Origin of the sequence: Dyella jejuensis (assembly GCF_044904675.1) — a bacterium.
In the GTDB taxonomy this organism is placed as follows: Bacteria; Pseudomonadota; Gammaproteobacteria; order Xanthomonadales; family Rhodanobacteraceae; genus Dyella_B; species Dyella_B jejuensis.
This window is the reverse complement of the sequence record NZ_JADIKJ010000006.1, coordinates 115,344-173,014: the sequence shown is the minus strand read 5'-3', so window position 1 is coordinate 173,014 and position 57,671 is coordinate 115,344. Positions and strand designations below refer to the sequence as shown.

Genomic DNA, 57,671 nt, shown 5'->3' with positions numbered 1-57,671 from the left:
TACGATCGCGGTGATGGGGTTGGCGCTCGCGCTGCCGCTGGCGTTTTACATGCTGCTGTCCAACGTGCAATCGCTGGGCGATGCGCTAGGGCGCAACCAGGTGATCAACGTATTCCTCAAGCAGGATCAGGTCGCCGGCAACGCGCAGCTGCTGGGTAAGCAAATCGGGCAGCACCAGGGCGTGGCCAATGTCACCGTGAAATCGCCGCAGCAAGGCATGGATGAATTGAGCAAGATGCAAGGGTTCTCCGGTTCCTTGCATGCGCTGGACGACAATCCGCTGCCTTATGTATTGGAGGTGCAGCCGCAAGATGGCGCGTCCGCCGGGCAGGTAAGCCATCTGGTCGATGACCTGCGCGGCATGCAAGGCGTGGACATGGTGCAGGACAGTGGTGCGTGGCGGCAGCGACTCGATGCGCTGCTGGGTGTTGGCAATCGCGCGGTGCTGACGCTGGCCTCGTTGTTTGCGCTCGCGGTCTTGCTGGTAGTAGGCAATACCGTGCGCGTGGACATTACCAGCCGTGCCGAGGAAATCGGGGTATTGAAGCTCATCGGCGCGAGCCGCGCCTTCGTGCGCCGGCCCTATCTGTACGCCGGGATCTGGTATGGCCTGTTCGGCGGCCTCCTCGCCGTGGCGCTGGCGCTGGCGATCGAGTTCGCCCTGGCTGGGCCGGTGGCGCGGTTGAGTCAGGTTTACGAAGGGAAGTTGCACGTCGGCGGTTTGCCGCTGTGGCTGTTGCTGGCGGTACCGTTCGCCGCGGCGCTGCTGGGATGGCTCGGCGCGCGGGTGGTAAGCGCGTGGCAGTTGCGCCGAGCTGCATAAGCGGGCGGATCGCAGGCGGTGAAGTTGGTCGCATCCATTTCCATCTGCGGTGGTGCAAGATAGGTAACCAAACGGGTGCAAAGGGGGCGCCTGTCGACGTCTGAGCACGGAAGCCACGCATTGACCGGGATTTCTTGATGAGTGCAAGCATCAGCAGCCGCAACCTCAGCACCGCGCCACGTGTGTTGGTGGTGGATGGCTCCAAGGTTGTCCGCCAGCTGATCGCGCGCGTGCTGCAGAAGGAATTGCCGCAGGCCGAGGTGGTCGGCTGTGGCAGTGGTGCCGAGGCGCACCGGCTGCTCGATAGCGGCGTGTTCGATTTCATTACCGTGGCGCTGCGCCTGCCCGACATGGATGGTTTGGAGCTGGCGCGCTATGTACGTGAATCCGCGCCGCAGATCTATGTGCCGATCGTGGCGGTATCGGGCGACGTGGACGATCGCCTGCATCGTCGCGCGCTGGGTGAGCACGTCACTGATTACTTCGACAAATCGCTCGGTTTCCAGGCGCTGGCCGAATTCATTCGCGGCTATGTGCGGCCGGAGAGTGCCGCCGAGGGTTTGGTGCTGTACGTGGAAGACAGCCGTGTGGTGGCGCTTGCCACCCGCCGCATGCTGGAAAAAATCGGCCTGACCGTGCGCCATGTAGTGAGCGTGGAAGACGCGCTGGCACTGCTCGAAGCAGAACGCTCGCAAGGTTCGGTCGGCGCCGACGTCGTGCTTACCGATGTCAGTCTAAAAGGCGAACTGACAGGCGGCGATCTGCTCAAGATCATCCGCAGCGATTTTGGCTACGGCAAGGGCAAGCTACCAGTGCTGGTGATGACCGGCGACGAAAATCCCGACAACCAGGCTGCATTGATCCGCGCGGGCGCCAACGACCTCGTGGAAAAGCCGGTCGAGGAAAAACTGCTGATCACCAAGCTGCTGTTCCAGTTGCGCGTGGCGCAACATTTGCGAGCACGCGAAAGCAAACTATGACCGACGAAGAACGGATCAAGCTCGAATCCTCCTGGAAGCAACGCATCGGCGATTACCTGCAGCGTCTGGAAATGCGTGCGCTGGCCGAATTCCTGCGTGCCGAAAAACGCGCCGGCAAGGTGATCTATCCGCCGGGACCGGAAATCTTCAGCGCGTTCGCGCATACGCCATTCGAGGCAGTGCGTGTCGTTATCCTCGGCCAGGATCCCTATCACGGACCAGGCCAAGCGCATGGCCTGTGCTTCTCGGTGCGGCCGGGCGTGCCTTCGCCGCCTTCGCTGGTGAACATCTTCAAGGAAATCCAGCGCGACCTGGCCATCTCCGCGCCCGACCACGGCTGCCTCACTCCATGGGCGGATCGTGGCGTGCTATTGCTCAATGCGGTGTTGACGGTTGAACGTGGGCTGGCAGCCTCGCACCAAGGCAAGGGTTGGGAAGGTTTCACGGATGCGGCGATCGATGCGCTCAACCGCGAGCGCGAAGGGCTCGTCTTCATGCTGTGGGGCTCGTATGCCCAGCGCAAAGGGCAACTGATCGATACCCGGCGCCATGCGGTATTGAAGGCTGTGCATCCATCGCCGTTGTCGGCGCACCGCGGCTTCATCGGTTGTGGCCATTTTTCGGCGGCCAATCGCTATCTTGAAGCTCAGGGCAAGGCGCCGATTGACTGGTCATTGCCTCAACGTGCCGAATTCGAAAGCGTCTGAATTTCCCAGTCCGATCGCCGGATGGTGCGCGGCCGGCCGAAGTATCAGAGGCCTCCTGGGTGCCGCGCAGGCTCGGGGCTCCGGGCCTTCCTTCGCAAGGAAAGACCGTCTGGCGAGGGCGCAGCGAGACTTCGCGGCGGCGTCCAAGACAGCATAACCCTGCGTTCACTCCCCAGAAGTCATGCTTGAAACCGCTATCCCCGGCAACTATCGACATGGACAAGTCCCGGGTATTCGTGTACTATTGGGTACATAAAAGGCGCCGGAACTCGCCAGTGCCTTTAGCACTCCAACCACCAGAGTGCTACGCTGATTCCCATATTCAGGAGGTTCCAACATGTCCCAAGCCTTGGCGACGGCTAATTGGCCGGTTCCCAGCGTCGTTGGCAGTCTGGATGCCTATATCTCGGCGGTTCACCGCATCCCGGTGCTCAGCCAGGAAGAAGAGCAAAGTCTGTCGCGCCGCTATCAGGCGGAGGAAGACCTCGCCTCTGCCCGCAAGCTGGTGATGTCGCACCTGCGCTTTGTTGTGCACGTGGCGCGTGGCTATAGCGGCTATGGCCTGCAGCTTTCCGACCTTATCCAGGAAGGCAATATCGGCCTGATGAAGGCGGTCAAGCGTTTCGATCCCGACCAGGGCGTGCGCCTGGTCAGCTTTGCCGTGCACTGGATCCGTGCGGAAATGCACGAGTTCATCCTGCGCAACTGGCGCATCGTGAAAGTGGCCACCACCAAGGCGCAACGCAAGCTGTTCTTCAACCTGCGCAAAAGCAAGAAGCGCCTGGGCTGGATGAATGCCGAGGAAGTGCGTCTGGTCGCCAAGGACCTCGGTGTGCCGGAAGCCACCGTCCGCGAGATGGAATCACGCCTGTCCGGTCGCGACATTGGCTTCGAAGCGCCTGCCGATGCGGACGAGGATGCCAAGCCGGCGCCCGAGGCATTCCTGATCGACGAAGGTGCCGATCCTTACGAGAACGTGGCGGATGCCGACCAGTCCGACAACGAGCTGGAAACCCTGTCGGCTGCGCTGCAGAAGCTTGACCAGCGCTCGCGCGACATCATCCAGCGCCGCTGGCTCAACGAAGACAAGGCCACGCTGCAGGATCTGGCCGACGAGTATGGTGTTTCGGCCGAGCGTATCCGCCAGGTCGAAGCCAACGCCATGAAGAAGATGCGCGGCCTGTTCGCGGCGTGACATCCAGCCGACAAGTCGCCTGTGACGGCCTCCCTTGCGGAGGCCGTTTTGCGTTCAGGGCTCATGGCCCGGCATGGTCCGGGTTTGCTGGATGAAAATCGCCCACGAACATCGGCGACGCACGCCAGCCTATCCATGACTTACGCTATGGCATCGATGCAACGGTTTGTCCGCTACCCACATGCCTCACATTCTGGTCATCGAAGACGACGAAATCACCGCCCGGGAAATCGTGCTGGAACTGGCTGCGCACGGCATAAGCGCCGACCGCGCGCACGATGGGCTGCAAGGCCTCCTGCGTGCGCAAGAGCCACATTACGATGCGATCACTCTTGACCTGATGCTGCCCGGCATGGATGGCCTCACCCTGGTCAAGCAGTTGCGAGAACGCGGCATTGCCACACCGGTGCTGATGATCAGTGCGCTCGGCGACGTGGACGAACGTGTGCGTGGTCTGCGCGCGGGCGGCGACGACTATCTCACCAAACCCTTCGCCCCGGATGAGATGGCTGCGCGCATCGAAGTGCTGCTGCGCCGGCAGCGGCAAGAGCAGCCGGCGCAAACCAGGTTGCGCGTGGCCGATTTGGAGTTGGATATGATCAGTCGCACGGCGCGACGTGGCGCGCGCGAGTTGACTCTGTTGCCCACGGAATACCGGCTGCTCGAATTCATGATGCGCTATCCCGGCCAGGTAATGACGCGGGCGATGATTTTCGAAAGCGTGTGGGGCCTGCGCTTCGACCCGGGCACCAATCTCATTGATGTGCACATCGCGCGCCTGCGTCGCAAGGTCGACAATGAAGGCGAGCCTTCGTTGATCCGCACCATGCGCGGGTCGGGCTACCGCCTTGGCTAAGCCGGTAAAAGACTGGTTCGTCCACTGGCGGGCGACCACGTCGCGGCTGTTGCTCAGCTACGGCGTGTTCTTCGTAATCTGGGGCACCTTGCTGCTCGGCCTGATCTACTGGGAAACCGTGCAATACCTGCAGGTGCGAACCGACCGGGATCTGGTGCAGCAGATCGACTTCATGCGCCACGTCGAGCATGCGCGCCTGCAACCCATATTGGACGATTACGTCTTGCTCGAAGGCGCCAACTACAACAGCTGGGGCATGTTCGACGCGCATGGGGGCTGGCTCGCCGGCGACGTCGCGCGATTGCCGCCTGAGCTGAAGGTCGACGGCGGACCGTTGCGAGTGAATGCCGACGAGGTCATCGCGATGGATGCTTTACCGTTGGAACAGAATCTCACCGTCATTGCGGGTCGCCTCGACAACGGCAACATATTAGCGCTAGCGCACACCGCGGGATTGACCGCCCACATCAGCGGCATCATCAAGCACGCACTGTGGTGGGGTTTGTCGTTCACGCTGGTACCGGGACTCATCGGCGGCCTGATCCTCAACCGCGCGCCTCGGCGCCGCATCCGGCAAATTGAAACGGCGACGCAGCCCATCATGCATGGCGACCTTCGCCAGCGCCTGCCCGTAAGCCAGCGCGGCGACGAACTGGATCGCCTCGCTGCTATCGTCAATGGCATGCTCGATCAGATCGAGCAGTTGATGGGAGAAGTGAAAGGCGTGTGCGACAACATTGCCCATGACCTGCGCACTCCGCTTACCCGGCTCCGCTCGCAGCTCTATCGCGCGCAGCAGCAGATACCGGAAGAAGATCCCAACAAAGAACTGGTGGAGCATTGCGTCGGCGATATCGACGAAGTGCTGGGCCGGTTTCGTGCGTTGCTGCGCATTTCCGAACTCGAGGACCGGCGCCGCAGGGAAGGTTTCGTGGCGGTGAATCTGGGCGAAATCTTGCAGCACGTGTACGAGCTTTACGCACCGTTGGCGGAGGATCGGCAGCAGTCGTTCGTATTGCGGACCGAGCCGGGATTGATCGTGCAGGCCGACCCCGATCTGCTGTTCGAGGCGCTTGGCAATCTGGTCGCCAATGCCATCAAATTCACTCCCGCAGGCGGAAAAGTAGCACTCAGCGTGCGCCACGCCGGACCGGCCCAGGCGCGCATCGACGTGATGGACAGCGGTCCGGGTATTCCCGCCGAGCAGCGCCAGGCGGTATGGCAGCGTTTCTATCGGGGCGAGGGCAGCCGCGAGACGCCGGGACACGGACTGGGCTTGAGCATCGTCGCGGCCATCGCCAAGCTGCACGACTTCGAACTGCATATCCAGGGTGGACAGGACGGCACCATCGTTGGCATGGATTGTCGCCTGCAAACTTGACGGAAATTTATCCCGCCTTTCGGAACGGCCTGGCGGCTTCATGAAACATTCTTCATGCCGGCGAAAGGCGCCCGGCCAAGCCTGTCCCGATAATGGCCTTCCCTTGGCCGTGCCGTCGGAACCATCGCATGCTGGGTCTTGTTCGGATCGCGCTCGCGCGCCCCTATACCTTCATCGTCCTTGCGTTGTTCATCCTGATCGTGGGCCCGCTCGCCGCGCTGCGCACGCCCACCGATATTTTCCCGAACATCGGCATTCCCGTGATCAGCGTGGTATGGACGTACAACGGCTTGTCGCCGAGTGCGATGTCCGGCCGCGTGATCTATTACTACGAACGTTCGCTGACTTCGACGGTGAGCGATATCGAGCATATCGAATCGCAATCGTTGCCAGGTATCGGCGTAGTGAAGATTTTCTTCCAGCCCGGCGTGGACGTTCGCACCGCGACCGCGCAGGTCACCTCGATCTCGCAGACCGTGCTCAAGCAGATGCCGCCCGGCATCACGCCGCCGCAGATCATCAACTACAACGCTTCCACCGTGCCGGTGCTGCAGATGGCACTGTCGAGCACGCGGCTGAGCGAGCAGAAGATCCGCGATCTGGCGCAAAACTTCATGCGGCCGATGCTGATATCGGTGCCCGGGGTGGCGATCCCCACGCCTTATGGCGGCAAGCAGCGCCAGATCATGCTGGACCTCGATCCCCAGGCGCTGGCGGCCAAGGGCTTGTCCGCCCAGGATGTGGGCAACGCGCTGGCTGCGCAGAACCAGATCGTGCCGGTCGGCGATGTGAAAATCGGGCGCTACGAATACACGGTCAATCTCAACGACAGTCCCGCTGCGATCGACGAGCTCAACAATCTGCCGATCAAGACTGTCGATGGCGCCACCATCACCATCGGTCAAGTCGCGCACGTGCGCGATGGGTCGCCACCGCAAGAGAATGTGGTGCGCGTCGATGGCCATCGTGCCGTGCTGATGCCGGCCCTGAAAGGCGGCAATGTATCGACCCTGGCAGTCGTGGCGGGCATCAAGAAATTGCTGCCGCTGGCGGAAGAAACACTGCCGCCTTCATTGAAAGTGAAATTGCTGGGTGACCAGTCGATATTCGTGCGCAGCGCGATCGCATCGGTGGCGCGCGAAGGCATCATCGCCGCGCTGCTGACGTCGGTGATGATCCTCATCTTTCTTGGCAGCTGGCGCTCGACGGTCATCATTGCGGTATCGATTCCGCTTGCCGTGCTGTCGGCGATCGCGCTGCTGGCGGTGTTCGGGCAGACGCTCAACGTGATGACGCTGGGCGGCTTGGCCCTGGCGGTGGGCATCCTGGTGGACGATGCCACTGTCACCATCGAGAACATCAACTGGCATCTGGAGCAGGGCAAGGACGTGCATACCGCCATCATGGATGGTGCCAGGCAGATCGTGACGCCGGCCTTCGTGTCGTTGCTATGCATCTGCATCGTATTCGTGCCGATGTTCATGCTCAACGGCATTGCCGGCTTCCTGTTCCGGCCCATGGCGCTGGCGGTGATCTTCGCGATGGCGTCGTCATTCGTGCTGTCGCGCACGCTGGTGCCGACCATGGCGATGTACCTGCTCAAGCCACATGTTCTGGAACAAGGACCCGGCAGCCATCCGGAAGACCTCTACGTCGACCATCACGAAGGCGACCAGCATCCGTACAAGCAGGGCAGCAAGCTGCTTCGTGCGATGGTGGCTTTCCAGCAGAAGTTTGAACACCGTTTCTCGAAGATCCGCGATACCTACTACGGCACGCTGTCGCTCGCGCTGACGTCGCGCCGTCCGTTCGTGATCGGCTTCCTTGCGGTGGTGATCGCGTCGTTCGCCCTGGTGCCGTTCCTTGGGCGGGATTTCTTCCCGTCCACCGAATCGGGCGCCATCGCCATCCATGTGCGCGCTCCGGTGGGCACGCGCATCGAAGACAGCGCGGCGGAGTTCGATCACATCGAGACGGCCATCCGCCGGGTGATTCCGCCGGACCAATTGGACAGCATCATCGACAATATCGGCCTTCCGCTCAGCGGCACCAATATGGTCTACAACAACAGCGGTACGATCGGGCCGCAGGATGGCGACATCCAGGTACTGCTGAAAGAAGGTCATGACTCGAGCGATGCGTTCGTGAAGAAACTGCGCGAAGCGTTGCCGCGTGAATTTCCAGGCACCAGCTTCGCGTTCCTGCCCGCCGACATGGCCAGCCAGATCCTCAACTTCGGTGCGCCGGCGCCCCTGGATGTGAAAGTATCCGGCCGCAACAGCGACGCCAACGAGGCTTACGCGATTCATCTGTTGCGCCGGATGCGCGCGATTCCCGGTATCGCCGATGTACGCCTGCAACAGTCGACCGGTGCCCCACAGTTGAACGTAGACGTCAATCGTATGCGAGCCGACGAACTGGGCATTACCGAGCACGACGTCACCGATAGCATGGTGGCGTCACTGGCCGGCAGCCTGCAGGTGGCGCCGGTGTTCTGGCTCAATCCCGCCAATGGCGTGTCCTATGCGGTGGTCGCGCAGACACCGCAATACCGGATGGATACGCTGGCCGACTTGCAAAGCCTGCCGGTCACTTCGTCCACCACCGGCGCCCGGCAGGTGCTTGGCGCGCTGGCGACGATCAAGCGTACCTCCAGTCCGGCGGTGGTCAGCCACTACAACATTGCGCCATCGTTCGACATCTATGCATCGGTGCAGGGGCGCGACCTGGGCGCGGTGTCCGGCGACATCCAGAAGGTACTCGATGCCGCCGCGAAAGATCGCCCGAAGGGTTCCATCGTGAGCCTGCTCGGCCAGGTCACCGCCATGAACGAGGCCTTCGCCGGCCTGTTGTTCGGCCTGCTCGGCGCAATCGTGCTGATCTACATGCTGATCGTGGTCAACTTCCAATCCTGGCTCGATCCGTTCGTGATCATTACCGCTCTGCCTGCGGCGTTGGCTGGCATCGTGTGGATGCTTTTCGTCACGCATACAACCTTGTCGGTGCCGGCATTGACCGGCGCGATCATGTGCATGGGCGTGGCGACTGCCAACTCGATCCTGGTGGTGAGTTTCGCGCGCGAGCGCCTGGCCGAGCACGGCGACGCCATGAAGGCCGCGCTGGAAGCCGGCTTTACCCGCTTCCGTCCGGTATGCATGACGGCATTGGCGATGATCATCGGCATGTTGCCAATGGCATTGGCGCATGAGCAGAACTCGCCGCTTGGCCGTGCCGTGATCGGCGGCCTCGTATTTGCTACCTGCGCCACGCTGCTGTTTGTGCCGGTGGTGTTCACCATCGTGCACGGCCGCGAGCAGCGGGCACCCTCCCCAGACCCCGTTTCCGGAATTCCCCATGTCGCATAATCCCGCCACTGTAGAGGTCGTCCAGAAACCGCCGCGTTTGAAGGCCTTTGGCACGGGTGCTGCGATAGTGGCCGTGCTGGTCATCATCGTGGGCCTGGCGGTCCGTTACCACGAGCAGCACGAGCTGGTGCAATGGACCGACGCGCAGCTGATTCCCACCGTGCGCCTGGCGCCGCCATCGGATCCGGCAAAGGAGCACATCATGACGCTGCCAGGTCATCTCGACGCATGGTATAGCGCGCCTATCCATGCGCGTGTCGGTGGCTATCTCAAAAATTGGTACAAGGACATCGGCGACAAGGTGAAAGCGGGCGATGTGCTCGCCACCATCGACACGCCCGAGCTGGATCAGCAATTGGAGCAGGCAAAGGCCGTACTGGCGAAGGCCCGGGCCGATGCCAGGCTGGCGGCCATCACCTCGCAACGCTGGCAGCATCTGCTCGCTTCCGATTCGGTGTCCAAGCAGGAGGCCGATGAAAAAAGCGGCGAAGCGACCGCCGCGCAGGCGACCGTGCTGGCGGCCAGGGCCGACGTGGATCGGCTGGACGCGCTGGAGACGTTCAAGCACATCGTGGCGCCCTTTGCCGGTACCGTCGTGGCGCGGCGTACCGACGTGGGCGACTTGATCACCGCTAACAACGAAAGCGGCCCGGAGTTGTTCACCGTGGCCGATACCACCCGCATGCGTCTGTATGTCCCGGTGCCAGAGGTCAATACGGGCGCCATCAAACCGGGGATGAAGGCCACCTTGAGCGTTCCCGAATTGCCGGGCCGCCTATTCCAGGCCACATTGCTCGGCACGTCCGATGCCATCAACCAGAATTCCGGCAGCCTGCTCGCGCAATTCGTGGCCAACAATCAGGACGGGGCGCTCAAGCCGGGCGACTACGCCGACGTGCAGCTGGCGATTCCGGTAAATGCGAATATGGTCAGCGTACCTGCCAGTGCGCTGATCTTCCGTTCCAAGGGGGCGCAGGTGGCGGTGCTTGGAGCCAATGGACGCGCGCGCCTGCACAACGTGCACATCGCGGTGGACATGGGCACGACGCTACAGATCGACCAAGGTCTGGTTCCTTCCGACAAAGTGATCGAAAACCCGCCGGATTCACTGATGGACGGCGACAAGGTGCGCGTGGAAAGCGCAGACGCAGAAAATAACGTGGCGTTGGAGAGCGGCCGCAATGCGGCGCGTTGATCATTTGCTGGCCGGTGTATTCGCGACCGCGTTGCTCGGCGGCTGTTCGCTGGCACCGGCCTATCGCACACCGGCGTTGCCGCCGATGCCGACTTCGTACAAGGAAGCCGGCACGGCCTGGAAGGTGGCGATGCCTTCGGATCGGCAGCCGCGCGGAAAATGGTGGTCCGTGTATGGCGACAGCCAGCTCGACCAATTGGAAACCAGGCTCGACCAGGACAATCCCGGCCTTGCGGCGGCGCTGGCTCGCTATGACACGGCGCGTGCCTTTGAGAGCCAGTTGAACTCAGGACTGTTTCCGCACCTCGGCGCGATGGTCAGCCCCATGCGCGCGCGGCAGTCCAACAACCGCCCGCTGCGCGGCAGCGATCAGCCCAATGAATACGATAGCGATACGGTGGGGCTCGAGGCCGATTACGACCTCGACCTGTGGGGGCGCGTCCGCAACGAAGTCAGCGAGGGCCACGCCTTGTCGCAAGCGGCCCAGGCCGACCTTGCGTCGGCCAAGCTGAGCCTTGAAACACAGCTGGCGGAAGATTACGTGCGGTTGCGTGGCTACGACATCCAGACCGCTATCCTGCAAGGCACGCTCAAAGCCTATGGACGCGCGCTGCAACTGACCGAGAACCGCCATGCAGGCGGTATCGCTTCCGGCATGGACGTATCGCGTGCGCAGGCACAGCTGCACGATGCCCAGGCGCAGGTGACCGAGGTGCTGGCGCAGCGCGCGCTGGTCGAGCATGCCATCGCCAGCCTGGTCGGTGTTCCCGCGTCCAGTTTCTCGATGGCAGCGCAGCAGCAACAGCCGCAGGTGCCCGTCACGCCGCCCGGCTTGCCTTCCACGTTGCTGGAGCGCCGACCCGACATTGCCGCGGCAGAACGCCGGGTATTCGCGGCCAATGCCGGTATCGGCGTGGCGCGCGCGGCATTCTTTCCGGACCTGAGCCTGTCGGGCAGCTATGGGTTCCAGGACACGGGCATGGGCAACCTGCTTTCCCTCGGCAACCGGTTCTGGTCGCTCGGGCCGCAGGCGACGCTGGATGTGTTCGACGCCGGATTGCGTCGCGCACAATTGCGCCAGGCGCACGCGGAGTTCGCGGCGGCTTCCGCCAATTACCGTCAGACTGTGCTGGATGCGTTCCGCCAGGTGGAAGATGACCTCGTGTTGTTGCGCGATCTCGGCGTGGAGGCGGCGCAGGAGGACCAAGCCGTGGTCGCGGCGCAGAAAACGCTGGCCATTGCCACGAATCGTTATCGCGAAGGCATCGTCAACTATCTCGACGTGGTCACCGCGCAGACCGCGGCGCTGTCGGCGCAGCGTGATGCCGAAACGCTCCGCACGCGGCGCTTGCAGGCAAGCGTGGATCTGATCCATGCGCTGGGCGGCGGATGGACGCGCGCGTCGGCGGGCATCGATGCGTCGACGGTGGCGCAAGCTAACGAGCGCGCACTGCATAAGTAGTTCTGGCGGATCAATACAGATCGATCGGATCGACATCGAGCGTCCAGCGCACCTTGCGCGCACTGGGCAGCTGCGTGAGGTGCAGCGCCCACGGGCGCACCACGGCGTGCAGGTCGCGGCGGCTGGCCGACTCGATCAACAGCTGCCCGCGCTGGCGTCCCGCGCGCAACGGCATGGGGGCGGGCATGGGACCGGCAATCTGCACGGCATCGCTGTCGGGCAGTGCGGCGCACGCCTCGGACAGAAATGCATCCACCGCGGCGCGCTGATGCGCATCGCAACGCAACAGCACCTGGTGGCCGCAAGGCGGCAATCCTGCCTGGCGGCGTTCGGCCAGCAATGCCTTGGCGGCAGCGGCATAGCCTTGTGCGAGCAGATGACGCAACAACAAGTGGTCGGGATGATGCGTCTGCAACACCACCCGCCCAGGCTTGCGCGCGCGTCCGGCGCGTCCGGCTACCTGCACGACGAGCTGCGCCAGTCGTTCGCTGGCGCGAAAGTCGACGCTTAGCAAGCCTTCGTCCACGCCCACGATGGCGACCAGGGTAAGGTTCGGCAGATCATGGCCCTTGGCCAGCATCTGTGTACCGACCAGGATGGCGGGCGCGTCTTCCTGCAAATTATCGAGCAACTGTTCAAAAGCGTCGCGGCGGCGCGTGGTTTCGCGATCGATGCGCAGCACGGGGACTTGCGGAAACAGCGCGGCCAGCGCTTCTTCCAGCCGCTCGGTGCCCTGGCCTTGCGGCTTCAGGTCCTGGCCGCCGCAAGCAGGGCAGGCGGCGGGCACGGGCGATTGGTTGTCGCAGTGATGGCATACCAGCTTTCGCCATGCCGCATGCAGGGTAAGCGGACGTTCGCAGCGCGGGCATTCCGCATGCCAACCGCAGGCATGGCATAGCAATACCGGCGCATAACCGCGGCGATTGCGGAACACCAGCACCTGTTCGCCACGCGCGACCGTTTCGCCAATCGCCTGCAACAGCGCGGGCGACAGGCCGTGCTCCAATCGCTGTGCACGCATGTCCACGATCTGCACCTGCGGCGGGTGCGCCGCACTGGGCCGCGAGCGCAGATGCAGGGCGTGATAGCGGCCTGCCTCGACGTTGGCCAGGCTTTCCAGCGATGGCGTGGCCGAGCCCAACAATACGGGCACCTGCAACGCGCGGCCGCGCACCAGCGCGAGATCGCGCGCGTGATAACGGAAACCTTCTTGTTGCTTGTAGGCGCTGTCGTGTTCTTCGTCCACGATGATCAGCCCAGCCTGCGGCATCGGCGTAAAGACAGCCGAGCGCGTACCCAGCACCACTTTGGCTTCGCCCGAGCGCATGCGCAGCCACGCGCGGGCGCGCTCGCCTTCGGCCAGGTTGGAATGCAACACTTCGATCGGCACGCCCAGGCGCTCGCGCAGGCGGCGCACGGTTTGCGGCGCAAGCCCGATCTCGGGCACCAGCAGTAACGTTTGCTTGCCTTGCGCGAGCGCCTGCTGGATCAGCGCAAGGTAGACCTCGGTCTTGCCGCTGCCGGTAATGCCGTCGAGCAGGAACGGCTGGAAGCGGCCGAAAGCGCTGGCCACGGCATCGACCGCGGCGGCCTGCTCGGGATGCAAGAGCGGGGCTGCCACGACGGAAGTGGACAAGGATGCCGCCGCCGCTGCGCCTTTCTCGATCAGGCCGGCCTCGCCCAGGCGCCGCGCCGCGGCGCGCCAGTCGGCAAGGCGGATATCCAGGTCGGCCGCTGATAAAGGTCCCTCGACCAGCGCCTGCAGCAATGCACGGCTGCTGCCGCGCCGACTGGCTGCGTCCAGTGCGCTTCGTCCGGCCACGGTCAACTGCCAGACCGGTTCGCGGGTCTCGGGCAACGGCTTGTCTTCGCGCAGCAGCAAGGGTAATGCGTTGGCGTAGGCCTCGCCCGGTGCGCCAAGCCAATAGTCGGCGGCCCAGGCCAGACTCTGCATGAGTTCGGCATCCAGCAACGGCGACGGATCAAGCAGGCGCGAGACGCGCTTGAGCCGCGTGCTGCCGACATGCGCCGGGACATCGGCTTCGACCACCACGCCCACCGCCTTGCCGCGGCCGAACGGGACCAGTACGCGGCTTCCCGCCGCTGCATCGCCGGCCACCGGCGGTAGATAGTCGAACAAAGTGGGAAGGGGCACCGGCAGGGCGACGCGGAGAACGGATGGCATGGCGATAGGTTGTCCGGCAGCGGTCGAGTGTATCGCCCCTCATCGAGCCAGGGTATGGCGCTGAAGAATGTGGGGATGGAAGCTTGCCGACGATTGCTGCCCTGTCATCGAGGAAAAAGGGCTAAGTAGCTCATCAGCCCGTGGTTTTTCCCTTATCCACAAGACCTGTGGATAAGTCTGTGGATGCGCCGTTGAGAGCAAGCCTTTTCGCGCATCAGAACGGCGCTTATGACAGGCTGTTCAACTTTTGACCACATTAAAATCGTCTTATATTTCAATGAATTGCAACATCGCTTCGTTCGAGTCCTAGCAGGCCTCACGCACTTGACACGTGTGTATGTCAATCCCTTGACGCTGTGTAAAACCAAGCTTTTGCCATGCCGCAGATGACAATCAGTGGGCGAACCCGAGGACCGTGGCAATGGCCAAGGCGAAGACCAGCAACCAGAAATAAAACCAGCCGATGAACCAGAATTTCACGGCAGTCATGGCCCAGCCCTGGCGGTAAATCCGCTTCTGCATGAGCAGCAGATAGACCGGTATCCAGATCAACAAGGGAGCCTGCAACAGGCCGACCAGGCCGCCGACCCACGCCGCGTGCGGCTTGAGCCAGGTAGAAAGCAGGCCAGTGATGACCACCAGCAACAGGCTCAGGAACAGGAAGGCGTGGCTGTGCAGGGAAACGATCAGGTGCTCCATGTACAGCCGGCGCTTGAAGACATAGAACAGCTTCAACAGCAGCGCGAAGACCGGGACCAGCACCAGCATCGTGCCGGGCAGCGCGCCATACATGCCAGCGGCGATGCGTTCCTGTGCTTCCTGGCGCTGTGCATCGTTGCCGTACTGGAGCGCGTGCCAATTCTGCAGGAGGTGCCGCACCAACCCGCTGAGGCGCTCGTTGGCGAAGCCGGGTAGCCAACCAATGCTTACCGGCGGCACCAGATCGCTGGCATCGCTATCGCGTGATGTAGCCGGCTCGCTTTCCACGCTGGCTGTATGGGCGGGTGCTCCGAGTTCGGCCAAGCGTTGGCTGGCCCGGCCCCGCAGGCGCCGTTCGGCTTCGTCGACCTGGGTGGCGAGCGCCGCGTTGCCCGCCGCGCGCGCAGCTTCCAGAGGGGCCAGCTGACGTTGCAGCTGGGCCTGTACATCCTGTGCCGTCTGCGCCTGGGCGAAATCGGTACCGCTGTCGAGCAGGCTTACATGTTGGTGGCGCTGTTCGATACGGTTGGCGATGACGTCGGTCGCCAGGTGCAGCACGAAAAAGGACAGCAGGCACAGCACGAACATCAGCCGGAACGGCGCGATGTAGCGCACGCGCCGGCCGCTGAAATATTCCAGGGTGAGAAAGCCGGGCTTGAGCAGCAGCGGCGGCAGCGTATGCAGGATGCGTCCGTCGATGTGCAGGAAAGTCTCGAAGAATTCCTCGAACAGCCCATGCACCGGACGCAATACGCTATGAACCGACTGTCCGCAGTGATGGCAGTACTCGCCCTCCAGCGACGTGTGGCAGTTGGCGCAGTGCACGCCTTCGAACGAAATCATTTGCTTCATGCCGTGCTCCCCGTGGTGCAGCGATGGATCTTGGCATTGCAGCGGGAAGAGGGGAATGGGGCGTGAGCCACGGTGGCGGGAGCTTCGCCATGTTCCTCCCCGCAGTACAATGGCCGGCCGCGGAGCACCCTCATTCATGAAACCCTTTCCTCTCGACCGTGCCCGAGCGTCGCGGGAGATCGGCGCCACCGTTCGCTTAGGCCTGCCGCTGATACTCGCCCAGCTTGCCGCCGTTGGCAGCAATGTGATCGACGCCATCCTCGCCGGACATGTCGGCGCCCACGTGCTGGGCGCCGTGGCGGTAGGTGCGAGCATCTGGACGCTGGCGATCGTCAGCGGCATCGGCATGATGATGGCGATGCCGCCATCGGTCTCGCAACTGGACGGCGCGGGCCGCCGGCACGAAGTGGGCGCGGTGTTCCACCAGGGCGTATGGCTGGCATTGGGCGTGGGTGTCGTGCTGTGGTTCGCGGTGCGGCACGCCGAGCCGCTGATCAAGCTGATCGGCGTATCGCCGGGTCTATATATCGATGTCGGCGAGTTCCTGCGCGCGATCAGCTGGGGTGCGCCTGCGCTGACTTGTTATTTCGCGTTGCGCGGTTTGTCCGAAGGCCTTTCGCTCACGCGCCCGTCCATGTATTTCAGTTTCGGTGGCCTGCTGCTGCTGATACCGCTGGGCTACGTCTTCATGTTCGGCAAACTGGGCTTGCCGCCGCAGGGCGCGCGCGGCTGCGGCATCGCGACGGCGACGGTGCTGTGGCTGGAGATGTTGTCGTTCGGCATCTACGTATTCTTTCATCCTGATTACCGGGGGCTGGGGTTGTTCGACCACTTCGAATGGCCCAACCTGCAGCAGATCGGCAAGCTGATGCATATCGGCGTGCCCATGGCCGTTACGTTGCTGGCGGAAGGCGGCCTGTTCGTGGCCGCGGCCCTGCTGATCGGCACCATGGGCGAGGACATCGTCGCCAGTCACCAGGTGGCGCTCAATGTGGCATCGCTGTTTTTCATGATTCCCCTGGGACTGGCGATGGCGATCACGGTGCGCGTCGGCAACGCGGTAGGTCGCGGCGATGCCTCCGGTGTGCGCTATGCCGGGTTTTGCGGCATCGGCCTGACGCTGGTCACGCAACTAGTATCGGCTGGACTGATGTTGAGCTTTCCGCACTTCATCGCCTCGCTTTACACCCACGACAAAACCGTGATCGAGCTGGCGGCACAATTGCTGGTACTGGCGGGCCTGTTCCAGTTTTCCGATGGTATCCAGGTCGCCTCCAATGGCGCGTTGCGCGGTTTGAAGGACACGCGCCTGCCGATGGCGATCACCTTGTTTGCGTACTGGATGGTTGGCATGCCGGTGGGCTGGTGGCTGGCATTCCACGCCGGGCTGGGCGCCCGTGGCATCTGGATGGGCCTGATCGCCGGCCTGAGCATGGCCGCCTTGCTGTTGTTCGCGCGCTTCTGGCGCAGTTCGCACCGGCACCGTTCCGGTACGTTTGACCCTGTCGCACCCGCACCCTCGGATGCGACGATGCCCTTATGACCGGCGTTGCCCGAGCGGCTGCGCTGGCAAACAACCTTTAGGAATCCTGATCCATGACCACGCCTCCGCCCCTGCGCCAGCCACGGCAACCGAACGGATTCTGGGCCTTCCTGCGCGGATGCGGGCGCGGCCTCAACGCGGTCAGGCTGGTCATCATCAATCTGGTGTTCTTTGGCTTGCTGGCGCTGTTGCTGCTGCTGGTACTGGGCGTGAGCGCGGCCCGGCGCCTCAACGCGATCCAGGACGGCAGTGTGCTGGTGCTGAAGCCGGAAGGGCAGCTGGTGGAGCAATACAGCGTCAATCCGGTGCAACGTGCATTGTCCAAGCTTTCCGGCAATGAGCCGAAAGAAACGCAACTGCGCGATCTGGTCGGCGCCATCGATGCGGCGGCGAACGATCCGCGCATCACGCGCATCGTGCTCGATCCGGACAAGCTGCAAAGCAGCGGCTTCGCGGCGCTGACCGAGGTAGGCGCGGCAATGGATCGTTTTCGCGCTAGCGGCAAGCCCATGTTGGTGTGGGCATCGAGCCTGGATCAATACCAGTATTACCTCGCCGCACATGCCACCCGCATCCTGCTCGACCCGCAAGGCAGTTTGCTGATCACCGGTTTGTCGAACTACCGCCTTTTCTACAAAGACCTGCTCGACAAACTGGGCGTCAACGTCTATCTGTTCCGTGTGGGCCAATTCAAGAGCGCGGCCGAACCCTTCATCCTTGACCACGCATCGCCCGAGTCCAAGGAAGCGGACAGTTACTGGATGGGTGGCCTGTGGGATGGCTACATCAATGACGTGGCGAAGCTGCGCAAGCTTGATCCGGCGGCGTTGCGCGCGGATATCGACGACTTGCCGGACCGCATCGCCGCTGCGCAGGGCGATCTGGCCAAACTTGCGCTGGACGAACATCTGATCGATGGCGTGGCCACGCGCGAGCAACTGGTCAAGATGCTGCGTGAGCAGGGCGTGCCGGCCGGCAAGGACGGCCACGGTATCCGTGGCGTCGAGCTGGAGCGCTACGTCGCCAGCGTGCCCAGCCGCGACAAGCCGGGCGATCCGGCCGTCACGGTGGTGGTGGCCGAAGGCGAGATTTCCTCCGGCGAACAGTCAGCCGGTTCGATCGGCGGCGAGTCGACTGCGGCGCTGATCCGCGCTGCGCGCGAAAACAAGCGCACCAAGGCGCTGGTGTTGCGTGTGAACTCGCCGGGCGGCGAAGTGTACGCTGCCGAGGAAATCCGCCGCGAAGTGGAGCAGACACGCCAAGCCGGCATCCCGGTGGTCGTATCGATGGGCGACGTGGCCGCCAGCGGCGGCTACTGGATCTCGATGAACGCCAACAAGATCTATGCCGAGCCCAATACCATCACCGGTTCGATCGGCATCTTCGGCATGTACTACACCGTGCCTGACGCGCTGGGCAAACTTGGCATCGCCAGCGACGGCGTAGGTACCAGTCCGCTGGCCGGCGCGTTCGACATCAGCCGGCCGCTCGATCCCAAAGTCGGCACGGTGATCCAGTCCATCATCAACAAGGGTTACCACGATTTTGTCGGTGGCGTCGCGCAGGCGCGCGGAAAAGATTACGCCGCGATCGACGCGATCGCGCAGGGACGAGTGTGGACGGGTGAGCAGGCGCGGCAGCGCGGGCTGGTCGATCAGTTGGGCGGGCTCGATACGGCGATCGGCGCGGCCGCCGAGCTGGCGCGGCTGGGCAAGGACTACGCCGTGCGCTATCAGCAACCGCCCATGGGCGCCTTCGATCGCTTTTTCGTCAGCCTCAACCAGGATGCGATGGTGTCGGCATTGCAAAGCTACGGCCTGAGGCTGCCGCCATGGGTAGCGCAATTGCCGATGCTTGCGCCGGAGTTGCAGATGTTGCGCACGGCGCAGGCTGGGCGGCCGAACGTATATTCGTATTGTTTTTGCTCGCCACGGTGACGGCTAGTCGCTGGCGCCGTTGCCGCATCGGCGCCGGTCAACCGACGACGGCGTGCGGATAATCGCCGCGCCATTCAACCCGCATGGCGATATCGAACGCGGCGGTGAGTGCCCCGTCGGTCAGTACGCTCGCCTTGCTGCCCTGCCGCAGTACCCGTCCATGCCGCAGCAGCACGACATGGTCGATTTCAGGCAGGATTTCTTCCACGTGGTGCGTGACCAGCAGCAAGGTCACGCCGCGCTGGGCCAATTGTCGCAGGCTCTCGAGAAAGCGCCGCCGGCTGGCCGGGTCCAGGCCGGCACAGGGTTCGTCCAATAACAATGCGCGCGGGCGATGCACCAGGGCGCGTGCGATCAATACGCGACGGGCCTCGCCCGTGGACAGGCTGGCCATCTCGCGGCCGATCAGCGTAGCGGCTTCCATGTGTTCCAGCGCCTCGAGCGCGCGCTCGCGCATCGGGCCGCTGATCGCATGATCCAGGCCCACGCCACGTGCGGCGAAAAAGCCGGATATCACGGTGTCGAAGACTTCCAGCGATGCATCGCCGGTGTAATCCGACTGCAAGGCCGGCGACACGATGCCGACCAGGCTGCGCAGTTCGGCCACGCTCCAGCGGTCGCGGCCGAATACCTGGATGACGGGCGCTCCGTCGCGGCGGGCCAACGGGTAGAGCTGGCGCGAGATAAGCCGGATCAGCGTGGATTTGCCCGAACCGTTGGCGCCGAGGATGGCAGTGTGCTGGCCGACCGCCAGGCGCAGGCTGAGGCGATCCAGGAGCAATCGCTCGCCGCGCAAGACACTGGCTTCGTGGATATCCAGCAATGGCGGGGATGCCATGCCGGCTTGCTGTGCGGTATCGGAAATCATGCTCGAACCTTGCCTGTATCAGGCGAAGGTAGCAAGTATTGGCCGTACAGACGTCCAAACGCCAGCGACCGCGAATAACGCTTACTGCGTTTGCTGCTCGATCTGCTTGTCCTGGTCGGCGGCTTGTTTCTCGGCCAGCCTGCGCACGTCTCGGGCGCGTTGTTCGTCCTGCTTCATGGCGTCCCATGGTGCGGCTGTCTGCGTGGCGGTGGTCTTTGGTTCGGATTGCGGCGCAGGTGGTTTATTGCTGCACGCGGCGAGTGCGAACAGGCAGAGCACTGCGGTAGCGACTTTCATGGCATGGGCCCCGATCGGCAGATGGCGTGCAGTCTCCTGCTGCTTCGCGCCCCAGGCAAGTCGTGTAAGCTGCGCGCATGAACAGCCGCATAGACGCCTGGCAATTGCAGGGCCATACCGCCCTGGTCACTGGTGCCAGCAAAGGCATTGGCTATGCCGCCGCGCGCGAACTGGCCAGCTTGGGCGCAAGCCTGTTGCTGGTGGCGCGCGATGGCGATTATCTCGAGCAGGTCCGGGTGGAATTGACAGACGACTATCCGGGCGTCGACGTGTTGGCTTTCGCCGCCGATGTGGGCGAAGCCGAGGATCGCCTGGCGGTGTTCGACTGGATCGCGGACCTGGAAATGCCGTTGTCGATCCTGGTCAACAACGCCGGCGGCAATACGCCGAAAGCCACGCTCGACTATGACGCCGCGGAGTACCGCGCAATCTTCGAACAGAATCTATTCTCCGCTTACGAGATGTGCCGTCTCGCGCATCCGCATCTGGTGCAGCATGCGAATGCGGCCATCGTCAACGTAGGGTCGGTTTCCGGCGTCACTCACGTCCGCACCGGCTCGCCCTACGGCATGACCAAGGCGGCGCTGCACCAGCTCACCCGCAATTTGGCCGCGGAATGGGCGATCGATGGCATCCGCGTCAACGCGGTTGCGCCCTGGTATATCCGCACCCAACGTTCCGAACCCGCGCTCACCGATGCCGACTACCTCGACGAGGTGCTGGATCGCACGCCGCTGCGGCGTATCGGCGAACCGGAGGAAGTCGCGGCGGCCATCGCTTTCCTGTGCCTTCCCGCCGCCAGCTATATCACCGGCCAGTTGCTGGCGGTGGACGGCGGATTTCTCAACTACGGATTCTGATCGAAGCGAGCTACCTCGCTCAGCAATGAGCGAGGGCCGCCATCAACTCACTCTCGCGCTGCAGCAGGGGCGGCTGGTCGCTCTTGAACGCCCGCGACAGTTTGCGTTCGTTTTCATCGTACTGGTCGCGCAATGCCGCGCAGGTGTCGGCGGGCGTCATTGGCGCGCAGGTATCTCGCACCAGCACATAGTGGCTGGCTACCGTTGCCGCGGTGGCCCTGCCGCGGCCGGGCGGCACGGAAGGCTGGCCCAACGACGTGGGAATCATGCCGGTAACGGCCAGCGGCGCGTAGTAAGGCTGCGGGTCGCCGTGGCTGCTCAGGTAAGTGTTGTGGTTCACCGCATCGAGGCAGCGATACATGGGAGGCGGTGGCTCGCGTAGCGGACGCGGTGCGGGTCGGGTGGCGCCCATCGCGGAAGCGGTGTCGTCGACAGGTTCCGATAAGGGCGACGTGGCGGGACCGTTGTCCTCAAGCTGCATGGTTCGCTGCTGCTGGCTGCGTGCGCAAGGCGTGCCTTGGTAGACGACTTGGCCTTTGGCCGAACTGCATTTGTAGACCGTGGTGGTGCCGGCTTGCGCAGCGTCCGGTTGGCCCGCGATAAACAGGATGGCGAGGAGCAACATGGAGATGTCGACGCGACTCATGTCTCGATTCCGGTTCGCCGGCCGGGATACGCCTTGCGCCTGCGGTCAGAACTCCACCGCATGCTCTTCGGCGGCAAAGCCGACCGTGACCGCCCCTTCGCCGACATTGACCATGCCGGTGATACTCATCGGCGCCTGCATCAGGGTGACGCCGCATTCTTCGCAAGCTTCCGCGAGCCTGGCATAGCCTGGCAATTTCGGCAGTTCGGAAAGATCGCCGCCATAAGCGGTGCACATCACCGGTACCAGCAGGCCGGCGCGGACGCGGTCGGCAGCGTACTGGAACAGTGTTTCGCAGCCGTGTTCCCAGCCGCGGACCTTGCCGACCGGCGTGGTATCGCCACGGTAGCCGCGCAGCAACGGCTTGATATCCAGCGTGGAGCCGAGCACGGCGCTGAACAATCCGACGCTGCGGTCGCCTTTTTTCTTGGCGCGGGCGCGCAAGTAGTAAAGATCACGCGGCAGCATGTAGCCGTAGGAATTTTCGGCGATATAGGCCAGCCGCTCGCGGATCGCCGCGGGTGCCTCATTCGCCTGCATCAGGCGCACGGCTTCGGCCACGCAGGGCGCGGAACCGGCGAACAGGCTGCGCGTATCCATCACGCGCATCAGGAAGGGCCCGGTGATGCCGGCCGGCTCGCGTACCTGGCGGTAGTTTTTCAGTACCGCGAAACTGGCCTTGACCACGTGCTCATAGATCGGGCTGCGTGTGGCGGTGATGGTGAGGCAGAACACGCAATCCTTTTCCAGCACCAGCTTTTCCAGGAATAGCTTTTGTACGTCTTCCACGGAACAAGGCTCGGTTTCCGCCGAATGGCTGCGGCTACCCAGCTTGAGGTTGAGGAAGCGTTGGATCTCGGCTGGATCGCGGTCGTCCTTGAACAGGGCGTTGTCGACCCGGACCGCGATGGGCATGACGGCGATGTCGTGTTGCTGCAGAAAATCCTGCGGCAGGTCGCAGGAAGCGTCGATTGCCAAGCCCATTCGCATATCGCCAAACCCTTACCTTCGATGGCGCGCTGAACATAGCACGCGCTAACGTCAGGTGATTGTCGCAGTGCGCCAAGTTCCCGCGGGATTTCAACGCAATTGCCGGTAAGTTTCCGCATCGAAGGCGTCCACTTGCACCACGGCATCGCGGGCCGCCTGCGCCGCGGCCAGGGCCTCGTATTCCGCTTGCGTGATGACGCCGGCGGCCAGGCCGAGTTCGTCGAGCCGGTCCTTCGGTGCACGCTCCAGCCGGCCGGCGCGCACGGCATCGCGCAGCTTGGTTTCCACCGGAATGGCGAGCACGGCTTTCGCCAGTGCGGCCTCCAGTTGGCCCAGGCCGGGATCGTTCGGGCCCGGCACGTGGATGTCTTGCGTGAGGTTGATGCGGGCATCGCGGTCTTCGAGGATCGCGCGCGCAGCGCGCTGACCGAGCAGGTCGGACGGAGGGCGAAAGTGTGCGCCCAATGGAAATGCCAGGCAGCGCGCAATCATCGCCAGTGGACCACGCAGGTTATCCAGCACGCTGCGCAGGGCCTCCTGTGTCTGGTAGAGCGCACTGGCTACGCCCCAGCGTGCAAGGTCGTAGTTGGAGGCGAATTTGGCTTCGTCGTGATAGCGCTTGAGCGTGGCGGCGGCGAGATATTGCCAGGCCAGCGCATCGGCCAGGCGTCCGGAGATCTTTTCATGTCGCTTGAGCGACCCGCCCAGCGTAGCCATGCATACGTCCGAGACGAACGCGAAGGCGCAGGAGAGCCGGGTGAGTTGCTGGTAATAGCGCTTCAATTCGGTATCGACGGGAATACGTGCGAGCCGGCTGCCGGTCAGGCCCAGCAGGAACGCGCGCACGCCGCGAGTGAAAAAGAAATTGATGTAGCCGAACGTGCCGCGATCCAGCGAGGGCAGATCTCTTGCGTCGATCGCCGCGATGAGCTTTGGCACCCATGGATGGCAGCGGATCGCGCCCTGGCCGTAGACGATCATGGAGCGGGTGAGGATATTGGCCCCCTCCACCGTGATACCGATCGGCACCGACATCCACATGCGCGACAGCGCATTGCGCGGCCCGCGCTGGATCGCCGCGCCGGCACGAATGTCCATGGCATCGCTGACCACCTCGCGCATCGCATCAGTGAGATAGGCCTTGACGATGGAGCCAAGCACGGCCGGCTTCTCGCCGACGTCCAGCGCAGCGCAGGTGAGTGTGCGGGCGGCGGTCATCAGATAGGTAAGGCCGGCAATCCGCGCCAAGGGTTCCTCGATGCCTTCGAAGCGCCCGATCGGGGTGTCGAATTGCTCGCGCACGGTGGCATAGGCGCCACAGATGCGCGTGGACATCTGCGCTGCGCCGACCGCTAGCGCGGGCAGGGAAATGGAGCGGCCGGCGGCCAGCGATTCCATCAGCATGCGCCAGCCAAGGCCAATCTGCTCCACGCCGCCGATGATGGCATCCAGCGGCACGAATACATCCTTGCCAAGGATGGGGCCGTTATGGAACGGCACCCCCATCGGATCATGGTGCCTGCCAATGTCGATACCGGGCAGATCGCGCGGGATGAGCGCGCAGGTAATGCCGCGGTCGACGGTATCGCCCAGCAGGCGATCCGGGTCCTTCAGCTGGAAGGCCAGGCCGATCAGGGTCGCCACCGGCGCCAGCGTGATATATCGCTTGTTCCAGTTCAGGCGCAGGCCAAGTACCGGTTCCCCGTTCCAGGTTCCGCGCTCGACAATCCCGCTGGATTGCGTGGCGGCAGCATCCGAGCCCGCTTCCGGTCCGGTAAGGGCGAAGCAGGGAATGTCGCGGCCATCCGCCAGGCGAGACAAGTAGCGTTGCTTCTGCTCCTCGGTGCCGTAATGCACCAGCAATTCGCCGGGGCCCAGCGAATTGGGCACCATTACGGTCACCGCTGCCGCAATCGAGCGGCTGGCGATGCGCGTGACCACGCGCGAGTGCCCGATTTCGGAAAAGCCCAGGCCACCGAATGCTTCCGGAATCACCATGCCAAAGAAGCGTTCGCGCTTGAGGAAATCCCATACCTCGGGGGGTAGATCGCGCTCTTGCTGGATCTGCCAATCGTCGATCATGTCGCAAAGCTGCGTCACCGGCCCATCCATGAAAGCCTGCTCCTTTTCACTGAGCGGCTTGCAGCGGAAGTCGGCAAGGTATTTCCAGTCGGGGGCACCTGAGAAGATCTGCGCATCCCACCACACCGTGCCGGCTTCCAGGGCAATGCGTTCGGTGTTGCCCAGCTTTGGCAATACCTTGCCGAGCAACGGCAACAGCGAGCGGGCGAACAAGGCGCGGCGCAGCGGCACGATGCCGGTGACGGCGGCCAGCAGCACGCAGGCAAGCAGGAGCGGGGTAAAGAGTTGCGGCGAATCGATGCCGCTCAGGTACCAGGTGAGAAAAAGCACGGCAAGGGCGCTTACCCAGGCCAGCCACCCACGGCCGGCATAGGCGAGCCCGAACAGTACGATCAGGGCAACGATCCAGCCGCAAGCCAGCATGCCGCTTCCTCCATGGGCGAGGATGGTGAAGTGTGCCACTTCAAGGGAATGCGAAAGCCGCTTTGAACAGCCGCCGCGCGGGGGCTACGCGCACGCCTTAAGATGAGACCACTCAAATCTGGCCTAACGCCGACGTGGCGTCGTCGGTAACGCATGGCGAAGGCTCGCCGTGCTGAAACAAGAGCTTGTATGAAGACTAAAAACGAGATCGTTACCAACTGGCTGCCGCGCTATACCGGCGTGCCGCTGGATCAGTTCGGCGCGCACATCCTGCTTACCAATTTCAGTCACTACGTCGACCTGTTCGCCGAATGGCATGGCGTGGAAGTGCGTGGGCGGGACCGGCCGATGCCCAGCGCCACCGCCGACGGCATCACCATGATCAACTTCGGCATGGGCAGCCCCAATGCGGCCACCATGATGGATCTGCTGGGCGCGATACAGCCGGGTGCGGTGCTGTTCCTGGGTAAATGCGGCGGCGTTAAGAGAAAGAATCAGCTCGGCGATCTGGTCCTGCCCATCGCCGCCATCCGCGGCGAAGGTACCAGCAACGATTACCTGCCGCCCGAGGTGCCGGCACTGCCCGCATTCCAGCTACAGCGTGCCGTCTCCACCATGATCCGCGACCTGGGCCACGACTACTGGACCGGCACCGTCTACACCACCAACCGCCGCGTGTGGGAACACGACGAGGCCTTCAAGGAATACCTGCGCCGTACCCGGTGCATGGCAGTGGATATGGAAACCGCGACCATCTTCGCCGCCGGCTTCGCCAACCACATCCCCTGCGGAGCTTTGCTGCTGGTCTCCGACCAGCCGATGATTCCGGAAGGGGTCAAGACTGAACTCAGCGATCGCAGCGTGACCACTAAGTATGTGGAAGCGCACATCCGCGTTGGCATTGAGGCCTTGAAGCTGGTGCGGCGGAATGGGCGAAGCGTCAAGCATCTGAGGTTTGAGGATGAGTCGGGTGGGTCATGAGGCTTGGTGTGATGCGGCAAAAGCTCCGGAGGCTCATCTGTCTCGCAATATATTGCGGGATGGTGCAAACTATTACCGTTGACTTTTTGTTATTTTCGCCTTTATGTTCACGGTGTCGCTAAACATCCGTTAAGGCTCGTTTTTACTGCCGGGCAGTTTGCAGGGATGGGTTTGTAGGGGATGGGGAGATCAAGAACAGCGTTCAAATTCGTTTTTTGTCCAAGCTCGACCGGCATACCGGAAGGTGCGGGCGATCTGTTGAGGCTTTTGATATTTCATGCCGCTGGGGGTTTTACTAGATGAATACTAAGAAGCTTGTGCCTGCATCGAAGGGGATGCCGGTGCGTCACACTGCCTTGGCCGTGGCTGTTGCCATCGGGTTTGGCTTCTCTGGATATGTGTTCGCACAGTCCACCACGGGCACCATTTCTGGTCAGGCGCCGGTTGCTAGTGGCGAAACCGTGCAGATTGTTGGTGGCTCGGGCTTCAACCGGACGGTGCCAGTCGACAATTCTGGCCATTACAACATCACGCTGCCGGTCGGCACTTACGATGTGAATCTGATGCAGAACGGCCAGATCGTGCAGACGAGGAAGGGCGTAACCGCGCTAGCTGCGGGCGCCGTGGCAGTCGACTTCACCAATGGAGCGGCCAGCAGCGCCAATGCGCAAAACCTGTCTTCGGTGATGGTGACGGCAAACGCGATTCCGCCGATCGACGTGAGCTCCACCCAGGAAAGCTCCGTCATCACCGCCCAGCAGCTGAAGAACCTGCCGCTGCAGCGTTCGGGCGCAGCTATTGCGCTGCTGGCCCCGGGAACGGTGGCCGGCGCTTCGGCGCTGGGTGGAGGCCCGACCGGCGAGCCGCTGCTTTCCTTCAACGGTTCGTCGACCGCTGAAAACGCCTACTACATCAACGGCTTCAATACTTCCGATCCGATCGGTAACGCTGGTGGCATTACGCTGCCTTATGGCGCGATCTCGCAGCAGGAAACATTGACCAACGGTTATGGTCCGGAATACGGCCGTTCGACCGGCGGCGTGGTCAGCCAGATTGGCCAGAGCGGCACCGATACCTGGCACTTCGGTGGTGCGGCATTCTTTACGCCGGCCGGCACCATGGGCACGCAGGGTAATCTTTACTATGAAAGCCCATACTATCCGGCAACCAAGGGCACTTTGCTGGACTATCGCAACGGCAATAGCCAGTGGGAACAGGTGTATGACGCCTACGTTGGCGGTCCGCTGATCAAAGACAAGCTGTTCTTCTTCTTGGCTGCAGAAGCCGACCGCACGTCATCGGACCTGATCCAGCCGAACACCCAGAACCAGGAATATCAGACCCACACCACCGATCCGAAGTACTACGCGAAGATCGATTGGAATATCACCGACTCGAACATCCTGTCGTTGACGTCGATGAAGAACAACTACCAGTACGGTGGTTCTGTCTACAACTATGACTATGCCGACAAGGCCGAAGGTACGCCGGTTGACTACCTGAACTCCGAGAAGCAGGAGTTCACCGTAAATGTGCTGAAGTTTACGTCTTACATCACCGACGATCTGACGCTGAACGCGATGATCGGCAAGATGGATGGCACGTACACCTACAGCAACCCGGCCAACTCGACGCTGCCGGCCATTCTCGATACGCAGTACCAAAACCCTGCATATTGCCCATCCACGTCATGCCTGACCAATCAGGCCAGCAACACCATCGACAGCCCCAACCAGAAGTCGGAAGACGTCAACCTTCGTTTTGACCTGACCTACAAGCTGGGTGACCACACGCTTCAGGCCGGTATCGATAACGAAACGACCAATCTGCGTAACGCCGGCACCACCACGACCGGCCCGGGCTATGCATGGATCTACGGTAATGCCACGCCAGGCCAGCCCATTCTCGGTACACCGGGCATAGCACCGTACGTGGGATTGCCGGATGCCAACGGCTACTACGCAAGCAAATATACCTACGTGACTGCGGCTTCCGTGGAAGTGCAGCAGCGCGCGCAATACATCAAGGATACCTGGCAGGCCACGCCGAACTTGTTGTTGAACCTGGGCCTGCGTAATGACACCTTCACCAACTACAACCCCGACGGCGAGCCATATGTGCGCCTGACCAAGCCGCAATGGGCGCCGCGCCTGGGCTTCAGCTGGGACATTCTGGGCGACTCCAGCATGAAGCTGTTCGGTAATGCCGGCCGCTACTATCTGGCGTTGCCGGCAGGTGTGGCGATTCGCGAGGCTTCGGCGTCCATCTACACCAATTCGTACTATACCTATACGGGTATTACACCTAACGGTCTTCCGACCGGGATAACGCCGATCGCTTCGTGCGGCCAGACCTGCGGCGCCGGCGTGCCCGTGTCGCCTAATAACGAGTACGGTGAGCTACTCGATCCGAAGACGGTAGCTGCCCAGAATCTGGGTGCGGAATACCAGGATTCGTTTGTGTTGGGCTTCCAGCAGCAGTTCGCACAGAACTGGGATTACGGCTTGACTGCCACATGGACCAAGCTGCATCGCATCATCGACGATACCGCTGAAGGTACCAGCGAGATCTGTCAGCAGCTGGTCAATCAGAATCCGTCGTTGGGCACTTGGAATGGTACGTGCCCGCTCAACGTCAATGGTTCGATCCTGGTCAACCCTGGCGATACCAACATAATCAACGTGGCCAATCCGGCTGGCGGCTACTATACCGCCGACGTGAATGCCATCGAGATGGGTTTCCCGCAACCGAAGCGTAACTACTACTCGCTGGAAGCCTTCGTCGAGCACGTGTGGGACGGCAAGTGGACGGCCAAGCTGGATTACGTCTACTCCAAGAGCTACGGCACTACCGAAGGTCCGGTGCAGTCCAACATCGGACAGGGTGCGGCTTCGGTTTCCGCCACTGAGCAGTGGGACTTCGGCCAGCTGATGCAGTACTCCAATGGCGTGCAAGCGAACTCGCGCAAGCATGTGCTGAAGGGCTACGGTACCTATCAGTTCCTGCCTGAGTGGTCGGTCAGCGCAATATTGACCCTGGCTTCCGGCACGCCCGAATCCTGCCTGGGCGCGTATGGCCCGTTGCAGACAGATCCGGTTGGGTACGGCACTGAGGCTTATCACTGGTGCGACGGCCAGCCGGCCGTACCGGGCACCACCGGTTATACGCCATGGTTGCATACCTTGGACCTGGCGCTGGAATACCGTCCGGAATGGGCTCAGAAGAAGCTGGCTTTCCAGGTGCAGATCCGCAACGTCACCAACGAGCAGAAGATCACGCAGGTTTATCCCGGCCTTGGCTCGACGGCTGGCGGCGCGTCGGATCCGCTGTATAAGTCAGCGGACATCGTTAACGGCGTTGCCGCAGTGGAAACGCCCCGTACCGTACAGTTCGGCGTGACCTACGACTGGTAAGTCGATTTCAAAGTAGGAAGGCGGCCATGCCGCCTTCCGGTCTCAAAGTAAAAGGCCGCCGGCAAAACCGGCGGCCTTTTTGCGTGGCGGATCGATGCGCAGGATCAGAGTGCCAGCGTGGTGCCTGCCAAGCCTGCGGCCAGTTGCTCTCGCAGGGGTGCAAGTTGCTCCAAGTAGTGCGCGCTGCGCGACGTGTCCTTACGCAATGATTGACGTACCTGTGCGGCGCTGGCGGTACTGCGCACGGTGCGCTGGGTCAGGTGGAAATCGAGGCAATGCGAATCGTATGGCAAGCCGCAGAACTGCAGCAGGCGTTGCAATTGTTCTTCCGGTCCTGCCAGCAGGGCTTCATAGGAAAGATCGAGCACGTGCAGAGGGTGCTGGCGTAACCAGAAATCGGTCAGTCGGGCGTATTCCACATAATAAGCCGCCATCTGGTTGAGATCGTAGCTGTAATAGGTCTGGTTGCTGAACAGTTGGCGGAAGCAGGCGAAGCAGGTTTCCACCGGATCGCGATGACTTCGGATGATGCGCGCGCCTGGAAGCATCGCCCTGATCATTCCCGCATGTTCCCAGTTGAACATGTTCTTATCCGTGGATCGAGGCTTATGCATGCGCCAGCGCGCCGTGCGGACAAGATAGTCCTGACCAAGACGATACCAGTCGTCGGCAGTGGCTTCGGCGACCCATTGTGGAAATGGCCGCCCACGCCGATGCGATTCGGTCATCAGTACTTGTGGCAGGTCGACGATTTCGTCAGCACCTTCGACCAATGGATGGGAGGCAAGCATTTGCTCTATCAGAGTAGACCCGGAACGCGGAACGCTGGCGATAAAAATAAGTTCCTGCCCCAGCGTTGGATCTACAGGAAGGGGCAGGGGATGTTCGAAAGCGGCCATGATTGCGTCGATCCGGGCACGATGTGCTTTGCTGTCCCACTGGACGAGGCTGCGCTTTAGCTCGTTGGTCTGCTTGAGCGTTGCAAAGGCGGACGGATACTGTGCTTGGTCTTCGAGTGCCTTGGCCAACGCAAAGCCCAATGGAATGCGGGCATCGGCCGGCAGGCCGGGCTTGTTGAACGCGCTCTGCAGCTTGCTGACGTCTTCGGCGCTTAATGGCACAGTTTTAAGATTCGCCAAAGCGAACCAGGCGCCTGGATGATCCGGTTGACGGCATAGCAATTCACGGTAGTGGCTGACCGCGGCGGGGATGTCGCCTATGCTGACTTCAAGATCTGCAAGGCTGCTCAGCGCAAGCAGGTGTCCGGCGTCGGCATGTAGAGCGTGATGCAATGCTTCACGTGCTTCTGACGTATGCAATTGGGCTTTCAATGCCTTACCCAGGTTGTACCACGCCGATGACATTGACGGAGCCAACTCACATGCGCGCCGCAAAATGGCCAGGGCTTCATCGATGGCACCTATCTCATAGAGAGAGCTACCAAGATTCATTAGCGTGCTGGCGTCATTAGGACGATTCGCAACCGATTGGCGCAGCGACTCGGCCGCTTTCGCATGATCACCCCGCATCTGAAAACTGATGCCCATAAGGCGATGGACTTCCGCATGATGGGGCGACAGTGCCAGCGCGCTAATCAGCGAACGCTCCGCCAGATCGGGTTGCCCGCGGCTTAAAGCTATGCCAGCTTCTTCCAAAAAACGGCGGCCGGATATCGACAGGCCTGCCGCACGGTCCACCGGCGGTTGCGCCTGAGGTGCGGTCATGAACGTCCCCAAATCACTTGAATTCCCGGAAAGACTAGCTCAGTGGCGGCGGCGCGCCTATGGCCTGAGACTAGTCAAAGAGGCTGCTGGAACAACGGCTCCGAAGTTGCTGCGGTCTGACTCAATACGCGAGGATCGGAAATCGCATTCCATAAAGCGCGAAGCCTGAAGTCATAAATGCTTAAGCTATCAAGCTGGTGAACTAGGGCTGTTAACACTGCAAGTGTTTGGTTCGAGAACTGCTTGCGACAACAGCGCGGCAACGTCAGCCTGCCAAATCTTCAAATATTGAACGCGATGCTTATGGCGCCGGGCGTGGCTGTAAATGGCGTGGCCTCCCAAGTGGCAACTGGCATACGGTCTGCACAAGGATGTGCCGCTGGCCAAGAAGGGCGTGCTTGATCGTGTGTTCCAGACACTGCAGCGCAAGATCAGATCGTTCGTATCAAGATCGAAGCCCTCATGGGATAGCACCGTGGTCGAGATCCGTTCTGATAGCACGGGCCAAAAAAGCCCTCGCTATCGGAAAGTCCCGAGGTGTCTGGACCACCAACATTCATATGGTTGCTGCGGATGCTTGAACGCCCAAGGCATATGAAAGCAATGAAAAACACGTCAGCTCGCGCTCGACCTTGCCTTTATTTTCGTTTTTCTGCCGAAAAGTAATCGTCTCGAGCCACGTAAGTACGATCGAGAGCTTTGAAGAGCTTCCGGCGCGGGTTTCCCTGATTAGACAAACTGGGCATCTTCCCCGGCCTGATCTATTTCGCGCTGATCGACCACGCATCCATGTGATAGTGTCGACGTGCATCGGGACAGGCTAGGGCGTCGATTTACTTGGAAGGCAGCAACTTTGGGGCGCAAGAATGTGCTGCCAAGGGGTGTTTCGCATTTTCTTGACGTTACATCGTAATTTCCTGCTGTTGACTTTTTGTCATTTAAAACCATATGTTCGCAAGAACAATTGCTAAACAGCAGTTAAGTTGCATTTTTAAAGCAGTTTGTAGGGGATGGGGAAGATAAAGATCTGTCGACCACTCGGCTTGGTCGTCAAGCGTCGCGCCGGGAAGGGAGCGTTGATGGCTTTTTATCTCTAATTTGGAAATTCTTGCCGCTTGGGGGTTCTACTTCATGGGTACTAAAAAATTTGCACCTGCATCGATCAGGATGCCGGTTCGTCACACTGCGTTGGCCATGGCAGTCGCCATGGGCTTTGGTCTTTCCGGGTATGTACACGCACAGGCCACCACCGGTTCCGTGTTTGGTACCGCGCCGGTGTCCGCTGGCGAGACGGTTCGCATCGTCAACAGCCAGACTGGCCTGACCCGCGAAGTAGCAGTCGACAGCAGTGGGCGCTACGGCGCCAACCAGTTGCCGACGGGCGATTACACCGTGTCGCTGATGCAAAACGGCAACGTGGTGGCTAAGCAGGAGCATGTGCAGGTAACCGTGTCTGGTGGTACGTCGGTACCGTTTACCGCCGCCTCCGCCCAGAATGCTCAGAACCTCAGCACAGTTACGGTTACGGCCAACTCGGTGCCTGCGATCGACGTGTCTTCCACCCGCCAGACCCAGGTGATCAGCGCGCAGCAGTTGAAGACGCTGCCGATCGCTCACAGCGCCGAAGCTATTGCGCTGCTTGCCCCCGGCGTGAGCGCAGGTGGCTCCTCCCTCGGCACGGGGCCGACCGGTTCGCCGCTGGTTTCGATGGGCGGCAACAGCGTCGTGGAAAACGCCTATTACCTCAACGGTTTCAACACCACCGATCCGATCGGTGGCGCGGGCGGCATTTCGCTGCCGTACTTCGCCATTGCCGAGCAGCAGACCATCACTAGCGGTTACGGCCCTGAATACGGTCGTTCGACCGGTGGCGTGATCAGCCAGATTGGTCAGCGCGGTAGCAACCAGTGGCATGCCGGTGTGTATGTGTCCACGCAACCGTCCTTTGCCGAAAGCAACTACAACAACATCTACTACGGCAATCCTCAGACGCCGGTGGGCACGATTGGTTATAACATCACTAATAATCCTGACGGTACTTACACGATTACTTCAAAGCCTTACATGGTGCAGAACCAGGGCACCACTAACTATCCGGCGGGCTACGGCCAGATCCAAACGGGCCGCAAGCAGGCTAGCGACTGGGAGAATGTGTATGACGCCTACCTCAGCGGCCCGCTGATCAAGGACAAGCTGTTCTTCTTCTTAACGGCCGAATGGCAGCACGACAGCAACGATAATGGCACGGATCGTGGCGTGGCGACGAACAACGGTATGGTGTCGCCCGCGGGCTACTACGAAACGACTGCCACGAGCAGCCCCAAGCTGTACGGCAAGTTGGACTGGAACATCACCGACAGCAACGTGCTGGAATTGACGGGCGTCAGAAGCCAGCAAAATGAAACCAGCGACAACTTCTATCAGTACAACTACTCGAACCAGTCGGTCGGCAACTACTACGCCCCCAATGTGCTGTTCAAGAACACCTACAACATCGGGATCCTGAAGTACACCTCCTACATCACCGACAACCTCACGCTTGAAGTGATGTACGGTCTGATGGGGGCGGATTACTACAGCAGCTTCGCGGGTGGCAGTGATGTTTCTCCCGTCACTTTCGGTACCGGGTTTGTTGTGCCGCCGGGTGTTGCAGCTCCGCAGCTGGTTAGTAACTCCCTTCCCAATCCGAAACACACCACCAAGACTGAGAACCTGCGCGTCGATTTGGATTGGAAGGTCACCGACAATCACGACCTGAAGTTTGGTATCGACAATATCCAGTACCGGGACGATAACGACGGCGCCACGACCATTGGTGGCGGCACCTGGAACTACTTCACTGGTATACCTTCGCTTGTCTCTGCTGCGCCGTTCCTTAATGGTGCAGGCAATGTTACGGGTAACTACGTTCAACAAGACATCACGCAGACGGACGTCTCGATTGCTTCGCGCGAAAAGGCGCAATACATCGAAGACCGCTGGCAAGTCATGCCTAACCTGTTGCTTGACCTTGGTTTGCGCAACGATCAGTTCGAAAACACAGGGTTCGGTGGCGAACCCTACGTGAAGGAAACCAGCCCGCAATGGGCGCCGCGCCTGGGCGCGAGCTGGGACGTGTTTAACGACAGCACATTCAAAGTCTTCGGCAACGCAGGACGCTACTATCTCGCGTTGCCGGCAGGCTTGGCTGGACGTAACCCGGAGTTCGGTTCCATCAACGGCTCCGTTGTCTATACCTATACCGGCATCACGTCGAATGGTCAGCCAACCGGCTTGAGTGTGGTTCCTGTCGCAGCGACGGGTGGTCCGGTACCAGGTTTCTTCTCGCCCGACGGTGAGAATGGCGGTGCCAACGGCAATATCCATAACTACGCCTCGACCAACCTCAAGCCGCAGTATCAGGACGAATACGTGCTGGGCTTCCAGAAGCAGGTCGGCGACACCGGGTTGGTGTGGGGCGAGCAGGGGACCTGGGAAAAGGCGGGCAATCTCGTTGATGATACCGACGTTCTCTATGAAGGCGCCATCATTCCGGGTCTGGTCAATCCGGGCAAAACTAATTACATCCCGCAACCCGACGGTTATGCCATCTGGGATCCGAACACGGGTGTAGGGAGTGTCTGCGGTGGTGCGGGAGGTACGTCGCCAAATTGCGCATGGCCGATGCCGTCGCGTAAATACTACGCACTGGAGAGCTACCTGGAACACACCTGGGACGGCAAATGGTACGCCAAAGTCGACTACGTCTTCTCCAAGTCGTACGGCAGCACCGAAGGTCCGACCGACACGCCCATTGGGCAGATCACCAACCAGCGTATTGGCGCTGCTTCGGGTTCGACCACGGCACAGTGGGACTTCCCTGACCTGATGGCATACGCCAACGGTGAGCAGGCCAATAGCCATCGCCACACCCTCAAGGCCTTCGGCTCCTATGCCATTACGCCGGAATGGATGGTCAGCGGTACGTACATCATTCAGTCGGGTGCGCCGAACGTATGCTTGAGCGGTTACGGCGACGAGATTATTCCGAGCTTGTATACCGGCCCGTATCAGCACTTCTGCGGTGGCACGCCGGCCAACAACGGCACCAATGTTCAGTACGATGCGGCCTCGGGTCAGTACGTCTTAGTGGGTTCTGGCGGCCAACCGTCTCCTCCGGGCGACAGCGGCCATACGCCATGGACGCATCAGCTCAACCTGGCGTTGACGTATACGCCAGCGTGGGCGAACAAGCACCTGACGATGCAGTGGGAAATCCACAACGTCTTCAACGAGCAGGCTGCGACCCTTTATTACACCCAATACGCTATTGGCGTTGGCCCAGGTGCGGCTGGTGGCAACGCGGGTACGGGTTATTTGAGCCCGCTTTACCACACCGCGTTGTCGACGGAAACACCGCGCTACATGGACTTCAACGTGAAGTTCGACTGGTAATACAGAGGACGATGCACCGATGCCATGGAGGGCATCGGTCGTTGAAGAAACGAAGAAGGCCGCCGGGCAACCGGCGGCCTTCTTCGTTTTGTTGTTTCATCGATCGAGCTGATGAATCAGCGGTCCAAGGAGATCCCGATAGAGCGGGCGGCGCGGCGTGTCAGCGCGTATGGGCTGGCGTACTTGCGCCGCACTGGCCGTGCTGTGCACATCGCGTTGCGTTTGATGTGGCGAGAGGCATGCTGCGTCAAAGGGTAAGCCGCAGAAGGCAAGTAGCTGCGGAATCTGCGCTTCAGGCTCTTGCACCAGCTTCTCGTAGGTAAGATCGAACATCTTGTGCGGGTGATTCGCTTGCCAAAAGTCACTGAGGCGCTGATAGTCGTTGTAATAGCCGGCCAGATCCTGCAAGTCATAGCTGAAGAGAGTGCCTTCGCTGAATAACTGGCGATAACAGGCAAAACAGGTTTCGACCGGATCGCGATGACAGTCGATGATTTTGGCGCCGGGCAACATGGCGCGAATCGCGCCCACCCATTGCCAGTTCTGCAATCCTTTGTCGGTTGAATAAGGGCGCTTGGTGCGCCAGCGAGCAGTGCGGGTGAGATAGTTCTTGCCCAGGCGTGTCCAATCTTCTGCTGTAGCGTCAGTCACCCAATGAGGAAAGTCTTTGCCGCGTCGTTTCGATTCGTCGTCGAGAACGTTTGAGAGATCGCTGATCTCGTTTGCACCCTCCACCAGCGGATGCGAGGCGAGAATGTGTTCAACCAATGTCGATCCGGAACGCGGAAGACTGGCGATAAAAATCACTTCATGACCGAGCGCCGGATCGAGCGGCGCTGGCAGCGGAGCGCGAAAAGCTGCGGCGATAGCGTCGGCATAGTCACGCGCGGCAGCGGCATTCCAAGGGGCAAGCTGCCGCTTGGCTGCATTGGCTTCACGTAAGGCCTGAAAGGCGCCAGCGTAGTCACGCTGGTCTTCCAGAGCTTTGTACAAGCTGAAACCGAGTAATACGCGTTCATCGGGCGAAAGTTGCTGGTTTTGCAGGATGTGACGGATCTGCTTTGCATCAGTCAGGGTGAGTGACTCGGTTTTCAGGTTGGCCAATCCATGCCACGCAAGCGCGTAATCAGGCCGCACGGCAAGCACTTTGCGATATTCGGCAACGGCATCGGCAATGTTGCCACGTATCGTGAAAATGTCGGCGAGCGTGTTGCGCGCAGCGATATGTCGTTCGTCCAGATTGAGGGTGCGTTGCAAAGCGTCCGAGGCCTCGTCCAGCTGCCACTGCAATTTCAGCGCCTTGCCGAGGTTGTACCAATGCGATGCTTGCAGAGGTGCCAGTTCCGTGGCGCGGTGCAAGCAGACAAATGCTTCTTCGATTGCACCAGAATCGTAAAGGGCGCCCCCCAAATTCGTGAGGATGTTTGGGTCATCAGGGCGTTGTTTTGCGGCTTTGCGCATGTACTCAGCGGCGGTGATGCTATCGCCGCGCAACTGACAGGTAATTCCGAATAGGAACTGCGCGTTAGCAAAGCCAGGGGCCTCGGCGAGCACGCGTTTCAAAGGTTGCTCGGCCAAATCCGGGCGTCCCTGGGACAATGCTTTGCCGGCATCGCTTAGCCACTGGTGTGCTGCGGGGGAGAGGGGAAGGGGCGACATGGGCTACCTGGTGCAGGTTGTCTCAGAATCCATGCCTAGTTTGGCATGTTCTTAATGGAAAACGGATGAGTAGCGGCAAGCATTCCGCTTCATGGCGCGTGCGATTACCATGAATAGATAGAATGACGCCACGTAACCTCAAAGGATTACTGCCTTGATTTTCTGTCTCCCCGCCGTTCTCGCTCCTGATGAACTAGCCGCCATCAATGCCAAACTGGCGAGTGCTTCTTTCACGGATGGTGCCGGTACGGCCGGCTGGTCCGCGCGTGAAGTGAAGAGAAATCTGCAAGTAACTTTGGGTACGCCCGAATATGAGCAGATTGCACGCATCGTGCGCGAATCCTTCATGCGCAGTGGTGAATTGCAGACCGCCCTGCTACCGGCGGCGGCGACGCCGGTGTTGTTCAATCGTTATGGACAAGGCATGGAATATGGCCCTCATGTGGATGCACCGATCATGGGCAGCATGAGCAATGCGGTACGTAGCGATATTGCCATCACTATTTTTTTGTCCGACCCACGAAGCTACGACGGCGGGGAATTAACCGTATTCATGAATGGCATTGCTACCCAGTTCAAGCTCGAGGCAGGCGCTGCAATCGCCTATCCCGCCAATACGCTGCACCATGTTGCCCCGGTCACTCGCGGCAAGCGAGATGCGGCGATCATCTGGGTGCAGAGTCAGGTGCGCGATCCGGCGCAGCGTGAACTGCTGTGGGATCTGGAGACTGCCAAACAACAGATATTCAAGCGTGAAGGCAAGAGTCCAACCTTCGATATGATCAGCAAATCACGCGCTAATCTGCTACGCATGTGGGCCGACGTCTGATACATCGGCCCTGATGTGTGAAAAGTCAGGGCACTCAATAACGCGGCACGCTCGAATCAATCTCCGCTGCCCATGCATCCATGCCGCCTTCCACATTGAACACGTTAGTGAAGCCGTGTGCGATGAAGCGCTCGGCGGCGCCGCGGCTGGAAATGCCGTGATGGCAGATGAAGGCGAGCGCGGTATCTTTGGGAAGGGCGGCGAGGGCGGCACCTTCCTCATCCAGAATCCGTGCCTGCTTCAGCGGCGCGGCAGCGGCGCGACCGTGAGCGGGACGCGCGTCTATCAGCATGATGTCGCCAGCGCTAAGGCGTTGCTGTAGTTCGTGCACGTTCAAGGAACGAAGTTCGACGGCACCGGGAAACTTCAGGCTGAGCCCTTCGCCCTGCATGGTGGATACCCAGTCGATCACGATGCCCTTCGCGCGCTGGGCGCTGGCCGGATCGAAATGTACTTCAATGCCGTTGGCGGTGACGACGATGTCGTGCTCGTTGCCGGGGGCCAACTGAAAGCCGGCGCTGTGGTCCGGGCCAATTTCCAGGTGCAGCGCAAGGCCCTGCGCCTCCGCGGTGCCGGCACGGATGGCTTCGGCTGCTTTGTCGGTGATGGTGATCTCGGGGGGAGTACGGTCCGGAAGCGCGGCGCCGAACAGCTGGTGCAGTTCGCCGCTGCCGTACATCTGGCGGATGATATCGGCGCCGCCGACTAGCTCACCGTCCACGTAGAGTTGCGGGATGGTCGGCCAATTGCCGAATGCCTTGATGCCTTCGCGGATATCCGGGTCTTCCAGCACGTTGACCGTGTGGTAGCTGGGTAGCAGCTCATTGAGCGTATTGGTGGCCGCGGCCGAGAAGCCGCACATCGGCTGCTGGCGGGTCCCTTTCATGAACAGCACCACGCGGTGGTCCTTGAGCAGGCTTTCAATACGTTCGCGGGTGGTGGCGTCGAGGGGCATGCGGGACTCCGGCAAAGAGACAATTGTATCCCTCCCCATATGCTGGCGGCTTGGAGGCGTTCAAGGCGGGCGGATATAAGTGGGATGCGGGGAGCCAAGCCTTGCTGTTTTGCTTCGTTCCGGGCCCGGCTTGGTCCCTCACGCTGCCGGCCGCAGCCTTGCCGTATCGGGCTTGCGGTGCCCCAACGGGGCGAGCGCCAGGGCCGCGGCGGGAGAGGGCAAGACCTCTTCGCGACTGGCGCGGCCCAGCGCGGTAGGCTGCTCGCTCCAATGAATCAGCTCCATCGCGCCGACGTCGTCCTCGACCAAGGCGGTGCAATGCTCGACCCAGTCGCCGTCGTTGAGGTACAGCATGCCGTCTATGGTGCGCACCTGGCCGTAATGGATGTGACCGCAGATATGGCCATTCAGGCCGCGCTCGCGGGCGCCAGCTGCGACACGTGCTTCATAGGCGCGGATATACGCCAGCGCCTTGCCGATATGCGATTTCACGATGATCGACAGGGGCAGGTACGGCAGCGCCAGGCGGCGGCGCCAGGCGTTCAAGCGTCGATTGCTCCAGCAGATAAATCGGTGCATGGTCTCGCCGACATGCAGCATCCAACTGCGGCCGATCTGTTCGGGATCGTATTCGTCGCCATGGCTGACCCGGTAGCGGCGACCATCGGCGCCTACGTGCAGGGCGTCCAGTTCAATGCGCACGCCGCAGATTGACTGCCCAACCAGGCCGCGCAGCGCCGCGTCATGGTTGCCAGGTATGTAGATGACTTCAACGCCGCGGCGGGCCATGTCCAGCACTTCGGCAATCACCGTGCCGTGGTCCGGATGCCACCAGCGGCGGCGGCCCAGTGCTTCCAGATCGATGATGTCGCCCACCAGGTACAGCTTCTGGCACTGCAATTGGCGCAGGAAATCCAGCAGATAGGCCGCCTTGCAGTCGGGCGTGCCCAGGTGAACGTCGGAGATGAAGGCGCTGCGGCAGCGGAGCATGGCCATGGCGTCGGTCCCGGTTGGTTGCCGGGTGCCCAGTCTCGTGCCGCAACGTCACCGTGCGATGGCGAAATGGTTGCAGGATGATTGCGCGGTGTTCTTGCTCCCAGGGATGCTCTGATCAGTGCCACCTGCGTAGCATTGATCAGAGCATCCCTGGCTTCCCGGTCGCGTTCGGTGGGATTAGCCGAGTAATGCTTTACGCACCACCGGGATCATCGACTCGGTCCACAACACATACTGCGCCCCCGATGGATGCAGGCCGTCGGAGGCGACAAGATCCGCGTGGTCGCGCGAAATGCCGGTGATATTCACGAACGAAGCGCCGGCATGCAGGGCTTCATCGCGGGCTATGGCGTTGAAAGTATCCAGCTCGTGCGCGATCTGTTGCCGGTCGCGTCCGCTCTTGTGACCGAACGGCGTAACGCCCCAGTCGGGAATGGAAACCACCACGACGCGCCCGGGTCGCTTGCCGGCCAAGGTGATTGCGCGCAGCAATAAATCGCGAAATTCGCCGCGGTATGCCTCGGCGTGGCGGCCGCGATACTGGTTATTGACTCCGATCAACAAGGTGACCAGGTCGTAACCGGGGACGAATTCGGCCTGGTCCATGCCGTTCGACAATTCGTCGGTGGTCCAGCCCGTGACCGCGACGATCTGCGGATCGTCGATCACCATGCCGGTACGGCGCAGCTTGTCCACCAGTTGCATCGGCCAGCGCTGCCCGGCGGGAACGTCCTCGCCGATGGTGTAGGAATCGCCCAGGGCGAGATAACGCAGCGGCATCGGTCAGGCGATGGCGGCCGCGTCATGCGGCACATGTTCGGCAGCCATCCGCTCGAGCACGCGCTCGATGCGTGCAAACACCTCGCGTAGCTGGGCCGGTTGTGGCAATAGCGTAAGGCGCACATGGCGGCTGGCCGGTACATTGAAACTGGAGCCCGGCACTACCAGCACGGACTCCTCTTCAAGCAGGCGCAATGCAAAGGTATCGTCGCTGAAGCCTGCGATGCGATCGCTGCGCACGCGCGGGAAGGCGTACAACGCGCCGCCCGGGGTCACCAGATCCAGGTAGTTGCTGGCGGCGATGCCGTCGAGCACGGCCTTCCTGGCGTCATGCAGCCGGCCGCCGGGCGAGGTGAGCGCCCCGATCGTCGGCGCGTCTTCAAGGGCCGGGATGACCGCCCATTGTGCGGTCACGTTCGCGCACAGGCGCAAGGCGGCAAGCAACTGCAGCGCGTCGCGGTAATCGGCCGTGCGCGCCGGGTCGCCCGAAAGGCTCAGCCAGCCGACGCGGTAACCGCAGGCGCGATGCACCTTGCTCAGGCCGCCGAAGCTGATGCAGGGAGTCTGGCCCGCCACCTCCGCCATGGGATGGAACGTGGTGCCGTCGTAAAGGATCTCGTCATAGATTTCGTCGCACAGCAGCAACAGGCGATGGCGTGCGGCGATCTCTACGAGGTGTTCCAGCAACGCGCGCGGATACACCGCGCCGGTCGGATTGTTCGGGTTGATCAGCACCAGCGCGCGCGTGCGCGGAGTGATCAGCGCTTCCATTTCTTCCGGATCCGGAAGATGCCGGTTCTCGGCCAGGCAGCGGTAATAGCGCGGCACGCCGCCATTGAGGATGGTGGCGGCGCTCCATAGCGGATAGTCGGGGCTTGGCAGCAATACTTCGTCGCCGGGTTGCAGCAGGGCGCGCAGGCTCAGGTCGATCAGTTCGCTGACGCCGTTGCCGATGAAGATGCGCTCCACGTCCACGTGCCGCGCACCACGGGCGCGCTGCTGCACGGCGATCGCTTCACGCGCTTCCTCCAGGCCTTGCTCATGACCGTAGGCTTCGCTTTCATGCAGATGCGCGGCGATGGCTTCGCGCAAGTGATCCGGCACGGTAAAGCCGTAACGGGCCGGATTGCCGATGTTGAGCTTGATGATCGGCTGCCCGGCAGCCTCCAGTTCGCGCGCGCGACGGGTGAGCGCGCCCCGGATTTCATAACGCACTTCAGCCAGGTGCGCACTGGGTTTGATCGGAGCCAACGGCGGAGTCCTTTTTCTTCGGAAAACCCGGCGTACCGCCGGTTCGAAACGATGCTAGCAGCGGTCGCGGGCGCTGTGGGGGCCAAAAGAGGGCGAAAAGAGGAGCTGGAACAGCAAGGGATGCTCTGATCCATGCTACGCAGGCGTCACCAGCTCTGTCTGTTCGCAGACCATAGGTTCGTCGGCGAAGGCAGACTGGCTGGCTGTCGAGAAGACGGACCGCACGCGGGGAGAGTGCATGGATGCACTCGGCTTTGAGGAGCGAGGAAGGGATGCGGACAGACAGAGCTGACCCCAACATGTTGAATTTAAAGCGATGGGGTGATGCCCAGAAGGCTCGCAGAGTGCGCCGCGCGGCTTGGCAAGACGGCCAGTCTTCCCGGCGCCGCACAACACACTCTGCGAACCTTCTGGACATCATGCCGCCTGCGTAGCATTGATCAGAGCATCCCAAGCTCCCGTATCGGGACTGGAAGCGCGTGCCGGTGCCTGCTTCACGGGCGGAAGGCATCGGTCTGCCATGACGGGCTTCGCGTCGCCCATGCCACCGTTCGGTCTTCCGTTGCGATGATTGCCGATCCCTGTTTCCGGGTTCTCTAACCCAGGCATAATCGAGCCCATGACCGACGCCCAGTCCATCGAACAGCTCCGTCACATCGGCTGGCGGGGGCAGGCCCTGCCAGCCGATGGACGGCGCTTGGCGCGGGTGGTGGCCCAGCACCGGGCCGGCTATGAACTGCATGATGGCGAACAGGTGTTCGGCGCCCAGCCAGCCGGTCACTTCCTCAAACGCGGCCTCGACCCTGCCGAGCGGCCAGCAGTGGGCGATTTCGTGGAGATCGAACCGGGCAAGCCGCCACATATCGTGATCGTGCAGCCGCGCCGCACCGTGCTGTCGCGCGCTGCGGCGGGCGAGCGCTACGAGCGCCAGGTGATCGCGGCCAATATCGATTACGTACTGGTATTGACCGGGCTGGATGGTGATTTCAGCCCGGCGCGGATCGAACGTTATCTCTCGCTGACCGAAGGCTCGGGCGCGCAACCGGTGGTAGTGCTGAGCAAGCTCGACCAGCGTGCCGAGGCCGCCGAACGCACGGCCGAACTTCGCGCGCGGCTGCCGGCCGGCACGCCGATCCACGCCATCAATGGCAAGGATCCGGCCAGCGTCGCGGCCCTGGCGGTCTACATGCAGCCCGGCGACAGTGCGGTATTGGTGGGTTCGTCCGGGGCGGGCAAGTCCACGCTTACCAATACGCTGATGGGCAGCGAACGCATGGCAACCGGCAGCGTGCGCGACCACGATAGCCGCGGCCGCCATACCACCACCTATCGCGCCCTGCTGCAGCTGCCTAGCGGCGGCTGTCTGATCGACACCCCCGGCATGCGCGAACTGAAGCTGACCGGCGAGGAAAATCTCGATCTGTTTGCCGATATCGAAGCGCTGGCGGAGAACTGCCGCTTTGCCGACTGCGGCCATGGCAGCGAACCCGGCTGTGCCGTGCAGGAGGCGCTGGACGAAGGCGTGCTATCGCCGGAACGCTGGCGCAACTACCTGAAGCTGCGCGACGAGCGCGAAGAACAGGCCACCCTGCTGGAATCACGGCTGCGCCGCCAACGCGGTGGCCGGCCGGCGGCCAAGCCGCACGGTCCGCGCGGTTCGCGCGAAAGGGAGTAGGGACTTGAGCAAGCCTGTCGAAACCGTTCCGGCCGGGCTGGAATCCTACGCGGCCCTCGACAAGCGCCTGCTTACCGCAGTCCGCGGCATCAACATCCTTGCCACGGTCAGCTGGCCGGCCTCGCTGGAAGACCGCATGATCGAGCAATACGGCAAGGGGCAATACACCTTGCCGGATGTGAGCTACAAGACGCCGGACCTGTCGGACGTGCGCAAGGAATTGGCCGCCATCGAAAGCGAGGCGGGCGATGGCGATCCATTAGGGGAATACCTGCGCCGTACCGCCGAATCCTGGCGCATTGCCGCGGAAATGCTGGAGGCGGTGGGGACCGAGGGGGTGACCGGGCCGTCCATCCGGCTCTACGGCAGCCCCGGCGATGCCATCTCCGGCAGCGACCGCAGCAACCTCGACGCCGCATGCTACTTCGTTGAACTGTCTGACGAACTTGGCGCGGACCTGCACGACGACGACATCACCGCCAACATCCCGGCCGAATTGTTGCGTGCCGATCTGGCCAGGGAGCTCGATGGTTTTTTCGGCCCCGGCAAGATCGCGGTCGAGGTGGACAACGACCTCACCGCCAAGGCTGCGGCGGGCGCGACGCGCATCCGCCTGCGCGGTGGCACGCGCTTCAGCCAGTACGATCGCCATCAACTGCTCAACCACGAAGCGTTCGTGCATTCGCTTACCGCGCTCAATGGCCGCGAGCAACCGCTGCTCGCCTCGCTGGCGCGCACCTCGCCGCGCGTCACCGCCACGCAGGAGGGGCTGGCGGTGTTTGCCGAACTGATGTCCGGGGCGATCGATATCGCGCGGCTCAAGCGCATCAGCCTGCGCATCCTGGCGATCGACATGGCGCTCAACGGCGCGGACTTCGTGGAAGTCTACCGCTTCTTCAACCGCTGCGGACAAAGCGTGGCGGACAGTTTCCATTCCGCGCAACGTGTGTTCCGCGGGGTACCGCTGACCGGCGGGTCCGCCTTCGCCAAAGACAATGTCTACCTTTCCGGCCTGATGGACGTGCACACTTTCTTTCGCTGGGCACTGAAAGAGCGGCGCATGGATTTGTTGCGCTATCTGTTCGCCGGCAAGCTCACCTTGTACGACGTGATGAGCCTGGAATCGCACTTTGCCTCCGGGGTGCTGGCCTCGCCGCGCTGGCTGCCGCCGTGGATGCAGCACGTGCACGGGCTGGCCGGCAAGCTGGCATTCTCGCTGTTCATCAATCGCGTCCGCATGTCCAGGGTGGAGGCAGAGTCGCTTTCGGCCGGCGTGTAAGCCGAGGGTGCAATCGCTTGAAACGAGGTCGTGCCCCTTGCCTGCATCAGGCAGTGGAAAAGCAGCGGGTGCTACCATGGATAAATGCCGCCAGGCGGCCTGTCTTCCCTTTCCCATCCATTGCAAGCTCCCGATGGCTCATTCCGACGAATTCCGCAAAGCCGCACTCGAGTATCACCGCCTGCCGCGTCCTGGCAAGATCAAGGTCACGCCGACCACGCCGCTGGTAACCCAGCGCGATCTGTCGCTGGCTTACTCGCCGGGCGTGGCCTTCGCCTGCGAGGCCATCGTCGAGGATCCAAACAGTGCCAGCGAGTACACCGCGCGTGCCAACCTGGTTGCGGTGATCACCAACGGCACCGCGGTGCTGGGACTGGGCGATATCGGTCCATTGGCCGGTAAGCCGGTGATGGAAGGCAAGGGCGTGCTGTTCCAGAAGTTCGCCGGCATCGATGTGTTCGACATCGAGCTCAACGAACGCGATCCTGACAAGCTGGTCGACATCATCGCCTCGATGGAGCCCACCTTCGGCGGCATCAATCTCGAAGACATCAAGGCTCCGGAATGCTTCATCGTCGAGCGCAAGCTGCGCGAGCGGATGAAGATCCCGGTTTTCCACGACGACCAGCACGGCACTGCCATCATCGTTGGCGCCGCGGTGGTCAATGCGCTGGAAGTGGTCGGCAAGAAGATCGAAGACGTGAAACTGGCGACCACCGGCGTCGGTGCGGCCGGCATCGCCTGCCTGGACATGCTTGTGGCGCTGGGCTTGAGGCCCGAGAACATTCTTGCCTACGATCGCGATGGCGTGCTCTACACCGGCCGCGACCAGATGGATCCCGATAAACAGCGGTATGCGCGCGATACCAAGGCGCGCACGCTGGCGGACATCGTCGTTGGCGCGGACATCTTCCTGGGTCTTTCCGCCGGCGGCATCCTGAAGCCGCAGATGGTTGCGACGATGGGCGAGCGGCCGATCATCCTGGCCCTGGCCAACCCGAATCCGGAAATCCTGCCGGAAGAAGCCAAGCAGGTACGTCCCGATTGCATCATCGCCACCGGCCGCTCGGACTATCCGAACCAGGTCAACAATGCGCTGTGCTTCCCGTACATTTTCCGTGGCGCGCTGGATGTGGGCGCCACCGGCATCAACGAGGCGATGAAGCTGGCCTGCGTGCGCGCGATCGCGGCGCTGGCGCAGATGGAGTCCGATGACCTGGCCAGCGCCTATGGCGGCGAGGCGCCCACGTTCGGCGCGGATTACCTGATCCCGCGCCCGTTCGACCCGCGCCTGCTGGTGATGCTGGCGCCGGCCGTGGCCAAGGCCGCGATGGAATCGGGCGTGGCGACACGTCCGATCACCGACATGGATGCTTACGTCGAGAAGCTCGCCCAGTTCATCTATCGCACCGGCCTGATCATGAAGCCGGTATACGAGCGTGCCCGCGCCGATCGCAAGCGCGTGGTGTATGCCGAGGGCGAGGAAGAAACCGTGCTGCGTGCAGTGCAGACGGTCATCGACGAGAAACTGGCCTACCCGATCCTGATTGGACGTCCGGACGTGATCGACGCGCGCATCCAGCGCATGGGACTGCGCATGCGCGCGGGCGTCGATTTCGAGCTGACCAATATCAACGATGATCCGCGTTTCAACGACTACTGGCAGCAATACCACGCGCTGACCGAGCGCCGCGGCGTCACGCCGGCCGCCGCCAAGAACCTGCTGCGTTCGCGTCCCACGCTGATCTCCGCGCTGATGGTCGAGCGAGGCGAAGCCGATGCGCTGATCTGCGGCCTGGTCGGGCGCTATCACAAGAAGCTGGGTTATCTGCGCAGCATTTTCGAGCTTGATCCAGGAGTGCAATGCACGTCGGCCATGAGCGGCGTCATCAACGACAAGGGCACCTGGTTCTTCCTCGATACGCATGTGCAATGCGATCCCAGCGCTGAACAGATCGCGGAAGCGACGCTGCAGGCGAGCTATCGCCTCAAGCTGTTCGGCATCGAGCCGAAGGTGGCGCTGCTGTCGCATTCCAACTACGGCAGCCACGAAAACGCCAGTGCGGCGAAGATGCGGCAAGTGTGGAAAATCCTCAGGGCCCGCGCACCGAAGCTGGAAATGGATGGCGAAATGCAGGGCGATACCGCGTGGGACGAGATCTTGCGCCAGCGCATGTTCCCACACACCACGCTCAGTGGCCGCGCCAACCTGTATGTCATGCCCAATCTCGATGCCGCAAACATCACCTACAACATGGTGCGCGTGATGACGGATGGCGTAGCGATCGGGCCGATCCTGATGGGCGTGGACAAACCCGCGCATATCCTCACGCCATCGTCCACGGTGCGGCGGGTGGTGAACATGACCGCCATCGCCGTGGTCGACGCACAGATCCGCGCCGCGCAAAGCGAACGTAGCTAATCCATCATGGTGCGGACACCCCGGCGCGATCCGGCCAGGGGCTTTCTTTCCCGCAGCGCGCGGCCGCTTCCCGTGCGCATACGTATGTAATGGCGCCGCAATTGGCGGGATAACCGCCCGGGGGCTAGAATCGGAAGACTTAGCTCGTCCAGCGGCGAACATGCCACGCGGTCCCCGTCCCGTGCCGGCCACAGTCACCGGATCGAAGCCCCGGTTTCGTCGCCCCCCCAGCGACGCGCATCCACCGCATGGCGGCGCCTGGCGCCGCGGAGACGTTTCATGGATCAACTCGACGACATCCTCCACCAGGACCTCGACCCCGCGGAAACCCAGGAATGGGTCGAATCGCTCAGTGCCGTCATCAATCGCGAAGGCACCGAGCGCGCGCATTACCTGCTGGAGCGTCTGGTCGACTCCACCCGCCGTTCCGGCGGCTACCTGCCGTTCGACCCGACCACCGAGTACGTCAACACCATTCCGCCGCATCTGGAAGCGAAGATGCCTGGCGACGGTGCCATGGAATGGCGTATCCGCACGCTGATCCGCTGGAACGCGATGGCGATGGTGGTGCGCGCCAATCGCAAGCCGGGCGAACTGGGGGGGCACATCGCCAGCTTCGCTTCGTCCGCCACGCTGTACGACGTGGGCTTCAACCATTTCTGGCGCGCGCCCAGCGCCGATCATCCGGGCGACCTGGTGTTCCATCAGGGCCATTCCAGCCCGGGCGTCTATGCGCGTTCCTTCCTGGAGGGCCGTATCGCCGAAGACCAGCTCGACCTGTTCCGCATGGAAGTGGCCGGACATGGTCGCGGTCTATCCTCGTATCCGCATCCTTGGCTGATGCCTGACTATTGGCAGGTGCCGACCGTATCGATGGGCCTGGGTCCGATCCAGGCCATCTACCAGGCGCAGTTCTGGAAGTATCTCGAGCATCGCGGCCTGATTCCCAAGAGCGACCGCAAAATCTGGTGCTTCATGGGCGACGGCGAAACCGACGAGCCCGAATCGCTGGGCGCGATCTCGCTGGCCGGCCGCGAGGGGCTGGACAACCTGATCTTCGTGATCAACTGCAACCTGCAGCGCCTGGACGGCCCGGTGCGCGGCAACGGCAAGATCATCCAGGAACTGGAAGGCGTGTTCCGCGGCGCTGGCTGGAACGCCATCAAGGTCGTCTGGGGCAGCTACTGGGACCCGCTCCTGGCTCGCGACACCAAGGGCGTGTTGCGCAAATTGATGATGGAAACCATCGACGGCGAGTACCAGGCCTGCAAGGCCTTCGGCGGCGCCTACACGCGCGAACATTTCTTCGGCAAGTATCCGGAGACGCGCGAGATGGTCACCAACCTGAGCGATGACGACATCTGGCGCCTCAACCGCGGCGGCCACGATCCGCACAAGGTGTACGCCGCCTATCACGCCGCGGTGAACACCAAGGGCATGCCCACCGTGATCCTCGCCAAGACGGTGAAGGGCTACGGCATGGGTGCGGCCGGCGAATCGCAGAACCCCACGCACCAGCAGAAGAAGCTGGACGACGAAGCGGTGCGCCACTTCCGCGACCGCTTCAACATCCCGGTGCCGGACGACAAACTCAAGGACGTGCCGTACTACCACCCCGGCAAAGACTCGCCGGAAGTGCAGTACATGCTGGAACGCCGCAAGGCGCTCGGCGGCTCGCTGCCGCAACGCCGCCGCCATACCGACGTGAAGCTCAAGGCGCCGGAACTGGCCGCGTTCGAGCAGATCACCAAGGGTACCGGCGATCGTGAAATCTCCACCACCATGGCGCTCGTGCGCGGCATGAACCTGCTGTTGCGCGACAAGGGCATCGGTCCGCGCGTGGTGCCGATCGTCGCCGACGAGGCGCGCACGTTCGGCATGGAAGGCATGTTCCGCCAGATCGGCATCTATGCGCCGTTCGGCCAGAAGTACCGTCCGCAGGACGCGGACCAGTTGCTGTATTACCGCGAGGACCAGAAGGGCCAGGTGTTGCAGGAAGGCATTTCCGAAGCCGGTGGCATGGCCGCCTGGATGGCCGCGGCGACCAGCTACAGCATCAGCAACCAGCCGATGCTGCCGTTCTTCATCTATTACTCGATGTTCGGTTTCCAGCGTATCGGCGATCTCGCCTGGGCCGCCGGCGACATGCGTTCGCGTGGTTTCCTGATCGGCGGTACGGCCGGTCGTACCACACTCAATGGCGAAGGCCTGCAGCACGAAGACGGCCATTCGCACCTGATGGCGGGCGCGATCCCGAACGTACGCGCGTATGACCCGACTTTCTCCTACGAAGTGGCGGTGATCCTGCAGGACGGCACGCGCCGCATGCTGGAAGACCAGGAGGATGTGTACTACTACCTCACCGTGATGAACGAAAACTATGCCCATCCCGACCTGCCGCAAGGGGTCGAGGAAGGCATCGTCAAGGGCATGTACCTGTTCAAGGATGCCGGCAAGCCGAAGAAGAGCGAGCCACGGGTGCAGCTTCTTGGCTCAGGTACGATCCTGCGCGAGGTAATTGCCGCGGCCGAATTGCTGGAGAAGGATTTCGGCGTCAGCGCGGATATCTGGTCGGTGCCCAGTTTCATCGAACTGCGTCGTGATGGTTTCGATGCCGAGCGCTGGAATCGCTTGCATCCGGAAGCCGAGCAGCGCGTGCCTTACGTCACCGGACTGCTGCAAGGCCGCCAAGGACCGGCGATTGCCGCGACCGACTACGTGCGCGAGTTCGCCGACCAGATTCGCGCCTTCATGCCCGACGGCATGCGCTACACCGCGCTCGGTACCGATGGCTTCGGCCGCTCGGATACCCGCGAGCATTTGCGTGGCTTCTTCGAAGTGGATCGCTACTGGATTGCGCATGCGGCGCTGGCGGCGCTGGCGAAGGACGGCAAGGTCAACGCCAAGGATGTGGCGCGCGCGATCCGCGAGTACAAGCTCGATCCGGACAAGCCGAGTCCGCAGGCGGTTTGAAGCAGAAAGCCCGCCATTTGGCGGGCTTTCTTTTTACACCCTGCGGCCGAATCGAGGGTCAATCTTCATCATGGCTGCGCAATACCCGGCGCAGCAGCAAGAACGCACCGATGGTGCCGGCGACGATGGCCACGGTAGTGGCGGGATGGCGGTTTACCTGCCGGCGCAGCCGGCGGTATTGATAATTGGCTTCGTCCGCGAACCCTTCCGCTGCCTGGGAGATGCGTCGGCCTGCATCGCGGCGATTGAACCGGCCTACTGCGCGCTTGCCGCGCATTAACAGGCCCTCCGCGGAGTCGGAGACGCCATCGGTGTAGTGCCGCACGCGGTTGCTGAGGTCATCGAGACGACGTTCGATATCGGCTTGCCTGCTCATGAGATGCTCCACCACTGTTTAGGCAGTGACGTTGCCAGTGTTGACGTGAGCGCGACGTTAATCGCCATGCCGGCGTTCAGCTGCCCAACAGGCTGTAGTCGCCGCCACGCTCCAGCGCGCGTTGATAAGCCGGCCGCGCATGGATGCGCTGCAGGAACGCTTGCAAGCGGGGATGGTGCTCGCCCAGTCCGCCGCGCGTCGCCGCGGCTTCCAGCGGGAAGCTCATTACAATGTCCGCGACACTGAAATCGTTACCGCCAAACCATTCGGCCTTGGCCAGTTCCCCTTCCATGTAGGAAAGATGCAGGGCGATCTGCGGATCGACAAAGGTGCTTTGTACCTTGCCGGCAATGGCCCGGGCCACCGGCCGCACGAAGAACGGCGCGGGCGCGGTTTCCACCCGTCGGAACACCAGTTTCAACAGAAGCGGGGGCATCGCCGAACCTTCCGCATAGTGCAGCCAATAATTACAGCGCAGGCGTGCCGGGGTGCCATGCGCCGGGATCAAACGCTCCGCGCCGTAGCGATCGGCCAGGTATTCAATGATCGCGCCGGATTCGGCCAGCGTCAGTTCGCCATCGGTAACCACCGGCGCCTTGCCCAGCGGATGCACGGCACGCAATGCCGGGGGCGCCAACATGGTCTTGGGATCACGCTCGTAGCGCTTGATCTCATAGGGCAGGCCGAGTTCTTCGAGCAGCCACAGGATGCGCTGCGAGCGCGAATTATTCAGATGGTGAACCGTGATCATGTTATGTCCTGTTCCGACCGTTTGTGTTCGATGGCGTTCAAATGGTTTGCGCCGATGCCTCTTGCGTTTCCGTTACCACCTCTACATGCAAACGTTGCCGGCGCCTGAGGCCAGGGAACATCCACATCCAGAGCCCAACCACCACCAGCGTGCCGATACCGCCGACTATCGTTGCGCCCACGGCTCCCAGCCATGCCGCCGCCATGCCCGACTCGAATTCGCCCAGCTGGTTGGAAGTATTGATGAAGATGGCGTTGACCGCGCTGACCCGGCCTCGCATGGCATCGGGCGTATCCAATTGCACCAGCGAGCCACGGATCACCATGCTGACCATGTCGAAGGCGCCGAGCGCGAACAGCGCCAGCAGCGATAGCCACACTAGCTTGGAAAGCGCGAACACCAGTGTTGCGACGCCGAAGCCGGCCACCGAGGCAAACATGATCTTGCCTACGCGGCGTTCCAGGCTGTTGCGGGCGAGCCAGAACGACATCAGCAATGCGCCCGCCGCCGGGGCGGCGCGCAAAAGTCCCAGGCCCCACGGCCCGGTATGCAGGACGTCCTTGGCAAAGATCGGCAACAGCGCCGTCGCGCCGCCCAGCAGCACCGCAAAGAGATCCAGTGAAATCACGCCCAGCACGTCCTTGCGCTCGCGAATGAAATGCACGCCGGCGAACAAGGTCTTGAGCGTCGCCGGCTCGCGTTTCGGAGGGGTGTGCTCGTAGCGCAACAGCGACACCATGGACGCTGCGATCAGGTACAGCACGGCTGATACCGCGTACACCACGCCGGGTCCGGCCACATAAAGCAGGCCGCCCAGCGCCGGTCCCATGATCATCGCCGCCTGCATCGCCGAGCCGTTCACCGCCATCGCGCGCGGCAGCAAGGCAGGAGGAACCAGCGCTGGCACCATCGATTGCATGGAAGGCGATTCGAATGCCTTGGCGACGCTGATAGTAAAGATCAGCAACAGAATGCCTGCTTCGTTGATGGCATGCAGCAAGGTCAGCGCGGTCAGCAGCACGATGGCGGCCCATTCCACGATCTGGCCGATCAACACGATCCGCCGCCGGTCGAACTGGTCGGCGAGATGGCCCGCCGGCAGCGCCAGCAATACGGAAGGAAAGAACTGCACCAAGCCGATCAGGCCCAGGTCGAAGGCCCGCCCGGTCATCGCATAGATCTGCCAGCCCACCGCCACCGACAGCATCTGGAAGCCGAAACTGGAAGCCGTGCGGGCGCACCAGAAGGCGATATACGCGCGGTGCTGGAACAGCGAATCCGCCGAACCTGGCGAGGGGGAGGACGGCATGAGGAATCCTTATTCTGTCGCGGCATTATCGACGTCTTGCCGTCTAGCGCAAAGTGCGCGTGGAACACGCGCCAAGCTTTGTTCGCCAAGGCACAGACATCCTCGAATGCGCCTTGCGTATGCGATGCGCCGGCCTCCTTCGCCGATACCATCGTAAAGCCCTGCGCGAATGGCGCGGCCAATTCGGCCCGGCTCAGCCGGTTGCACCGGACGATAGCTCGTTCCAAGCTAGCGCTCTGTCCTTTGCTGGTGCGCTGCCATGATCCTGCCGCTCGTTCGCCGCTTCGTTCCCGCTGTTGCCCTGTGCGGTGTGCTGGCACTTGCCGCCTGTTCGCAGCAGAGCCAGAACACGCCATCGCCTGCCGATGCCGCCAAGGCCCAGGCCCAGGCGGAAGCCAACGAGGCGAACAGCCAGCTGCAGACTTATCGCCAGATGTTGCAAATGAAGAACGACGAGATGGCCTCCCAGCTCGGCGAGGAAATCGTCAAGCAATTCCCGAGTTCGCCCGCGGCCAAGGAAGTGCAACAGACGCTGCCCGAGGTGGAGCGGCGCTGGAAGGAAACGAGCGAAAAGCGTCGCCTCGCGGCGCTATGGACCTATCAGGTCGGGCCGATGGAAGGCGGTACGCAATCCACGGCGAGTCTCTACAGTACCCGTCCGTCGGGCGATCGTGCGGTAAGGCTGGTACTGCGTCGCCACACCCAGTGGGGCCAGAGTGTATTCCTGTTCGGTAGCGACCATGGCTTCGTATGCAAGGGCAATTGCGTAATCCAGGCGCAGTTCGACGGCAAGTCGCATCCGTTGCGCGCGTTTTTGCCGACTACAGGCGAGCCGGCGATATTCATCCGCGACGATAAATCTTTCATCCAGGCCATGGAGAAAACCAGGCGCATCGCCATGGACGTAGAAATGCAGGATGGCGGCAAGCAGACGCTGGTGTTCGAAACGGGTGGCTACGATCCGTCCAAGTGGACCGAAGTAGGCAAGAAGTAAACACAGGCAGGATGGTCGCGCGGCCATTCGCGTCATCGAGGACATAGCCATGGCAAAGATGCACGTCTTGACCGCCGCCCTGCTCGGCTTGTATCTGGCGGCGTGTTCGAGCATTCCCTACGGGCAACGCCTGCAAGTCCGGCAGCAGCAATACAACGCTGCGGCGGGCGCTTCCGTGCAGGGTTTCCGCCTGATCCTGGGCAACATTTACTCGTGGGAGCCGCTCAGCGATACCCAATTGGTGGTCTATACGCTCCCCACGCGCGCGTACCTGCTCGATGTGTGGCCTTGCAGCAACCTGACTTTCACCAACGGCATCGGCCTGACTTCTTTCGCCGGGCAGGTGCAGACCGGGTTCGACAAGGTGATGGTCGGGCGCGGCTTTATGCCTTGCATGATCAAGCAGATCCGCCCGGTGAACCTGGCGCAGTTGAAGATGGAGAAGGCGACGCTGCGCCACGTCGACAGTCTGCCCCGCGAAAGCGCGGGTCAGGCACCGTCGCCTGCCGGCAAGGATTAAGCAGGGCGCGGGCGATGTAACAGCCGTTCTCGTCGCGTGGGCGCTCTGTAACGTAAATCTTCTTTCTGCGTGCGGCGGAGAGCGGATGGCAGGGCGCGAAGTTTTGCTGTCTGGCGAATCGATAACGCCCGCGTCCGGCGGGCATCAATGCAGGAACAGTCTCTCGCTGATGCGGGCCAGCGGCTTTTCGAGCGTCTGTTGCAAACGTGGTGGCAGGCCCAGCGGCTTGAGCAGCATCTTTACCGTCATCTCTGCGGGTATATGCCGGCGCAGCAGCGCCTGGGCCGGACCGGCCACTTTCTGGAACTGCGCCTTGTCATTCTTGTAGTGCGGATAGCACTGGTTGAAGACGTGGCGCAGCGCGATATCGCTATCTTCGTTGCGGATTTCGTTGACACGGCGCAGGATCGCGCGGAATACCTTGTAGCGTCCGAACCGCTCGTTCTCGCGATAGCGCACGAACGCCTGGTAGAAATGCTTGTAATGCCGCACTTCATCGCTCTTGATGTGGTTGGTCAATTGCTTGAGTACTGGTTCGTCGACGATATCGTTCAATGCGCGATAAAGGCTGGCAGTACCGGTTTCCACCACGCAGCGCGCGGCCAGTTCCAATCCACGCGAGCTTTCCAGCTGTTCGTTCGTGCACAGCGCGCCGTAATCGTTCCAGAACGCCTGGAAACCCGCGTCCCAGTCGAATTCCGGCCATACGTGGCGCACGTAGGCGGCCAGCGCCCGGCCGTGCTGCATTTCCTCGTGCTCCCAGTGTTCGCGCAGCCATGCCTGCAACTCCGGGTCGCCGTCGAAATGCTCGATCAGGTTATGCGTGTACAGGTCCGAACCGCTTTCCACGAACGAGGCACTGCACAGCAGCAAGAAAAGATTTTCGTCATGCCGGACGCGGGCGATGTCGATGTCGGCAAAGTTCAAGCTCTCCAGGGTCCATGGCAGGACGGTGTTGTAGTCCACGTGGAATTTCCTGTGCAAAAAAGGCCACCCGGCTCATGACAGATCGGGGACAACAGCATAGAGGGTGAACGCTGCGGCGGATTAATGCCAGCCGACCTGATGCCCCGCAAGAGGACTTTCAGCGGATGACCGTGACCGGCACGTGCGAACCCGCCAGTACGTCTTCGGATACCGAACCGAGCAACCAGCGGCCCAGGGTGCCGCGTGCGGTATGGCCGATCACGATGTGATCGATGGGGTGTTGCCGAACCTGGGTGAGCAGGACGTCGCCCGGACTGCCGTGAATGATTTCCAGGTCTACCAACTGGTCGGCGTCCGGGGCGATAGTGCGAAGTTCTTCCAGCAGCTCCTGGGTTCGCTGCGCGGCCGAGTCGGTCATCATCAGGGCGCAGGCATCGGCGCCGCCCTCGGTGACTTGCAGCACCGATACCACCCGCACCCGGCCGCCGCCGCATCGCGCCAGTTCCAAGGCGAAGCGGAAGGCTCGTTGCGAGGTTTCGGATCCGTCGTAGCCGACCAGCGAATACTTGAGCATGTTTCCTCCATGGCGGGGCGCGCTCGTTCGCGTTCCAGTGTGCGCGGCGCCTCGTTAGTTAAGCATCAAGCGAGCGGAAACAACAGGCGAGCTCGTGCACGCGGGCATCACGGGAAGTTGCCGATCCTGAACGCCACGAGCCGTCTTGCGGGGTTCTTGCCGGTTTATTCAGTTTATGACCCGGACACTTTCGCCCACGGCATTGACGACCGTAAACGCAACCGTAAGGAGACCTACATGAGCAAGCGTACCCTTGGACTGACCGCCGCCGTGCTGCTGTGCGCAGGCGCATTCACCGCCACCCCCTCCGCGCAAGCGGCCCCGGCGCCAGTGAAATGCCATCTCACTTACAGCCTGGCCGGATGGTCGGCGATTTATCAGCATGCGGACGGGCGTGGCGAAGTGCGCTGCGATAACGGCCAGCATGGCGCCGTTTCGATCAGCATGCACGGTGGTGGGCTCACCGCCGGCAAGTTCCGCGTCAGCGGCCATGGCGATATCAGCAATGTCCATGGGCTGCACGAGGTATATGGCAGCTATGCGCAGGCCGGCGCTTCCGCTGGCGTGGTTCGCAGCGGCACCGCGCAGGTGCTGACCAAAGGCACGACGTCGATTGCGCTCGACGGCACTGGCGAGGGTATCAACCTCGGCGTGGCGATCGACAAGTTCGATATCGAACCGGTCCACTGAACCGGTTTCGCCAAGAGCTTGCAAAAGGCGCCGCGAGGCGCCTTTTGCTTGGGGGCGCCAGCGTATACTCCGCCTGCCCAACTGTCCCAGACCGCACGTTCTTTCTTTCGGGGGTTGCATCATGCGTCGCTTTTCGATCGTATTTGCGATGATTTGTCTTTGCCTATCGGCGATACCCACCTGGGCCGCCACGAAAGGCGGCGATCCGCAGGTTGGCCAGGTCGCACCAGCTTTCCGGCTGCAGGATCAGAACGGTCATTGGCGCGCGCCTGGCGATTACCACGGGCACTGGCTGGTGCTCTATTTCTATCCGAAGGACTTCACGCCCGGCTGCACTGCTGAAGTCTGCACCTTCCGCGATTCCATCAACAAACTGCGCCAGGCCGGTGCCGACGTCGTAGGAGTGAGCCTGGACGACGTGAAGTCCCATGCCGAATTCGCGGCGAAGTACCACGTCCCCTTTCCGTTGCTATCGGACGCCAACCAGCAGGTTGCGATCCGCTATGGCGTGCTGACGTCGGCGATCGGCTTTCACTTCGCCAAGCGCACCACTTTCCTGATCGATCCGAGCGGCAAGATCGTCAAGATCTACCGCGACGTCGATCCCAAGGAAAATTCCGCGCAGGTACTGAGCGATCTCAATGCGCTGAAGAAGGCTGCCGCCTGATGCTGATTACCCGATCCGACCTGGGCCGGCAGCCAAAGTCCAGCTTCGCATGGTGGCGGATGCTCGTATGGCTGCTGCTTTTGCTGGCGGCCTACGGTGGCGTGCAATACATCCATCACGCGCAGCAGGTGCGCGACGTGCTGCAA

Annotated in this window: 43 protein-coding genes and 1 pseudogene (2 of these 44 cut by a window edge); 26 read left to right on the top strand and 18 right to left on the bottom strand. The window is 62.0% G+C overall.

Going from position 1 to position 57,671, the window contains the following annotated elements:
* The 9 genes from ftsX to ISP15_RS07305 form a co-directional block, all read left to right on the top strand.
* Positions 1-823, top strand: partial view of a permease-like cell division protein FtsX gene (gene ftsX / locus ISP15_RS07345; RefSeq protein WP_404546555.1) — the 3' portion only. Its footprint begins 149 nt before the window's first position; the window shows 823 of its 972 coding nt (coding positions 150-972); the start codon falls outside the window, past its left edge; the stop codon is at positions 821-823.
* A gap of 137 nt (positions 824-960) precedes the next feature.
* Complete coding sequence (locus ISP15_RS07340; RefSeq protein ID WP_404546554.1) at positions 961-1,803, top strand: response regulator; 843 nt, start codon at positions 961-963, stop codon at positions 1,801-1,803.
* Positions 1,800-2,510, top strand: coding sequence for a uracil-DNA glycosylase (gene ung / locus ISP15_RS07335; RefSeq protein WP_404546553.1), 711 nt, complete (start codon positions 1,800-1,802; stop codon positions 2,508-2,510). The genes ISP15_RS07340 and ung overlap by 4 nt, the downstream gene beginning before the upstream one ends.
* A 337-nt stretch (positions 2,511-2,847) precedes the next feature.
* On the top strand, positions 2,848-3,705 hold the full coding sequence (rpoH, locus tag ISP15_RS07330; protein ID WP_404546552.1) for an RNA polymerase sigma factor RpoH: 858 nt from the start codon (positions 2,848-2,850) through the stop codon (positions 3,703-3,705).
* Between the two features lie 181 nt (positions 3,706-3,886).
* The gene (locus ISP15_RS07325) at positions 3,887-4,561 is read left to right on the top strand and encodes a response regulator transcription factor (RefSeq protein WP_404546551.1); all 675 of its coding nucleotides are present in this window, start codon (positions 3,887-3,889) and stop codon (positions 4,559-4,561) included.
* Positions 4,554-5,942 (top strand): sensor histidine kinase, encoded by a 1,389-nt coding sequence (locus ISP15_RS07320; protein ID WP_404546550.1) that lies wholly within the window; start codon positions 4,554-4,556, stop codon positions 5,940-5,942. The genes ISP15_RS07325 and ISP15_RS07320 overlap by 8 nt, the downstream gene beginning before the upstream one ends.
* 128 nt (positions 5,943-6,070) lie before the next feature.
* The gene (locus ISP15_RS07315; RefSeq protein ID WP_404546549.1) at positions 6,071-9,307 is read left to right on the top strand and encodes an efflux RND transporter permease subunit; all 3,237 of its coding nucleotides are present in this window, start codon (positions 6,071-6,073) and stop codon (positions 9,305-9,307) included.
* Positions 9,297-10,502, top strand: a complete 1,206-nt coding sequence (locus tag ISP15_RS07310) for an efflux RND transporter periplasmic adaptor subunit (RefSeq protein ID WP_404546548.1) — start codon at positions 9,297-9,299, stop codon at positions 10,500-10,502. The genes ISP15_RS07315 and ISP15_RS07310 overlap by 11 nt, the downstream gene beginning before the upstream one ends.
* Positions 10,489-11,964 (top strand): efflux transporter outer membrane subunit, encoded by a 1,476-nt coding sequence (locus ISP15_RS07305; RefSeq protein WP_404546546.1) that lies wholly within the window; start codon positions 10,489-10,491, stop codon positions 11,962-11,964. The genes ISP15_RS07310 and ISP15_RS07305 overlap by 14 nt, the downstream gene beginning before the upstream one ends.
* 10 nt (positions 11,965-11,974) lie before the next feature.
* Here ISP15_RS07305 and ISP15_RS07300 read toward each other — a convergent pair whose 3' ends face one another.
* Together ISP15_RS07300 and ISP15_RS07295 are read right to left on the bottom strand one after the other, a co-directional pair.
* On the bottom strand, positions 11,975-14,149 hold the full coding sequence (locus tag ISP15_RS07300; RefSeq protein WP_404546545.1) for a primosomal protein N': 2,175 nt from the start codon (positions 14,147-14,149) through the stop codon (positions 11,975-11,977).
* 393 nt (positions 14,150-14,542) lie between these two features.
* Positions 14,543-15,700: a DUF3667 domain-containing protein gene (locus ISP15_RS07295; protein ID WP_404546543.1), complete on the bottom strand. Its 1,158-nt coding sequence runs from the start codon at positions 15,698-15,700 to the stop codon at positions 14,543-14,545.
* A 136-nt stretch (positions 15,701-15,836) separates the two neighbouring features.
* On the opposite strand from ISP15_RS07295, the gene ISP15_RS07290 reads away from it, so the two are divergent.
* Both ISP15_RS07290 and sppA read left to right on the top strand, forming a co-directional pair.
* Entirely contained in the window at positions 15,837-17,243 is a 1,407-nt protein-coding gene (locus ISP15_RS07290) for an MATE family efflux transporter (protein ID WP_404546541.1), read from the top strand.
* Between the two features lie 53 nt (positions 17,244-17,296).
* Entirely contained in the window at positions 17,297-19,180 is a 1,884-nt protein-coding gene (sppA, locus tag ISP15_RS07285; protein ID WP_404546540.1) for a signal peptide peptidase SppA, read from the top strand.
* A 37-nt stretch (positions 19,181-19,217) separates the two neighbouring features.
* Here the strand turns inward: sppA and ISP15_RS07280 are convergent, their stop codons facing one another.
* Together ISP15_RS07280 and ISP15_RS07275 are read right to left on the bottom strand one after the other, a co-directional pair.
* Positions 19,218-20,048, bottom strand: a complete 831-nt coding sequence (locus tag ISP15_RS07280; RefSeq protein WP_404546539.1) for an ABC transporter ATP-binding protein — start codon at positions 20,046-20,048, stop codon at positions 19,218-19,220.
* 81 nt (positions 20,049-20,129) lie between these two features.
* On the bottom strand, positions 20,130-20,345 hold the full coding sequence (locus ISP15_RS07275) for a hypothetical protein (RefSeq protein WP_404546538.1): 216 nt from the start codon (positions 20,343-20,345) through the stop codon (positions 20,130-20,132).
* A 77-nt stretch (positions 20,346-20,422) separates the two neighbouring features.
* Between ISP15_RS07275 and ISP15_RS07270 the strand changes: the two genes are divergently transcribed.
* On the top strand, positions 20,423-21,205 hold the full coding sequence (locus ISP15_RS07270) for an SDR family oxidoreductase (RefSeq protein ID WP_404546537.1): 783 nt from the start codon (positions 20,423-20,425) through the stop codon (positions 21,203-21,205).
* 19 nt (positions 21,206-21,224) lie between these two features.
* Here ISP15_RS07270 and ISP15_RS07265 read toward each other — a convergent pair whose 3' ends face one another.
* From ISP15_RS07265 to ISP15_RS07255, 3 genes are all read right to left on the bottom strand, one after another.
* Positions 21,225-21,851 carry a DUF4124 domain-containing protein gene (locus ISP15_RS07265; protein WP_404546536.1) on the bottom strand — a complete coding sequence of 209 codons (627 nt, stop codon included), beginning with the start codon at positions 21,849-21,851 and terminating at the stop codon, positions 21,225-21,227.
* Between the two features lie 45 nt (positions 21,852-21,896).
* On the bottom strand, positions 21,897-22,841 hold the full coding sequence (locus tag ISP15_RS07260) for a DegV family protein (RefSeq protein ID WP_404546535.1): 945 nt from the start codon (positions 22,839-22,841) through the stop codon (positions 21,897-21,899).
* Between the two features lie 90 nt (positions 22,842-22,931).
* Positions 22,932-25,385, bottom strand: a complete 2,454-nt coding sequence (locus ISP15_RS07255) for an acyl-CoA dehydrogenase (RefSeq protein WP_404546534.1) — start codon at positions 25,383-25,385, stop codon at positions 22,932-22,934.
* Positions 25,386-25,535: 150 nt separating this feature from the next.
* Here ISP15_RS07255 and ISP15_RS07250 point away from each other — a divergent pair, with 150 nt between their 5' ends.
* A complete protein-coding gene (locus ISP15_RS07250; RefSeq protein ID WP_404546533.1) occupies positions 25,536-26,327 on the top strand; it encodes an AMP nucleosidase in 792 nt (263 codons plus the stop codon).
* 335 nt (positions 26,328-26,662) lie between these two features.
* A complete protein-coding gene (locus tag ISP15_RS07245) occupies positions 26,663-29,740 on the top strand; it encodes a TonB-dependent receptor plug domain-containing protein (protein ID WP_404546568.1) in 3,078 nt (1,025 codons plus the stop codon).
* 104 nt (positions 29,741-29,844) lie between these two features.
* Here the strand turns inward: ISP15_RS07245 and ISP15_RS07240 are convergent, their stop codons facing one another.
* Positions 29,845-31,464 carry a tetratricopeptide repeat-containing sulfotransferase family protein gene (locus ISP15_RS07240; protein ID WP_404546532.1) on the bottom strand — a complete coding sequence of 540 codons (1,620 nt, stop codon included), beginning with the start codon at positions 31,462-31,464 and terminating at the stop codon, positions 29,845-29,847.
* Between the two features lie 243 nt (positions 31,465-31,707).
* Between ISP15_RS07240 and ISP15_RS07235 the strand changes: the two are divergent.
* Positions 31,708-32,164, top strand: a pseudogene (locus ISP15_RS07235) (transposase); the annotation flags it as partial.
* A 431-nt stretch (positions 32,165-32,595) separates the two neighbouring features.
* Positions 32,596-35,898, top strand: a complete 3,303-nt coding sequence (locus ISP15_RS07230) for a TonB-dependent receptor (protein WP_404546531.1) — start codon at positions 32,596-32,598, stop codon at positions 35,896-35,898.
* A 96-nt stretch (positions 35,899-35,994) separates the two neighbouring features.
* On the opposite strand, the gene ISP15_RS07225 is transcribed toward ISP15_RS07230, so the two are convergent.
* Positions 35,995-37,557 (bottom strand): tetratricopeptide repeat-containing sulfotransferase family protein, encoded by a 1,563-nt coding sequence (locus ISP15_RS07225; protein ID WP_404546530.1) that lies wholly within the window; start codon positions 37,555-37,557, stop codon positions 35,995-35,997.
* A 154-nt stretch (positions 37,558-37,711) separates the two neighbouring features.
* Here ISP15_RS07225 and ISP15_RS07220 point away from each other — a divergent pair, with 154 nt between their 5' ends.
* Positions 37,712-38,386, top strand: coding sequence for a Fe2+-dependent dioxygenase (locus tag ISP15_RS07220; protein ID WP_404546529.1), 675 nt, complete (start codon positions 37,712-37,714; stop codon positions 38,384-38,386).
* A 34-nt stretch (positions 38,387-38,420) separates the two neighbouring features.
* Here ISP15_RS07220 and grxD read toward each other — a convergent pair whose 3' ends face one another.
* The 4 genes from grxD to ISP15_RS07200 all read right to left on the bottom strand — a co-directional run bounded on the left by grxD (position 38,421) and on the right by ISP15_RS07200 (position 42,368).
* A complete protein-coding gene (gene grxD / locus ISP15_RS07215; protein WP_404546528.1) occupies positions 38,421-39,341 on the bottom strand; it encodes a Grx4 family monothiol glutaredoxin in 921 nt (306 codons plus the stop codon).
* Between the two features lie 138 nt (positions 39,342-39,479).
* A complete protein-coding gene (locus ISP15_RS07210) occupies positions 39,480-40,337 on the bottom strand; it encodes a UDP-2,3-diacylglucosamine diphosphatase (protein WP_404546527.1) in 858 nt (285 codons plus the stop codon).
* A gap of 177 nt (positions 40,338-40,514) precedes the next feature.
* Complete coding sequence (locus ISP15_RS07205; RefSeq protein WP_404546526.1) at positions 40,515-41,117, bottom strand: SGNH/GDSL hydrolase family protein; 603 nt, start codon at positions 41,115-41,117, stop codon at positions 40,515-40,517.
* A gap of 3 nt (positions 41,118-41,120) precedes the next feature.
* Positions 41,121-42,368, bottom strand: a complete 1,248-nt coding sequence (locus tag ISP15_RS07200) for an aminotransferase class I/II-fold pyridoxal phosphate-dependent enzyme (RefSeq protein WP_404546524.1) — start codon at positions 42,366-42,368, stop codon at positions 41,121-41,123.
* 619 nt (positions 42,369-42,987) lie between these two features.
* Here ISP15_RS07200 and rsgA point away from each other — a divergent pair.
* The 4 genes from rsgA to aceE all read left to right on the top strand — a co-directional run bounded on the left by rsgA (position 42,988) and on the right by aceE (position 50,717).
* Complete coding sequence (gene rsgA / locus ISP15_RS07195; protein WP_404546523.1) at positions 42,988-44,043, top strand: ribosome small subunit-dependent GTPase A; 1,056 nt, start codon at positions 42,988-42,990, stop codon at positions 44,041-44,043.
* 4 nt (positions 44,044-44,047) lie between these two features.
* A complete protein-coding gene (locus ISP15_RS07190) occupies positions 44,048-45,322 on the top strand; it encodes a flavohemoglobin expression-modulating QEGLA motif protein (RefSeq protein ID WP_404546521.1) in 1,275 nt (424 codons plus the stop codon).
* 133 nt (positions 45,323-45,455) lie between these two features.
* Positions 45,456-47,744, top strand: a complete 2,289-nt coding sequence (locus ISP15_RS07185; RefSeq protein WP_404546520.1) for an NADP-dependent malic enzyme — start codon at positions 45,456-45,458, stop codon at positions 47,742-47,744.
* A 279-nt stretch (positions 47,745-48,023) separates the two neighbouring features.
* A complete protein-coding gene (gene aceE, locus ISP15_RS07180) occupies positions 48,024-50,717 on the top strand; it encodes a pyruvate dehydrogenase (acetyl-transferring), homodimeric type (RefSeq protein ID WP_404546519.1) in 2,694 nt (897 codons plus the stop codon).
* A 58-nt stretch (positions 50,718-50,775) separates the two neighbouring features.
* Here aceE and ISP15_RS07175 read toward each other — a convergent pair whose 3' ends face one another.
* From ISP15_RS07175 to ISP15_RS07165, 3 genes are all read right to left on the bottom strand, one after another.
* On the bottom strand, positions 50,776-51,093 hold the full coding sequence (locus tag ISP15_RS07175; RefSeq protein WP_404546517.1) for a hypothetical protein: 318 nt from the start codon (positions 51,091-51,093) through the stop codon (positions 50,776-50,778).
* Between the two features lie 76 nt (positions 51,094-51,169).
* A complete protein-coding gene (locus ISP15_RS07170) occupies positions 51,170-51,844 on the bottom strand; it encodes a glutathione S-transferase family protein (protein WP_404546516.1) in 675 nt (224 codons plus the stop codon).
* 37 nt (positions 51,845-51,881) lie between these two features.
* Positions 51,882-53,153: an MFS transporter gene (locus ISP15_RS07165; RefSeq protein ID WP_404546515.1), complete on the bottom strand. Its 1,272-nt coding sequence runs from the start codon at positions 53,151-53,153 to the stop codon at positions 51,882-51,884.
* A 259-nt stretch (positions 53,154-53,412) separates the two neighbouring features.
* Between ISP15_RS07165 and ISP15_RS07160 the strand changes: the two genes are divergently transcribed.
* Complete coding sequence (locus ISP15_RS07160; RefSeq protein WP_404546514.1) at positions 53,413-54,147, top strand: hypothetical protein; 735 nt, start codon at positions 53,413-53,415, stop codon at positions 54,145-54,147.
* Positions 54,148-54,196: 49 nt separating this feature from the next.
* Complete coding sequence (locus tag ISP15_RS07155) at positions 54,197-54,667, top strand: DUF6491 family protein (protein ID WP_404546513.1); 471 nt, start codon at positions 54,197-54,199, stop codon at positions 54,665-54,667.
* A 144-nt stretch (positions 54,668-54,811) separates the two neighbouring features.
* On the opposite strand, the gene ISP15_RS07150 is transcribed toward ISP15_RS07155, so the two are convergent.
* Both ISP15_RS07150 and ISP15_RS07145 read right to left on the bottom strand, forming a co-directional pair.
* Complete coding sequence (locus ISP15_RS07150) at positions 54,812-55,633, bottom strand: ferritin-like domain-containing protein (protein ID WP_404546511.1); 822 nt, start codon at positions 55,631-55,633, stop codon at positions 54,812-54,814.
* Positions 55,634-55,751: 118 nt separating this feature from the next.
* A complete protein-coding gene (locus ISP15_RS07145; protein WP_404546510.1) occupies positions 55,752-56,168 on the bottom strand; it encodes a universal stress protein in 417 nt (138 codons plus the stop codon).
* Between the two features lie 237 nt (positions 56,169-56,405).
* Here ISP15_RS07145 and ISP15_RS07140 point away from each other — a divergent pair, with 237 nt between their 5' ends.
* The 3 genes from ISP15_RS07140 to ISP15_RS07130 form a co-directional block, all read left to right on the top strand.
* Positions 56,406-56,858 carry a hypothetical protein gene (locus ISP15_RS07140; protein ID WP_404546509.1) on the top strand — a complete coding sequence of 151 codons (453 nt, stop codon included), beginning with the start codon at positions 56,406-56,408 and terminating at the stop codon, positions 56,856-56,858.
* 148 nt (positions 56,859-57,006) lie between these two features.
* Positions 57,007-57,525: a peroxiredoxin gene (locus ISP15_RS07135; RefSeq protein ID WP_404546508.1), complete on the top strand. Its 519-nt coding sequence runs from the start codon at positions 57,007-57,009 to the stop codon at positions 57,523-57,525.
* Positions 57,525-57,671 carry the beginning of a hypothetical protein gene (locus ISP15_RS07130; protein ID WP_404546507.1) on the top strand. 405 nt of this gene lie beyond the right edge of the window, so only the first 147 of its 552 coding nucleotides appear in the window; the start codon lies at positions 57,525-57,527; its stop codon lies beyond the right edge, outside the window. Before ISP15_RS07135 ends, ISP15_RS07130 begins: the two co-directional genes overlap by 1 nt.

What these genes read in the sequence shown, in the direction of transcription:
- ISP15_RS07325 (WP_404546551.1), top strand. Translation starts at nt 3,887, where the DNA reads ATGCCTCACATTCTGGTCATCGAAGACGACGAAATCACCGCCCGGGAA.
- ISP15_RS07270 (WP_404546537.1), top strand. Translation starts at nt 20,423, where the DNA reads ATGAACAGCCGCATAGACGCCTGGCAATTGCAGGGCCATACCGCCCTG.
- ISP15_RS07315 (WP_404546549.1), top strand. Translation starts at nt 6,071, where the DNA reads ATGCTGGGTCTTGTTCGGATCGCGCTCGCGCGCCCCTATACCTTCATC.
- ISP15_RS07140 (WP_404546509.1), top strand. Translation starts at nt 56,406, where the DNA reads ATGAGCAAGCGTACCCTTGGACTGACCGCCGCCGTGCTGCTGTGCGCA.
- ISP15_RS07135 (WP_404546508.1), top strand. Translation starts at nt 57,007, where the DNA reads ATGATTTGTCTTTGCCTATCGGCGATACCCACCTGGGCCGCCACGAAA.
- ISP15_RS07165 (WP_404546515.1), bottom strand. Translation starts at nt 53,153, where the DNA reads ATGCCGTCCTCCCCCTCGCCAGGTTCGGCGGATTCGCTGTTCCAGCAC.
- ISP15_RS07230 (WP_404546531.1), top strand. Translation starts at nt 32,596, where the DNA reads ATGGGTACTAAAAAATTTGCACCTGCATCGATCAGGATGCCGGTTCGT.
- ISP15_RS07145 (WP_404546510.1), bottom strand. Translation starts at nt 56,168, where the DNA reads ATGCTCAAGTATTCGCTGGTCGGCTACGACGGATCCGAAACCTCGCAA.
- ISP15_RS07205 (WP_404546526.1), bottom strand. Translation starts at nt 41,117, where the DNA reads ATGCCGCTGCGTTATCTCGCCCTGGGCGATTCCTACACCATCGGCGAG.
- ISP15_RS07280 (WP_404546539.1), bottom strand. Translation starts at nt 20,048, where the DNA reads ATGATTTCCGATACCGCACAGCAAGCCGGCATGGCATCCCCGCCATTG.
- ISP15_RS07260 (WP_404546535.1), bottom strand. Translation starts at nt 22,841, where the DNA reads ATGCGAATGGGCTTGGCAATCGACGCTTCCTGCGACCTGCCGCAGGAT.
- ISP15_RS07175 (WP_404546517.1), bottom strand. Translation starts at nt 51,093, where the DNA reads ATGAGCAGGCAAGCCGATATCGAACGTCGTCTCGATGACCTCAGCAAC.
- ISP15_RS07305 (WP_404546546.1), top strand. Translation starts at nt 10,489, where the DNA reads ATGCGGCGCGTTGATCATTTGCTGGCCGGTGTATTCGCGACCGCGTTG.
- ISP15_RS07155 (WP_404546513.1), top strand. Translation starts at nt 54,197, where the DNA reads ATGGCAAAGATGCACGTCTTGACCGCCGCCCTGCTCGGCTTGTATCTG.
- ISP15_RS07170 (WP_404546516.1), bottom strand. Translation starts at nt 51,844, where the DNA reads ATGATCACGGTTCACCATCTGAATAATTCGCGCTCGCAGCGCATCCTG.
- ISP15_RS07210 (WP_404546527.1), bottom strand. Translation starts at nt 40,337, where the DNA reads ATGGCCATGCTCCGCTGCCGCAGCGCCTTCATCTCCGACGTTCACCTG.
- ISP15_RS07250 (WP_404546533.1), top strand. Translation starts at nt 25,536, where the DNA reads ATGAAGACTAAAAACGAGATCGTTACCAACTGGCTGCCGCGCTATACC.
- rsgA (WP_404546523.1), top strand. Translation starts at nt 42,988, where the DNA reads ATGACCGACGCCCAGTCCATCGAACAGCTCCGTCACATCGGCTGGCGG.
- ISP15_RS07310 (WP_404546548.1), top strand. Translation starts at nt 9,297, where the DNA reads ATGTCGCATAATCCCGCCACTGTAGAGGTCGTCCAGAAACCGCCGCGT.
- ISP15_RS07160 (WP_404546514.1), top strand. Translation starts at nt 53,413, where the DNA reads ATGATCCTGCCGCTCGTTCGCCGCTTCGTTCCCGCTGTTGCCCTGTGC.
- ISP15_RS07290 (WP_404546541.1), top strand. Translation starts at nt 15,837, where the DNA reads ATGAAACCCTTTCCTCTCGACCGTGCCCGAGCGTCGCGGGAGATCGGC.
- ISP15_RS07240 (WP_404546532.1), bottom strand. Translation starts at nt 31,464, where the DNA reads ATGACCGCACCTCAGGCGCAACCGCCGGTGGACCGTGCGGCAGGCCTG.
- ISP15_RS07275 (WP_404546538.1), bottom strand. Translation starts at nt 20,345, where the DNA reads ATGAAAGTCGCTACCGCAGTGCTCTGCCTGTTCGCACTCGCCGCGTGC.
- ISP15_RS07340 (WP_404546554.1), top strand. Translation starts at nt 961, where the DNA reads ATGAGTGCAAGCATCAGCAGCCGCAACCTCAGCACCGCGCCACGTGTG.
- ISP15_RS07295 (WP_404546543.1), bottom strand. Translation starts at nt 15,700, where the DNA reads ATGAAGCAAATGATTTCGTTCGAAGGCGTGCACTGCGCCAACTGCCAC.
- ISP15_RS07245 (WP_404546568.1), top strand. Translation starts at nt 26,663, where the DNA reads ATGCCGGTGCGTCACACTGCCTTGGCCGTGGCTGTTGCCATCGGGTTT.
- grxD (WP_404546528.1), bottom strand. Translation starts at nt 39,341, where the DNA reads ATGCCCCTCGACGCCACCACCCGCGAACGTATTGAAAGCCTGCTCAAG.
- ung (WP_404546553.1), top strand. Translation starts at nt 1,800, where the DNA reads ATGACCGACGAAGAACGGATCAAGCTCGAATCCTCCTGGAAGCAACGC.
- rpoH (WP_404546552.1), top strand. Translation starts at nt 2,848, where the DNA reads ATGTCCCAAGCCTTGGCGACGGCTAATTGGCCGGTTCCCAGCGTCGTT.
- ISP15_RS07225 (WP_404546530.1), bottom strand. Translation starts at nt 37,557, where the DNA reads ATGTCGCCCCTTCCCCTCTCCCCCGCAGCACACCAGTGGCTAAGCGAT.
- ISP15_RS07300 (WP_404546545.1), bottom strand. Translation starts at nt 14,149, where the DNA reads ATGCCATCCGTTCTCCGCGTCGCCCTGCCGGTGCCCCTTCCCACTTTG.
- ISP15_RS07265 (WP_404546536.1), bottom strand. Translation starts at nt 21,851, where the DNA reads ATGAGTCGCGTCGACATCTCCATGTTGCTCCTCGCCATCCTGTTTATC.
- ISP15_RS07185 (WP_404546520.1), top strand. Translation starts at nt 45,456, where the DNA reads ATGGCTCATTCCGACGAATTCCGCAAAGCCGCACTCGAGTATCACCGC.
- aceE (WP_404546519.1), top strand. Translation starts at nt 48,024, where the DNA reads ATGGATCAACTCGACGACATCCTCCACCAGGACCTCGACCCCGCGGAA.
- sppA (WP_404546540.1), top strand. Translation starts at nt 17,297, where the DNA reads ATGACCACGCCTCCGCCCCTGCGCCAGCCACGGCAACCGAACGGATTC.